The sequence below is a fragment of the Streptomyces sp. CA-111067 genome, from assembly GCF_050956065.1.
In the GTDB taxonomy this organism is placed as follows: domain Bacteria; phylum Actinomycetota; class Actinomycetes; order Streptomycetales; family Streptomycetaceae; genus Actinacidiphila.
The window spans coordinates 6917205-6973688 of the sequence record NZ_CP192103.1; the positions used below are offsets into that span (position 1 = coordinate 6917205).

Annotated in this window: 54 protein-coding genes, 2 pseudogenes and 1 riboswitch (2 of these 57 running past the window's edge); of the genes and pseudogenes, 48 read left to right on the forward strand and 8 right to left on the reverse strand. The window is 72.2% G+C overall.

The features are described from left to right. The 8 genes from recG to mutM form a co-directional block, all read left to right on the forward strand. Window positions 1-1492, forward strand: the 3' portion of a protein-coding gene (gene recG / locus ACQPW6_RS30635; RefSeq protein WP_433892941.1) for an ATP-dependent DNA helicase RecG. Its footprint begins 716 nt before the window's first position; only the last 1492 of its 2208 coding nucleotides appear in the window; its start codon lies off the left edge, out of view; its stop codon occupies window positions 1490-1492. 21 nt (window positions 1493-1513) lie between these two features. Further along, on the forward strand, window positions 1514-2095 hold the full coding sequence (gene rsmD, locus ACQPW6_RS30640; protein WP_433892942.1) for a 16S rRNA (guanine(966)-N(2))-methyltransferase RsmD: 582 nt from the start codon (window positions 1514-1516) through the stop codon (window positions 2093-2095). 23 nt (window positions 2096-2118) lie between these two features. Continuing rightward, window positions 2119-2598, forward strand: coding sequence for a pantetheine-phosphate adenylyltransferase (coaD, locus tag ACQPW6_RS30645; RefSeq protein WP_433892943.1), 480 nt, complete (start codon window positions 2119-2121; stop codon window positions 2596-2598). A gap of 10 nt (window positions 2599-2608) precedes the next feature. Continuing rightward, window positions 2609-3841, forward strand: a complete 1233-nt coding sequence (locus ACQPW6_RS30650; RefSeq protein WP_433892944.1) for a cell division initiation protein — start codon at window positions 2609-2611, stop codon at window positions 3839-3841. A 183-nt stretch (window positions 3842-4024) separates the two neighbouring features. Then, the gene (locus ACQPW6_RS30655; RefSeq protein ID WP_433892945.1) at window positions 4025-4600 is read left to right on the forward strand and encodes a YceD family protein; all 576 of its coding nucleotides are present in this window, start codon (window positions 4025-4027) and stop codon (window positions 4598-4600) included. Window positions 4601-4602: 2 nt separating this feature from the next. Then, the gene (gene rpmF / locus ACQPW6_RS30660) at window positions 4603-4776 is read left to right on the forward strand and encodes a 50S ribosomal protein L32 (RefSeq protein WP_069465182.1); all 174 of its coding nucleotides are present in this window, start codon (window positions 4603-4605) and stop codon (window positions 4774-4776) included. A gap of 19 nt (window positions 4777-4795) precedes the next feature. Further along, window positions 4796-5536: a ribonuclease III gene (gene rnc / locus ACQPW6_RS30665; RefSeq protein ID WP_433892946.1), complete on the forward strand. Its 741-nt coding sequence runs from the start codon at window positions 4796-4798 to the stop codon at window positions 5534-5536. A gap of 194 nt (window positions 5537-5730) precedes the next feature. Next, window positions 5731-6597, forward strand: a complete 867-nt coding sequence (mutM, locus tag ACQPW6_RS30670; protein WP_433892947.1) for a bifunctional DNA-formamidopyrimidine glycosylase/DNA-(apurinic or apyrimidinic site) lyase — start codon at window positions 5731-5733, stop codon at window positions 6595-6597. On the opposite strand, the gene ACQPW6_RS30675 is transcribed toward mutM, so the two are convergent. Both ACQPW6_RS30675 and ACQPW6_RS30680 read right to left on the reverse strand, forming a co-directional pair. Continuing rightward, the gene (locus ACQPW6_RS30675) at window positions 6570-6992 is read right to left on the reverse strand and encodes a winged helix-turn-helix transcriptional regulator (protein ID WP_433892948.1); all 423 of its coding nucleotides are present in this window, start codon (window positions 6990-6992) and stop codon (window positions 6570-6572) included. The two genes, mutM and ACQPW6_RS30675, sit on opposite strands and share 28 nt — an antisense overlap. 43 nt (window positions 6993-7035) lie before the next feature. After that, window positions 7036-7956 carry a CAP domain-containing protein gene (locus tag ACQPW6_RS30680; protein WP_433892949.1) on the reverse strand — a complete coding sequence of 307 codons (921 nt, stop codon included), beginning with the start codon at window positions 7954-7956 and terminating at the stop codon, window positions 7036-7038. A 113-nt stretch (window positions 7957-8069) separates the two neighbouring features. Here ACQPW6_RS30680 and ACQPW6_RS30685 point away from each other — a divergent pair, with 113 nt between their 5' ends. The 5 genes from ACQPW6_RS30685 (at window position 8070) to ftsY (ending at window position 15449) form a co-directional block, all read left to right on the forward strand. Continuing rightward, window positions 8070-8351: an acylphosphatase gene (locus tag ACQPW6_RS30685; RefSeq protein WP_433894712.1), complete on the forward strand. Its 282-nt coding sequence runs from the start codon at window positions 8070-8072 to the stop codon at window positions 8349-8351. A 296-nt stretch (window positions 8352-8647) separates the two neighbouring features. After that, window positions 8648-8851 (forward strand): hypothetical protein, encoded by a 204-nt coding sequence (locus tag ACQPW6_RS30690; RefSeq protein ID WP_433892950.1) that lies wholly within the window; start codon window positions 8648-8650, stop codon window positions 8849-8851. A 191-nt stretch (window positions 8852-9042) separates the two neighbouring features. Continuing rightward, window positions 9043-12639, forward strand: a complete 3597-nt coding sequence (gene smc / locus ACQPW6_RS30695) for a chromosome segregation protein SMC (RefSeq protein WP_433892951.1) — start codon at window positions 9043-9045, stop codon at window positions 12637-12639. Between the two features lie 56 nt (window positions 12640-12695). Next, window positions 12696-14147 carry a sugar porter family MFS transporter gene (locus ACQPW6_RS30700; protein ID WP_433892952.1) on the forward strand — a complete coding sequence of 484 codons (1452 nt, stop codon included), beginning with the start codon at window positions 12696-12698 and terminating at the stop codon, window positions 14145-14147. A gap of 96 nt (window positions 14148-14243) precedes the next feature. Further along, window positions 14244-15449, forward strand: coding sequence for a signal recognition particle-docking protein FtsY (ftsY, locus tag ACQPW6_RS30705; RefSeq protein ID WP_433892953.1), 1206 nt, complete (start codon window positions 14244-14246; stop codon window positions 15447-15449). A 103-nt stretch (window positions 15450-15552) separates the two neighbouring features. On the opposite strand, the gene ACQPW6_RS30710 is transcribed toward ftsY, so the two are convergent. Further along, complete coding sequence (locus ACQPW6_RS30710) at window positions 15553-16293, reverse strand: bifunctional DNA primase/polymerase (RefSeq protein ID WP_433892954.1); 741 nt, start codon at window positions 16291-16293, stop codon at window positions 15553-15555. A gap of 268 nt (window positions 16294-16561) precedes the next feature. Here ACQPW6_RS30710 and nsdA point away from each other — a divergent pair, with 268 nt between their 5' ends. From nsdA to ACQPW6_RS30740, 6 genes are all read left to right on the forward strand, one after another. Beyond that, window positions 16562-18037: a transcriptional repressor NsdA gene (nsdA, locus tag ACQPW6_RS30715; RefSeq protein ID WP_433892955.1), complete on the forward strand. Its 1476-nt coding sequence runs from the start codon at window positions 16562-16564 to the stop codon at window positions 18035-18037. 363 nt (window positions 18038-18400) lie between these two features. Next, window positions 18401-19744: an ammonium transporter gene (locus tag ACQPW6_RS30720; protein ID WP_433892956.1), complete on the forward strand. Its 1344-nt coding sequence runs from the start codon at window positions 18401-18403 to the stop codon at window positions 19742-19744. Beyond that, window positions 19741-20079 carry a P-II family nitrogen regulator gene (locus ACQPW6_RS30725; RefSeq protein WP_433892957.1) on the forward strand — a complete coding sequence of 113 codons (339 nt, stop codon included), beginning with the start codon at window positions 19741-19743 and terminating at the stop codon, window positions 20077-20079. The genes ACQPW6_RS30720 and ACQPW6_RS30725 overlap by 4 nt, the downstream gene beginning before the upstream one ends. A gap of 27 nt (window positions 20080-20106) precedes the next feature. Then, a complete protein-coding gene (locus ACQPW6_RS30730; RefSeq protein WP_433892958.1) occupies window positions 20107-22536 on the forward strand; it encodes a [protein-PII] uridylyltransferase in 2430 nt (809 codons plus the stop codon). 131 nt (window positions 22537-22667) lie between these two features. Next, window positions 22668-24224, forward strand: a complete 1557-nt coding sequence (gene ffh / locus ACQPW6_RS30735) for a signal recognition particle protein (protein ID WP_433892959.1) — start codon at window positions 22668-22670, stop codon at window positions 24222-24224. Window positions 24225-24263: 39 nt separating this feature from the next. Continuing rightward, window positions 24264-24785, forward strand: coding sequence for a GNAT family N-acetyltransferase (locus ACQPW6_RS30740; RefSeq protein WP_433892960.1), 522 nt, complete (start codon window positions 24264-24266; stop codon window positions 24783-24785). A 52-nt stretch (window positions 24786-24837) separates the two neighbouring features. Here the strand turns inward: ACQPW6_RS30740 and ACQPW6_RS30745 are convergent, their stop codons facing one another. Further along, window positions 24838-25344, reverse strand: a complete 507-nt coding sequence (locus tag ACQPW6_RS30745; protein ID WP_433892961.1) for a DUF402 domain-containing protein — start codon at window positions 25342-25344, stop codon at window positions 24838-24840. A 170-nt stretch (window positions 25345-25514) separates the two neighbouring features. Then, on the reverse strand, window positions 25515-26360 hold the full coding sequence (locus tag ACQPW6_RS30750) for an SAM-dependent methyltransferase (RefSeq protein WP_433892962.1): 846 nt from the start codon (window positions 26358-26360) through the stop codon (window positions 25515-25517). A gap of 198 nt (window positions 26361-26558) precedes the next feature. On the opposite strand from ACQPW6_RS30750, the gene proS reads away from it, so the two are divergent. The 18 genes and pseudogenes from proS to ACQPW6_RS30840 all read left to right on the forward strand — a co-directional run bounded on the left by proS (window position 26559) and on the right by ACQPW6_RS30840 (window position 41479). Continuing rightward, window positions 26559-27971, forward strand: coding sequence for a proline--tRNA ligase (proS, locus tag ACQPW6_RS30755; protein WP_433892963.1), 1413 nt, complete (start codon window positions 26559-26561; stop codon window positions 27969-27971). Between the two features lie 180 nt (window positions 27972-28151). Next, complete coding sequence (locus tag ACQPW6_RS30760) at window positions 28152-28742, forward strand: hypothetical protein (protein WP_433892964.1); 591 nt, start codon at window positions 28152-28154, stop codon at window positions 28740-28742. A 148-nt stretch (window positions 28743-28890) separates the two neighbouring features. After that, a complete protein-coding gene (gene rpsP, locus ACQPW6_RS30765; protein WP_433892965.1) occupies window positions 28891-29370 on the forward strand; it encodes a 30S ribosomal protein S16 in 480 nt (159 codons plus the stop codon). Between the two features lie 2 nt (window positions 29371-29372). Continuing rightward, window positions 29373-29612 carry an RNA-binding protein gene (locus ACQPW6_RS30770; protein ID WP_033173065.1) on the forward strand — a complete coding sequence of 80 codons (240 nt, stop codon included), beginning with the start codon at window positions 29373-29375 and terminating at the stop codon, window positions 29610-29612. Window positions 29613-29745: 133 nt separating this feature from the next. Further along, window positions 29746-30354 carry a ribosome maturation factor RimM gene (rimM, locus tag ACQPW6_RS30775; RefSeq protein ID WP_433892966.1) on the forward strand — a complete coding sequence of 203 codons (609 nt, stop codon included), beginning with the start codon at window positions 29746-29748 and terminating at the stop codon, window positions 30352-30354. Between the two features lies 1 nt (window position 30355). Next, complete coding sequence (trmD, locus tag ACQPW6_RS30780; protein ID WP_433892967.1) at window positions 30356-31177, forward strand: tRNA (guanosine(37)-N1)-methyltransferase TrmD; 822 nt, start codon at window positions 30356-30358, stop codon at window positions 31175-31177. A gap of 133 nt (window positions 31178-31310) precedes the next feature. Further along, the gene (gene rplS / locus ACQPW6_RS30785) at window positions 31311-31661 is read left to right on the forward strand and encodes a 50S ribosomal protein L19 (RefSeq protein ID WP_433892968.1); all 351 of its coding nucleotides are present in this window, start codon (window positions 31311-31313) and stop codon (window positions 31659-31661) included. 44 nt (window positions 31662-31705) lie between these two features. After that, entirely contained in the window at window positions 31706-32416 is a 711-nt protein-coding gene (gene lepB / locus ACQPW6_RS30790; protein WP_433892969.1) for a signal peptidase I, read from the forward strand. After that, window positions 32409-33566 (forward strand): annotated as a pseudogene (gene lepB, locus ACQPW6_RS30795) (signal peptidase I); the annotation flags it as partial. The gene lepB (ACQPW6_RS30790) and the pseudogene lepB (ACQPW6_RS30795), both read left to right, overlap by 8 nt. Before the next feature lie 40 nt (window positions 33567-33606). After that, a complete protein-coding gene (gene lepB, locus ACQPW6_RS30800; RefSeq protein WP_433892970.1) occupies window positions 33607-34713 on the forward strand; it encodes a signal peptidase I in 1107 nt (368 codons plus the stop codon). 11 nt (window positions 34714-34724) lie between these two features. Beyond that, window positions 34725-35450: a signal peptidase I gene (lepB, locus tag ACQPW6_RS30805; RefSeq protein ID WP_433892971.1), complete on the forward strand. Its 726-nt coding sequence runs from the start codon at window positions 34725-34727 to the stop codon at window positions 35448-35450. Continuing rightward, entirely contained in the window at window positions 35447-35986 is a 540-nt protein-coding gene (locus ACQPW6_RS30810) for an NUDIX hydrolase (protein ID WP_433892972.1), read from the forward strand. Before lepB (ACQPW6_RS30805) ends, ACQPW6_RS30810 begins: the two co-directional genes overlap by 4 nt. A 40-nt stretch (window positions 35987-36026) precedes the next feature. After that, the gene (locus ACQPW6_RS30815) at window positions 36027-36353 is read left to right on the forward strand and encodes a DUF2469 domain-containing protein (RefSeq protein WP_433892973.1); all 327 of its coding nucleotides are present in this window, start codon (window positions 36027-36029) and stop codon (window positions 36351-36353) included. 37 nt (window positions 36354-36390) lie between these two features. Continuing rightward, a pseudogene (locus ACQPW6_RS30820) lies at window positions 36391-36790 on the forward strand (YraN family protein). Continuing rightward, on the forward strand, window positions 36791-38431 hold the full coding sequence (locus tag ACQPW6_RS30825; RefSeq protein ID WP_433892974.1) for a YifB family Mg chelatase-like AAA ATPase: 1641 nt from the start codon (window positions 36791-36793) through the stop codon (window positions 38429-38431). Window positions 38432-38436: 5 nt separating this feature from the next. Continuing rightward, on the forward strand, window positions 38437-39726 hold the full coding sequence (gene dprA, locus ACQPW6_RS30830) for a DNA-processing protein DprA (protein WP_433892975.1): 1290 nt from the start codon (window positions 38437-38439) through the stop codon (window positions 39724-39726). 301 nt (window positions 39727-40027) lie between these two features. After that, window positions 40028-40864, forward strand: a complete 837-nt coding sequence (gene whiG, locus ACQPW6_RS30835) for an RNA polymerase sigma factor WhiG (RefSeq protein ID WP_433892976.1) — start codon at window positions 40028-40030, stop codon at window positions 40862-40864. 30 nt (window positions 40865-40894) lie between these two features. Then, the gene (locus ACQPW6_RS30840; protein ID WP_433892977.1) at window positions 40895-41479 is read left to right on the forward strand and encodes a TetR/AcrR family transcriptional regulator; all 585 of its coding nucleotides are present in this window, start codon (window positions 40895-40897) and stop codon (window positions 41477-41479) included. Here the strand turns inward: ACQPW6_RS30840 and ACQPW6_RS30845 are convergent. Continuing rightward, entirely contained in the window at window positions 41466-42113 is a 648-nt protein-coding gene (locus ACQPW6_RS30845) for a murein hydrolase activator EnvC family protein (RefSeq protein ID WP_433892978.1), read from the reverse strand. The genes ACQPW6_RS30840 and ACQPW6_RS30845 overlap by 14 nt on opposite strands. Window positions 42114-42378: 265 nt before the next feature. On the opposite strand from ACQPW6_RS30845, the gene rpsB reads away from it, so the two are divergent. From rpsB to ACQPW6_RS30900, 11 genes are all read left to right on the forward strand, one after another. After that, window positions 42379-43362 carry a 30S ribosomal protein S2 gene (gene rpsB, locus ACQPW6_RS30850; protein ID WP_433892979.1) on the forward strand — a complete coding sequence of 328 codons (984 nt, stop codon included), beginning with the start codon at window positions 42379-42381 and terminating at the stop codon, window positions 43360-43362. A 158-nt stretch (window positions 43363-43520) separates the two neighbouring features. Continuing rightward, window positions 43521-44357 (forward strand): translation elongation factor Ts, encoded by an 837-nt coding sequence (tsf, locus tag ACQPW6_RS30855; RefSeq protein WP_433892980.1) that lies wholly within the window; start codon window positions 43521-43523, stop codon window positions 44355-44357. A gap of 207 nt (window positions 44358-44564) precedes the next feature. Further along, window positions 44565-45356, forward strand: a complete 792-nt coding sequence (gene pyrH / locus ACQPW6_RS30860) for a UMP kinase (RefSeq protein ID WP_433892981.1) — start codon at window positions 44565-44567, stop codon at window positions 45354-45356. A 140-nt stretch (window positions 45357-45496) separates the two neighbouring features. Then, on the forward strand, window positions 45497-46054 hold the full coding sequence (frr, locus tag ACQPW6_RS30865; RefSeq protein ID WP_433892982.1) for a ribosome recycling factor: 558 nt from the start codon (window positions 45497-45499) through the stop codon (window positions 46052-46054). A 69-nt stretch (window positions 46055-46123) separates the two neighbouring features. Further along, on the forward strand, window positions 46124-47143 hold the full coding sequence (locus tag ACQPW6_RS30870) for a phosphatidate cytidylyltransferase (RefSeq protein ID WP_433892983.1): 1020 nt from the start codon (window positions 46124-46126) through the stop codon (window positions 47141-47143). A 28-nt stretch (window positions 47144-47171) separates the two neighbouring features. Next, entirely contained in the window at window positions 47172-47411 is a 240-nt protein-coding gene (locus ACQPW6_RS30875; protein ID WP_433892984.1) for a hypothetical protein, read from the forward strand. Between the two features lie 41 nt (window positions 47412-47452). Beyond that, window positions 47453-48559, forward strand: a complete 1107-nt coding sequence (rlmN, locus tag ACQPW6_RS30880; protein ID WP_433892985.1) for a 23S rRNA (adenine(2503)-C(2))-methyltransferase RlmN — start codon at window positions 47453-47455, stop codon at window positions 48557-48559. Between the two features lie 87 nt (window positions 48560-48646). After that, a riboswitch (TPP riboswitch) is annotated at window positions 48647-48758 on the forward strand. After that, entirely contained in the window at window positions 48752-49879 is a 1128-nt protein-coding gene (locus ACQPW6_RS30885; protein WP_433892986.1) for a thiamine ABC transporter substrate-binding protein, read from the forward strand. It overlaps the preceding riboswitch by 7 nt. Before the next feature lie 116 nt (window positions 49880-49995). After that, complete coding sequence (locus tag ACQPW6_RS30890; RefSeq protein WP_433894713.1) at window positions 49996-51609, forward strand: ABC transporter permease; 1614 nt, start codon at window positions 49996-49998, stop codon at window positions 51607-51609. Then, on the forward strand, window positions 51609-52664 hold the full coding sequence (locus ACQPW6_RS30895) for an ABC transporter ATP-binding protein (protein ID WP_433892987.1): 1056 nt from the start codon (window positions 51609-51611) through the stop codon (window positions 52662-52664). Before ACQPW6_RS30890 ends, ACQPW6_RS30895 begins: the two co-directional genes overlap by 1 nt. A 122-nt stretch (window positions 52665-52786) precedes the next feature. Continuing rightward, a complete protein-coding gene (locus ACQPW6_RS30900; protein WP_433892988.1) occupies window positions 52787-53260 on the forward strand; it encodes a VOC family protein in 474 nt (157 codons plus the stop codon). Between the two features lie 34 nt (window positions 53261-53294). Here the strand turns inward: ACQPW6_RS30900 and ACQPW6_RS30905 are convergent, their stop codons facing one another. Together ACQPW6_RS30905 and ACQPW6_RS30910 are read right to left on the reverse strand one after the other, a co-directional pair. Beyond that, window positions 53295-54365 (reverse strand): LOG family protein, encoded by a 1071-nt coding sequence (locus ACQPW6_RS30905; protein ID WP_433894714.1) that lies wholly within the window; start codon window positions 54363-54365, stop codon window positions 53295-53297. A 116-nt stretch (window positions 54366-54481) separates the two neighbouring features. Further along, window positions 54482-56484, reverse strand: the 3' portion of a protein-coding gene (locus ACQPW6_RS30910) for a hypothetical protein (protein ID WP_433892989.1). The gene runs 67 nt beyond the window's last position; 2003 of the gene's 2070 nt are visible here — the last part of the coding sequence; the start codon falls outside the window, past its right edge; the stop codon is at window positions 54482-54484.

Here is a 56484-nt window from a genome sequence, read left to right on the forward strand (position 1 = left end):
GGCGTTCGTCCTCCAGGTCGCGCTGGCCCGCCGCCGGGCCGACGACTCCGCGCTGCCCGCCGTCCCGCGCCGCCCGTCCGCCGACGGCCTGCTGTCCGCGTTCGACGCACGGCTGCCGTTCACCCTCACCGAGGGCCAGCAGAAGGTGACCGCGGAGATCTTCGCCGAGCTGGCCACCGACCACCCGATGCACCGGCTGCTCCAGGGCGAGGTCGGCTCCGGCAAGACCCTGGTCGCGCTGCGCGCGATGCTCGCCGTGGTCGACGCCGGCGGCCAGGCGGCGATGCTCGCGCCGACCGAGGTGCTGGCCCAGCAGCACCACCGCAGCATCACCGAGATGATGGGCGACCTGGCGCAGGCCGGCATGCTCGGCGGCGCCGACATCGGCACCAAGGTGGTGCTGCTGACCGGCTCCATGGGCACCCCCGCCCGCCGGCAGGCGCTGCTCGACCTGGTCAGCGGCGACGCCGGCATCGTGATCGGCACCCACGCCCTGATCGAGGACAAGGTGAAGTTCCACGACCTCGGCCTGGTCGTGGTCGACGAGCAGCACCGCTTCGGCGTGGAGCAGCGGGACGCGCTGCGCGCCAAGGGGCAGCAGCCGCCGCACCTGCTGGTGATGACGGCCACCCCGATCCCGCGGACGGTGGCCATGACGGTCTTCGGCGACCTGGAGACCTCGGTGCTCGACCAGCTGCCGGCCGGCCGGTCGCCGATCGCCAGCCATGTCGTACCGGCCGCGGAGAAGCCGCGCTTCCTGGAGCGGGCCTGGGAGCGGGTCCGCGAGGAGGCCGAGGGCGGCCACCAGGCGTATGTGGTGTGCCCGCGGATCGGCGACGAGGAGGACGGCAGGAAGAAGCCGGACGACGCCGAGCGCCGGCCGCCGCTGGCCGTGCTCGACGTCGCCGAGCAGCTCACCTCCGGGCCGCTGCTGGGCTTGCGGGTCGAGGTGCTGCACGGCCGGATGGCGCCCGACGCCAAGGACGACGTGATGCGGCGGTTCACCGCGGGAGAGGTGGACGTGCTGGTGGCCACCACCGTGATCGAGGTCGGGGTCAACGTGCCGAACGCCACCGTCATGGTGATCATGGACGCCGACCGGTTCGGCGTCTCGCAGCTGCACCAGCTGCGCGGCCGGGTCGGCCGCGGCTCGGCGCCCGGGCTGTGCCTGCTGGTGTCCGAGGCCCCCGAGGCGAGCCCGGCGCGCGGCCGGCTCGACGCGGTGGCCGCGACCCTCGACGGCTTCGAGCTGTCCAGGATCGACCTCGAACAGCGCCGGGAGGGCGACGTGCTGGGCCAAGCCCAGTCCGGCAGCCGGTCCAGTCTGCGGATGCTGACGGTGATGGACGACGAGGAGGTCATCGTCGAGGCGCGCGACGAGGCCACCGCGGTGGTGCGGGCCGACCCCGAGCTCGACGGGCACCCCGACCTGCGCAGCGCCCTGGAGAGCCTGCTGGACGCGGACCGCGAGGAGTACCTGGACAAGGGGTAGGGTTTTCCGCGTGAGCCGCTCATGACCCGTGTGATCGCCGGAGCCGCCGGGGGAAGGCGGCTCGCCGTGCCGCCGGGCACCGGCACCCGCCCGACCTCCGACCGGGCCAAGGAGGGGCTGTTCTCCACCTGGTCCTCGCTGCGCGGCAGCCTTGAGGGCTCCCGGGTGATCGACCTCTACGCCGGTTCCGGCGCGGTCGGCCTTGAGGCGCTGTCCCGCGGCGCCGCGCACGTCCTGCTGGTGGAGGCCGAGCCGCGGGCCGCCAGGACCGTACGGGAGAACGTGGCCGCGCTCGGCCTGCCGGGCGCCGAGGTGCGCTCGGGCCGGGCCGAGAAGGTCGTCGCCGGACCCGCGCCCGCGCAGCCGTACGACGTGGTCTTCCTCGACCCGCCCTACGACGTGGCCGACGCCGGGCTCGGCGAGATCCTGCTCACACTCCTGACCGACCACTGGCTGGCGGCAGGAGCCCTGGTCACCGTGGAGCGCAGGACCAGAGGCGGCGAGTTCGGCTGGCCCGAGGGCTTCACCGCACTGCGTTCGCGGCGGTACGGCGAGGCGACTCTTTGGTACGGTCGCGCCGCCCAGGTTACCGCCGGGTCATGAGCTCAGAGAGCGAGGAGCCAGTCTTGCGCCGCGCAGTCTGTCCGGGGTCCTTCGACCCCGTCACCAACGGACACCTCGACATCATCGCCCGCGCCTCCCGGCTGTACGACACCGTGCACGTGGCCGTGATGATCAACCAGTCCAAGAAGGGCCTGTTCGACATCGCGGAGCGGATCGCCCTCATCGAGGAGGTCACCGCCGAGCTGGGCAACGTCGTGGTCGAGTCCTTCCACGGCCTGCTGGTGGACTTCTGCAAGCAGCGCGACATCCCCGCCATCGTCAAGGGCCTGCGGGCGGTCAGCGACTTCGACTACGAGCTGCAGATGGCGCAGATGAACATCGGGCTGTCCGGTGTGGAGACGCTCTTCGTGCCCACCAACCCCGCCTACAGCTTCCTGTCCTCCAGCCTTGTGAAGGAAGTCGCCCAATGGGGCGGTGACATCTCGCACTTGGTGCCGGCTCCGGTGCTCGACGCACTCAACGCCAGACTCAAGCAGCAGTAGGCTTCGCGTCGTGGACGTCCAGAAGAAGCTCGATGAGATCGCGGCCGCCATTGCGAACGCCCGGTCCATGCCGATGTCGGCCTCCTGCGTGGTGAACCGGGCCGATCTGCTGGCCATGCTCGACGAGGTCTCCGCCGCGCTCCCCGACTCCCTCTCCCAGGCCCAGGCGCTGCTCGGCGACCGGGAGCAGATGGTGCACGAGGCCAGGACCGAGGCGCAGCGGATCATCGAGTCCGCACACGCCGAACGCGGCTCGATGGTCTCCGACACCCAGGTCGCCCGGCAGTCGCAGGACGAGGCCGAGCGGATCGTCGCCGAGGCCCGCCGCGAGGCCGACGAGATCCGCGCCGAGGCCGACGACTACGTCGACAGCAAGCTGGCCAACTTCGAGGTGGTCCTCACCAAGACCATCGGCTCGGTCGACCGCGGCCGGGAGAAGCTGCTCGGCCGCGACCCAAACGGCTACGACCAGGGCTTCGAGCAGGAGTACGCCGAGGACGACCCGGACGCCCCGGAGCGCAGCACCGACCCGGAGACCCTGCGCCGCCGGGCCGACGAGTACGTGGACACCAAGCTCGGCGCCTTCGAGGCCGTGCTCAGCAAGACCCTGGAGGCCGTCGGCCGCGGCCGGCTCAAGCTGACCGGGCACAACCCGATCGACGACCTGGCCGCCGCGATGGCCGCCCAGGACGCCGCCGACGGCACCGGCGAGCAGCCGCTCGGCGGGCAGCACCCGCACCGGCAGAGCGACGCCGACTACCTGGCAGGACTCGCCGCGCCGGCCGCCCCCGAGCAGGCCGACCTGTCGCAGTACGGCTACGACCCGGCCGTCGCCCCGCAGCCACTGCCGCCGCAAGCGCCGGTCGGCGCCGAGGCCGCCTACGGCTACCCGCAGCAGGACCAGCAGGACGGCTACCCGCAGCAGGGCGGATACCAGGGCGAGGGCTACCAGCAGGACGGCTACCAGCAGGAGTACGCCCAGCAGGACGGCTACCCCGACCCGTACGGGCAGGTGCCGCAGCAGCAGGGCTACTCCGACCAGCAGCAGGGCGCCGGCTACGACTACCAGCAGCAGGGCTACGAGCAGCAGCAGTACGCCCCGCAGCCGCAGCCGTACCCGCAGGACCCCCAGCAGCAGCCGGCCTACCCGCAGCAGCAGCCCGCGGCGCTCGACGAGACCAGCTTCTTCGACACCGGGATGATCGACCTCAACCGGCTGCGGGAACTGGAGCAGGGCCGCTGACCGCTCCCCGCCCGGGGCCGCCACGGCTCTGTTTGGGCGGGGGCTCCGCGTCCAGTATCCTGTCAGTTCCAGCCGTGTGAATCGCCGGCGCTTCTGCCTGCCCACCCGCAAGGGAATCCGGGCCGGCCGTACCGATGAAAGCAGGAAGCCCTGAACACCCGCCTCGACCACCGTGCCCCGCTCGTGTTCGACACGCATGAGCTGGGTCGTCGTCCTGGCGCGATGCACAAGGTCTCCCGCTCGGTGCCGGCCCCCAAGGACCTCGGCCTCGCCGAGGTCATCGGGGTGCCGGAGGGCGTCACCGTCGAGCTGGACCTCCGCTTGGAGTCGGTCATGGAGGGTGTGCTGGTCACCGGCACCGCCCATGCACCGCTCACGGGGGAGTGCGTAAGGTGTCTGGAGCCGATCGAGCGCGAGCTCGACGCGGAGTTCCAGGAGATGTTCTCCTACCCCGACGCCGACACCCGGACCGCCCGCAAGGACGAAGCCGGGGACGACGCCGAGGATGAGGACACGCTCGTACTAGAGGACGACCTGCTCGACCTCGAACCCGTGCTGCGGGACGCGGTGGTGCTCGCACTGCCCATGCAGCCGGTGTGCCAGGACGACTGTGCGGGCCTGTGCGCCGAATGCGGCGCCCGGCTCGCCGACGACCCGGACCACCGTCATGAGGTCACCGACATCCGGTGGGCGGCCTTGAAGGATCTGAAGCCCCAGAGCGGCGCCGACCAGGGCGCCGACGAGAACCAGGAGAAGTAGCCGTGGCTGTTCCGAAGCGGAAGATGTCGCGCAGCAACACGCGCCACCGCCGTTCGCAGTGGAAGGCTGCGCCCGTGAGCCTGGTGGCGTGCGAGCGCTGCCACGAGCCGAAGCTCCAGCACATCGCGTGCCCGAGCTGCGGCACCTACAACCGCCGTCAGGTCCTCGAGGTCTGATCGGCAGGTGACAGGCTCCATGTCAGACGCATCGGCGCCGCAGAAGGCCCCGGCGGACACGGCCTTGTCCCACACGCTTCTGGAAGGGCGGCTCGGGTACCACCTCGAGCCCGCCCTTCTGGTGCGTGCGCTGACCCACCGCTCGTACGCGTACGAGAACGGCGGGCTGCCCACCAACGAGCGGCTGGAGTTCCTCGGGGACTCCGTGCTCGGCCTGGTGGTCACCGACACCCTCTACCGCATCCACCCCGACCTGCCGGAAGGCCAACTGGCCAAACTGCGGGCCGCGGTGGTCAACTCACGCGCCCTGGCGGGCGTGAGCCGCGGGCTCGACCTGGGCGCGTTCATCAGCCTGGGCCGCGGCGAGGAGGGCACCGGCGGCCGGGACAAGGCGTCGATCCTGGCGGACACCCTCGAGGCGGTCATCGGCGCGGTCTATCTCGACCAGGGGCTCGGCGCCGCCTCGGAACTCGTCCACCGGCTCTTCGACCCGCTGATCGAGAAGTCCTCCAACCTCGGTGCGGGCCTGGACTGGAAGACCAGCCTCCAGGAACTCACCGCGGCGGAGTCGCTCGGCGTCCCCGAGTACGTGGTCACCGAGTCCGGCCCCGACCACGAGAAGACCTTCACGGCTGCCGCCCGCGTCGGTGGTGTCGAGTACGGCACCGGCACCGGCCGCAGCAAGAAGGAAGCGGAGCAGCAAGCGGCCGAGGCCGCCTGGCGCTCCATCCACGCGGCCTCCGCCTCGGCGGCGAGCTAGCCGGGATTCGTCCTCAGCGCCGGCGGGGCTGAGCTTTTCGCCTCAATCGCCGGCGGGGCTATTTATAGCCCCGCCGGCGATTGAGGCGACTTTTCAGCCCGTCCGGCGTTTGAGGACAACAGGGCGGGTGGGTGGGGAAGAGCCCGTCCGGCGTTTGAGGACGTGGGGCGGGTGGGCGGGAGAGAGAAGGGGACGTGCCGGAGCTACCCGAGGTCGAGGTCGTGCGCCGGGGGTTGGCCCGGTGGGTGACCGGGCGCACCGTGGCCGACGCCACCGTCCTCCACGCGAGAGCGATCCGCCGCCACACGGCAGGCGAAGCCGACTTCGCGAACGCCCTGCGCGGCGCCGCGCTGGGCGAGGCCCACCGCCGCGGCAAGTACCTCTGGCTGCCCGTCGCAGACGACCTCTCCCTGGTCGGCCACCTGGGCATGAGCGGCCAGCTCCTCATCCAGCCCACCACGGCCCCCGCCGAACCCCACCTCCGCGTCCGCCTCACCTTCGCCGACTCCGAGGGAACCGAACTCCGCTTCGTCGACCAGCGCACCTTCGGCGGCCTCTCCCTGCACCCCACGGTGCCGGGCGCCCCCGACGGCCTCCCGCTGACCCTCGCGCACATCGCCCGCGACCCGCTCGACCCGGAGTTCGACGAGGACGCCTTCCACGCGGCGCTGCGCCGCAAGCGCACCACCATCAAGCGCGCGCTGCTCGACCAGTCGCTGATCAGCGGCGTCGGCAACATCTACGCCGACGAGGCGCTGTGGCGCACCCGGCTGCACTACGAGCGGCCGACCGCCGCCCTGACCCGTCCCCGTACCGCCGAACTGGTCACGCACATCCGCGAGGTGATGACCGACGCGCTGGCCGCCGGCGGCACCAGCTTCGACAGCCTGTATGTGAACGTCAACGGCCAGTCCGGCTACTTCGACCGGTCGCTGGACGCGTACGGCCGCGAGGACCAGCCCTGCCGCCGCTGCGGCACGCCGATCCGCCGCCGGCCGTGGATGAACCGCTCCAGCTACTTCTGCCCGCGCTGTCAGCCGGTGCCGCGCTCCGCGTCGTAACCGGACCGCGCCGCGAGCACCTCGGGCATCCGGGCCTCGACCAACTCGATGAGGGCCAGCAGCTGGTCGGCGATCTCACCGCCGGCCGGGGTGAGCCGGTACTCGACGTGCGGCGGGTTCGTCGGCCGGGCGTCCCTGAGCACCAGCCCGTCGCGCTCCAGCGCGTGCAGCGTCTGGGACAGCATCTTCTCGCTGACCCCGCTCACCCGCCGGCGCAGCTCGTTGAACCGCAGCGTGTCCTCGCGCAGCGCGGTGAGCGTCAGCGCACCCCACCGCCCGGTGACATGCTCCAGCGTCCCCCTGGACGGGCAGTCCCGCTCGAAGACGTCATACGCGCGATCCCGACCGTCCGCCGCGGGACAGCCCCCGCCGTCCTGCCTGGTGACTGCGCTCATGCCCCCAGCGTACCCGCCACAAGCTTTCGATAAGTTAGCGCGCTCAGAAGCCGAAGTCCTGGGTCCACCAGGGGCCGCCGGTGCCGAAGTGGATGCCGACGCCCAGGGTCTTGTAGTCGCAGTTGAGGATGTTCGCGCGGTGGCCGGGGCTGTTCATCCAGGCGTCCATGACCGCTGCCGCGTCGGCCTGGCCGCGGGCTATGTTCTCGCCGCCGAGGTTGGTGATGCCCAGCGCCTTCGCCCGGTCCCAGGGGGTGTGGCCGTCGGGGTCGGTGTGGTCGAAGAAGCCGCGGGCGGCCATGTCGTCGCTGAACGCCTGGGCGAGCTTGTCGAGGCTGGGGTCGGCGGTCAGCGGGGAGCAGCCGGCCGAGGCGCGCTGGGTGTTCACCAGGGAGAGGATCGCCGCCCGGGTGGCGCTGGTGGAGTCGGTGCTGACCGTCTGGGTGGGGGCCGGCGCGGTGGTGGGCGGTGGCGCCTTGCTGGTCACCGGAGTGGTCGGGGCCGCGGTGGTGCGGGTCGGCGTGGGCGTGCCGGCCGGGCTGATGGTGGTGGTGCTCTTCGGCTTGGCCTTCGTCGTGTGCGGCGTCGCGCTCGGGGTGCCGCGGCCGGGCCCGGTGGCCGTCGGCGAGCCGGACGGGCCGCTGCTCGGCGTGCCCGCCGGTGAGGTGCTGCCGCCCAGCGGCGACGGCTGGTCGCTGCCCGGGGTGATCGGGGTGCCGGTGCCGTCCGCCTGCGTGCGGTTCGGGTCGCCGTTCAGATGCGGCAGCCCGTCGGGCATCCCGGAGAGCAGCCCGGAGGACATGGCCACCGCGCCCGCCGCCATCGCCGCGGACGAGACCAGCAGCCCGGTGCGGACCGGGTGGTGCCGGCGGCGCCCGCGATGGCCGCGGGGACCCGCCTGCGGTGCTGCCGGTTGCGCGTGACGGCTGTGACGGCCCATCCGCTGCATCCTCCACTGCTCCATGGCTTAACCCGAACGGGTGAAGTCCTGTTGGGGGGCGACTGTAGCGAATACCGCCCGTGGTCGGCGTGCCACCGGCGGAACCGGGGGGATAGCGTGCCCGCATGAACGCCCACATGGAGGAAAATGTCCGGCTCACCGGCTGGGTGCGCGGCCGGGTGCAGGGAGTCGGGTTCCGCTGGTGGACCAGGGCGACGGCGCTGGAGATCGGCGGCATGGCCGGTTACGCGGGCAATCTGGGCGACGGCCGGGTCCAGGTGGTGGCCGAGGGGCCGCGGGAGCGCTGCGAACGGCTGCTCGACTGGCTGCGGCACGGCGACACGCCCGGCAGGGTGGACGGCGTCACCGAGATCTGGGGCGAGCCGCGTGGGGGCTATGAGGGATTTGAAATCCGTTGAGCACAACTGGTTGCCATATGCCGGATGCCGTGTCAGGCTGCCCCCATCGAGGATGATCTCGACGCCACTCGGGCAGCCCGCGCGCGTTCAACGCCGTGATTTCTGAGGCAGACCCGGTGACTGGGCTGTGATCGTGTTGACCGGTCCGTGATTTGGTGAGACTCTGGAAGCCCCGCGCATCGTGACTCCACAGAGTGCTATGCGGAGGTCACGGCATACAACCTGTGCGGGTGTGTACCCCTCACCCACGACCCTACCGCTCTCGGTCGGTCACTCAGCGTGGAGGACCATCAATCATGGCAAAGGCGCTTCTCGGTTACGTCGGCGGCCCCGACCCGCGACTTCTCGCCGAGATGCGAAGGCTCCAGCAGCGTATTCAGGACCTGGAATCCGAGCTCGTACGGATGCAGGCCCAGAACGACGCGCTGACTGTCGCATCGCATGAAGAGTCGCTGCTCAGCAGTATCGACGTCGCTCACGCAGAGCCCGCGCTCGCGTAAGGCGACACCCGCACCACCAGCATCACCGCATGATCCGCGAGGGACGCTTCGGCGTCCCTTCGTTGTGCCGCCCTTCCCCTGTCTCCACCGGCCGTCCGGCCCTGTCACACCGGCCATGACCGCTGTCTACCGTCTGATGTGCCCGGCACATTCGCTGGTGAAACCGCAGGCGGCTAGTAGAGTCGATCGGCGTGCATCTCAAGAGCCTCACGCTGCGCGGCTTCAAGTCCTTCGCCTCGGCGACGACGCTCCGCTTCGAACCCGGAATCACCTGCGTCGTCGGCCCCAACGGGTCGGGCAAGTCCAATGTGGTGGACGCCCTGTCCTGGGTCATGGGTGAGCAGGGCGCGAAGTCGCTGCGCGGCGGCAAGATGGAGGACGTCATCTTCGCCGGCACCACCGGGCGGCCGCCGCTCGGCCGGGCCGAGGTGTCGCTGACCATCGACAACTCCGACGGTGTGCTGCCGATCGAGTACGCCGAGGTGACGATCACCCGGATCATGTTCCGCAACGGCGGCAGCGAGTACCAGCTCAACGGCGACACCTGCCGGCTGCTGGACATCCAGGAGCTGCTGTCGGACTCCGGCATCGGCCGCGAGATGCACGTCATCGTCGGACAGGGCCAGCTCGACTCGGTCCTGCACGCCGACCCGATGGGCCGCCGGGCCTTCATCGAGGAGGCCGCCGGCGTCCTCAAGCACCGCAAGCGCAAGGAGAAGGCGCTGCGGAAGCTGGACGCCATGCAGGCGAACCTGGCCCGGGTCACCGACCTCACCGGTGAGCTGCGCCGCCAGCTCAAGCCGCTCGGCCGGCAGGCCCAGGTCGCGCGGCGGGCCGCCGTCATCCAGGCCGACCTGCGCGACTCCCGGCTGCGGCTGCTCGCCGACGACCTGGTCACGCTGCGGGAGGCGCTGAGCGCCGAGGTCGCCGACGAGGCCGCGCTCAAGGAGCGCAAGGAGGCGGTGGCCGCCGAGCTGGCCGCCGCCGTGCAGCGCGAAGCGCGCCTTGAGGAGCAGGTGCGGGAGCTGTCGCCGCGGCTGGCCGAGGCGCAGTCCACCTGGTACGAGCTGTCCCAGCTCACCGAGCGGGTGCGCGGCACCATCAGCCTGGCCGAGCAGCGGCACCGGCACGCCAGCAGCCAGCCCGCCGAGGAGCGCCGGGGCCGCGACCCGGAGGACATGGAGCGGGAGGCGGCCAGGATCCGCGAGCAGGAGGCGGAGCTGACCGAGGCGCTGGAGGCCGCGCAGCGCGCCCTGGACGACACCGTGGACCACCGCGCCGAGCTGGAGCGGCGGCTGTCGGACGAGGAGAACCGGCTCAAGTCCGTCGCCCGCGCCATCGCCGACCGCCGCGAGGGCCTGGCCCGGCTGCACGGCCAGGTCAACGCGGCCCGCTCTCGTGCCGCCTCCGCCGAGGCCGAGATCGGCCGGCTGGCCGCGGCCCGCGACGAGGCCAGGGAGCGCGCCGAGTCCGCGCAGGAGGAGTACGAGGAGCTGCGCGCGCAGGTCGAGGGCCTGGAGGCGGACGACTCCGAGCTGGAGCAGCGCTTCGAGACGGCCCGCGCGGAACAGGCCGCCGCCGAGGAGGCGTTCAGCGCCGCCCGGGAGGCGGCCACCGCCGCCGAACGCCGCCGCGCCGCCGTCGCCGCCCGCCGCGACGCCCTGGCCCCGTCGCTGCGCCGCAAGGACGGCAGCGGCGCCCTCCTCGGCAGCGGCCCGCACGACCGGATGGCCGGCGTCCTCGGCTCCGCCGCCGCACTCCTGCGCGTCACCCCCGGCTACGAGATCCCGCTGGCCGCCGCCCTCGGCGCCGCCGCCGACGCGGTAGCCGTCACCGGCCCGGCCGCGGCAGCCGAGGCACTGCGCCTGCTCCGCAAGGACGACGCAGGCCGCGCAGCCCTGATCCTGGCGAACACCCCGGAGGACGACGTGCCTCAGGACGGCCCTGCCCCCGCACTCCCCGACGGGGCCCGTTACGCCGTCGACCTGGTCGCCGCCGACCCCGAGCTGCTGCCCGCCGTCGGCCGGCTGCTGCGCGGGACCGTCGTCGTCGGGTCGCTCGCCGAGGCCGAAGCGCTGGTCGCCAGGCATCCCGCGCTGACCGCGGTCACCGCTGAGGGGGACGTGCTTGCCGCGCACAGCGCGCAGGGCGGGTCGGCCGGGGCGCCCAGTCTGCTGGAGGTGCAGGCTGCCGTGGACGAGGCCGCCGCGGAGTTGGCCGAGCTCGAAGTGCGGTGCGCGGGCCTGGCCGACGAGCAGGGGCAGGCCAAGGAGCGGCGGGCCGCCGCGGCCGGCTCGGTGGAGGAGCTGACCCGGCGCCGGCGTGCCGCGGACAAGGAGAAGTCGTCGGTCGCCCAGCAGCTCGGCAGGTTCGGCGGCCAGGCCAGGGCCGCCGCGGGCGAGGCCGACCGGGCCGCCGCGGCCGTCGGACGGTCGCAGGAGGCGCTGGCGGCGGCCCGCGAGGAGCTGGAGGAGCTGTCGTACCGGCTCAGCGAGGCCGAGGAGGCCCCCGGCGAGGAGGAGCCCGACACCCACGTCCGCGACCGGCTCGCCGCCGACGGCGCCAACGCCCGGCAGACCGAGATGGAGGCGCGGCTCCAGCTGCGTACCCACGAGGAGCGGGTCAAGGGCCTGGCCGGCCGGGCCGACGGCCTGGACCGTGCGGCCCGCGCCGAGCGGGAGACCAGGGTCAGGGCCGAGCGGCGCAGGTCAAGGCTGGCCTACGAGGCGTCCGTCGCCGCCGCCGTGCTGGCCGGCGCCCGCGGGCTGCTCGACTGTGTCCAGGTCTCGCTGGCCCGCGCCGACGCCGAGCGCACCGCGGCCGAGCAGGCCAGGTCCGAGCGCGAGGCCGAACTCGGCCAGGAGCGGCACCGCGGCCGCGACCTGAAGGGCGAGCTCGACCGGCTCACCGGCGACGTGCACAAGGGCGAGGTGCTGGGCGCCGAGAAGCGGCTGCGGATCGAGCAGCTGGAATCCAGGGCGCTCGAAGAGCACGGCATGGAGCCGGCCGGCCTGGTCGCCGAGTACGGCCCCGACCAGCTGGTCGCCCCCTCCCCGCCGGCCGAGGGGGAGATCCTGCCGGAGGACCCGGAGGACCCGCGCAACCAGCCCCGCCCCTACCGCCGCCCCGAGCAGGAGAAGCGGCTGAAGGCGGCGGAGAAGGCGTACGCCCAGCTCGGCAAGGTCAACCCGCTGGCCCTTGAGGAGTTCGCGGCCCTGGAGGAGCGGCACAAGTTCCTCACCGAGCAGCTGGAGGACCTGCGCAAGACCAGGGCCGACCTGCTCCAGGTGATCAAGGACGTCGACGAGCGGGTCGAGCAGGTGTTCACCGCGGCCTTCCACGACACCGCCCGCCAGTTCGAGGGCGTCTTCTCGCGGCTTTTCCCAGGTGGGGAGGGCCGGCTGCTGCTCACCGACCCCGACAACATGCTCACCACAGGTGTGGAGGTTGAGGCGAGGCCGCCCGGGAAGAAGGTCAAACGGTTGTCGCTCCTGTCGGGAGGCGAGCGCTCGCTGACCGCGGTGGCGATGCTGGTGTCGATCTTCAAGGCACGGCCGAGCCCGTTCTACGTGATGGACGAGGTCGAGGCCGCGCTGGACGACACCAACCTCCAGCGGCTCATCCGGATCATGGAAGAGCTGCAGGAGAGCTCGCAGCTGATCGTCATCACGCACCAGAAGCGGACGATGGAGGTCGCCGACGCGCTGTACGGCGTGTCCATGCAGGGCGACGGAGTCTCCAAGGTGATCAGCCAGCGGCTGCGCGAGGGCAAGCGGCAACCCGTTTAGCGTCCTCTGGTGGTGGCGACCCTTCGGCCGGCCAAGACTGGAGGATCCAGACCCTCATGCGAGGGCTCACCGCCGAGCCCGGGGAGACCACTTTGACCAGCACAGCGTCAGCAGCCGGCCGCACGGACCACACCCCGCCGCCCGAACACCTCGGCCACGTCGTCTTCATCACGGCCGCCGCCGCGATGGGCGGCTTCCTCTTCGGCTACGACAGCTCCGTCATCAACGGCGCCGTCGAGGCGATCCGCGACAAGTACAACATCGGGTCGGGCGAGCTGGCCCAGGTCATCGCGATCGCCCTGATCGGCTGCGCGATCGGCGCCGCCGTCGCCGGCCGGATCGCCGACCGGATCGGCCGGATCCGCTGCATGCAGATCGCCGCGGTGATGTTCACGATCAGCGCGGTCGGCTCGGCGCTGCCGTTCGCGCTGTGGGAGCTGGCCTTCTGGCGGATCATCGGCGGCTTCGCGATCGGCATGGCCTCCGTCATCGGCCCCGCCTACATCGCCGAGGTGTCGCCGCCTGCCTACCGCGGCCGGCTCGCCTCCTTCCAGCAGGCCGCGATCGTGCTCGGCATCGCGGTGTCGCAGCTGGTGAACTACGCGATCCTCAAGGGCGCGAACGACGACCAGCGCGGCAAGATCATGGGCCTGGAGGCGTGGCAGCTGATGCTGGGCGTGATGGTCATCCCCGCGGTGATCTACGGCCTGCTCTCGTTCGCCATCCCGGAGTCCCCGCGCTTCCTGATCAGCGTCGGCCGCAAGAAGGCCGCCCGCGAGGTGCTGGCCGACGTGGAAGACAAGAGCGTCGACCTGGACAAGCGGGTCACCGAGATCGAGACGGCGATGAAGCGCGAGCACAAGTCGTCCTTCAAGGACCTGCTCGGCGGCCGGTTCGGCTTCATGCCGATCGTCTGGATCGGCATCGGCCTCTCGGCGTTCCAGCAGCTCGTCGGCATCAACGTGGCGTTCTACTACTCGTCCACGCTGTGGCAGTCTGTCGGCATCGACCCGAGCAGCTCGTTCCTCTACTCGTTCACCACCTCGATCGTGAACATGATCGGTACGGCGATCGCGATCGTCTTCGTGGACCGGATCGGCCGCCGCCCGCTGGCGCTGATCGGCTCGTCCGGCATGACGGTGGCCCTGGCCCTGGAGGCGTGGGCGTTCTCGTCCAAGCACGGCTCGACGCTGCCGAACACGCAGGGCACGGTGGCCCTGGTGGCCGCGCACGTCTTCGTGCTGTTCTTCGCCCTGTCCTGGGGTGTGGTGGTCTGGGTCTTCCTCGGCGAGATGTTCCCGAACAAGATCCGCGCGGCGGCGCTCGGCGTGGCCGCCTCGGCCCAGTGGATCGCCAACTGGGCGATCACCGCGAGCTTCCCGAGCCTGGCGAGCTGGAACCTGTCGGCCACGTACGTGATCTACACGTGCTTCGCGCTGATCTCGATCCCGTTCGTCCTGAAGTTCGTGAAGGAGACGAAGGGCAAGACCCTGGAGGAGATGGGCTAGCCCTCTTTTTGCCGCCCTCTCGCCTCCGCCGCAGGCCGTGACGCGACGCCACGGGTGGGATGATGCCGGGCGGCCGTCGTGAATACTGGGGTGGTTATGGAAATTGTGATCCTTGTCGTCGTCATCGCCGTGGTCGTGCTCCTCGCAGCCGGCGGGCTGGTGGTCGGCAGCCGCCGCAGGAAGCAGCTGCCGCCGGCCCCGCCCAGCTCACCGAAGATCACCGCGCCGCCAGCAGAACCGCACATCGGGGACGAGGCCGCGGCCCCGCGGGAGGAGCCGCGCAGGACCGTCGAGGAGGTCCCCCTGCCGGGGGCGACCGCCGCGCCCGACGCGCTGGAGGAGGTGCAGGTCCCGGCCCCGCCGGTGATCGAGCAGCCCGAGCCCACCGCGGGCCGGCTGATCCGGCTGCGCTCCCGGCTGTCCCGCTCGCAGAACTCGCTGGGCAAGGGGCTGCTCACGCTGCTCTCCAGGGAGCGCCTCGACGAGGACACCTGGGAGGAGATCGAGGACACCCTGATCACCGCCGACGTCGGCGTCACCCCCACCCAGGAGCTGGTGGAGCGGCTGCGCACCCGGGTCAGGGTGCTCGGCACCCGCACCCCGGAGGAGCTGCGCACCCTGCTGCGCGAGGAGCTGCTCACGCTGCTCGACCCCAGCCTCGACCGCACCCTGCACACCGAGAGCCACGAGGACTCGCCGGCCGTCGTGATGGTCGTCGGGGTCAACGGCACCGGCAAGACCACCACCACCGGCAAGCTCGCCCGGGTGCTGGTCGCCGACGGCCGCAGCGTGCTGCTGGGCGCGGCCGACACCTTCCGCGCCGCCGCCGCCGACCAGCTGCAGACGTGGGGCGAACGGGTCGGGGCCCGTACCGTCCGCGGGCCGGAGGGCGGCGACCCGGCGTCGGTCGCGTTCGAGGCCGTCAAGGAGGGCATCGCCGCGGGCGCCGACACCGTGCTCATCGACACCGCCGGCCGGCTGCACACCAAGACCGGCCTGATGGACGAGCTCGGCAAGGTCAAGCGGGTGGTCGAGAAGCAGGGCCCGGTGGACGAGGTGCTGCTCGTCCTGGACGCCACCACCGGCCAGAACGGCCTGGTGCAGGCCCGGGTCTTCGCCGAGGTGGTGGACATCACCGGCATCGTGCTGACCAAGCTCGACGGCACGGCCAAGGGCGGCATCGTGGTCGCGGTCCAGCGCGAGCTGGGCGTCCCGGTCAAGCTCGTCGGCCTCGGCGAGGGCGCGGACGACTTGGCGCCGTTCGAGCCTGAGGCGTTCGTGGAGGCGCTGATCGGCGAGTAGCCGGGCGGAGCCCGGCGCAGCGGGGCGAAGCCCGGGAGGCCGGGCCGGGCGGCACGGTGCAGAAAGGTTTCGGGTAAGGGACGCTCACATGGGTGGGCGTCCCTTACGCGTACGCAGCTGTGCTGTCCCGGTGGCTGATGTAGGCCAGCGTGCCCAGCAGCAGCCGGGCCTCGGGGGGCTGCGGAACGCAGTCGGGCAGCGGCGCGCGCAGCCAGCTGACCTGGCCGTGGCCGCCGAGGTCCGACGGGGGAGCGGTGACATGGTCACCGGGACCGAGGCAGCGCAGGTCCAGCTCCGCGTCGTCCCAGCCCATCCGGTAGAGCAGGTGCGGCAGCTCGGCCGCGGCGCCCGGCGCCACGAAGAACTGCGCGCGTCCGGTCGGCGTCAGCAGCACCGGGCCCAGCCGCAGCCCCATCCGCTCAAGCCGCACCAGCGCCCGCCGCCCCGACGCCTCGGCGACGTCGATCACGTCGAACGAGCGCCCCACCGGCAGCAGCACCGCGGCCCCCGGCACCTGCGCCCACGCCTCGACGGCCTGCTCGGGCGCGGTGCCGGCCGGGATCTCCCCGGCGAACACCAGCGGATGCGCGCCAGGGCGAACGCACTCGGCGTCGCCGCACGAGCACCCCCCGCCGCCCCGCGCCGCCCGCGCGCCGGGCACCACCGCCCAGCCGTACAGCGCCACGTACTCCGCGACCGTCGCGTACACATCCGCCCGGGCCCGGCGCCGCACGCCCGCCCGCACCGTGGGGCGGACCGCGGGGCGCCCCGCGGGACGCACCTCCGCCGCCACCCCGGACCGCTGCTGCCGTGTCTCCCGCAAGCTGCCGATTGTGAACACCATGACACCTCCAACGGATCGCTGGACCGATGGTTACGCCCCTGCTTGACCTCGTGCGACTGGCATGTGTCAAGTGAATCGCCTGGAGGTTGAACCGAGTTCATTCGAAGGGGTGGCGAATGGTGGCGTTTCTGAGACAGGACTCGCCCGATGGGTGATCGTAGGACTACTTTCAGTTCCGGGGACCTGGCGGCGACTTGCCGTGCCGGTCCCAACAGGCCCTGAAACAAGCGGTGATGGGGCCGGGCGAGATCGGGATGGGGGCTTGACCGTGGGCGGCACACCGGAGAAGCAGCCCAACGCGCAACTGACCTCCTGGTTCGTGCGCAGCGGCTGGTCCAAGGGCGAGTTGGCCCGTCAGGTCAACCGCAGAGCACGCCAGTTGGGCGCCCACCACGTCAGCACCGACACCTCCCGGGTGCGCCGCTGGCTGGACGGCGAGCAGCCCCGGGAGCCGATCCCGCGGATCCTGTCCGAGCTGTTCTCCGAGCGCTTCGGCTGCGTCGTCCCGATCGAGGACCTCGGCCTGCGCTCCGCGCACCAGCCGGCCGCCGGCGGCGACGTCGACCTGCCGTGGACCGGCCCGCAGACCGTCCAGCTGATCAGCGAGTTCTCCCGCAGCGACCTGATGCTCGGCCGCCGCGGCTTCCTCGGCGTGTCGCTCGGGCTGTCCGCCGGACCCGCGCTGCTCGAACCCATGCAGCGCTGGCTGGTGCCAAGCGGCGGCAGCGGGATGGCTGCGTCCGCCTCGCCCGCCTTACCCGCACTCGCCGCGTCCCGCGAGGGCGCCCGGCCGTCCCGGCTGTCGGTGCAGGAACTCGAACTGCTGGAGTCCACCGCCTCGATGTTCCGCGACTGGGACAACCAGTGCGGCGGCGGCCTGCGCCGCAAGGCGGTGGTCGGCCAGCTGCACGAGGTCACCGACCTGCTGCAGGACGCACACCCCGAGGCCGTCGGCCGCCGGCTCTACCGGATCACCGCCGACCTGGCCGCGCTGGCCGGCTGGATGAGCTACGACGTCGGCCTGCAGCCCACCGCGCAGAAGTACCTGGTGCTCGCGCTGCACGCCGCCAAGGAGGCCGGCGACCGCCCGCTGGGCGCGTTCATCCTGTCCTCCATGAGCCGGCAGATGATCCACCTGGACCGGCCGGACGACGCACTGGAGCTCATCCACCTCGCCCAGTACGGCAGCCGCGACTCGGCCGGCGCCACCACCCAGGCCATGCTGCACGCGATGGAGGCCAGGGCGTACGCCAACATGGGGCAGGTCAACAAGTGCCACCGCGCGGTGCGCATGGCCGAGGAGACCTTCGCGGAGTCCCAGCCCGCCGAGGACCCGTCCTGGATCAGCTTCTTCAACGAGGCCGAACTGCACGCGGAGAACGCGCACTCCTACCGCGACCTCGCCTATGTCGCCGGCCGCAGCCCCACCTACGCCTCGCTCGCCCACCCCGTGATGGCCAAGGCCGTCGAGGGCTTCAGCGCCGACCCGGTGCACCAGCGCGCCTACGCGCTGAACCTGGTCGGGATGGCCTCCGTCCACCTGCTGCAGCGCGACCCCGAGCAGGCCGCGCAGTGCACCGAGCAGGCCATAACGGTGGCCAGGAAGCTCCGCTCCGAGCGGGTCAACACCCGCATCCGCAAGACCACCCACACCGCCGTACGCGACTTCGGCGACGTCACCGAGGTCGCCGCCCTCTCCGAACGGCTCTCGGTCGAGCTGCCGGAAGTGGCCGAATCCGCCTGACGGCCGCCACCGGCGTCCAGCCGCCGGCAGCAGCCCCCCGGTAGCACCGATCGCGTACGAACCCAGCACTCCGGCCGCGGCATGCCGTCCGAACCACCCGACTCGGCTCCCCTACGCCAGGTCAACCGGATGGCCGCCGCGGCCGGTCCGTTCCCGCTCCGCACTCACCCCGTATCCCACCCGTATACATCCTTCACCTCACCTGGGGGCGGTTCATCTCCACGTAACACGGGCGACTTCTTCGTCACGGCGGCGAAACAACGAACGGCATCGACGGAAACCCGGCTGAGCCAATCTCATGGCGAAAACCGGCCCAACCCTTGCACAGCCCGCACGGGCCGTTCGGATGACGAGGAGACGCCGATGGCACCAGCCATCATTACGCTGGCCGCGGACGCGCCCAAGCTCGACAGTGGTAGTACGGCGTTCATGCTGATCAGTGCGGCCCTGGTGATGGTGATGACCCCAGGTCTCGCCTTCTTCTACGGCGGCATGGTGCGCGTCAAGAGTGCCCTGAACATGCTGATGATGAGCTTCATCAGCCTGGGCATCATCACCATTCTCTGGACCGTCTACGGATTCAGCTTCGCCTTCCACTCCGGCAACGGATTCATGGGCGGCACCGGCTGGATCGGTATGCGCCACATAGGCATCACCGAGCTCTGGCCCGGATACGGCATTCCGATCTACGTATTCGCGGTCTTCCAGCTGATGTTCGCGATCATCACACCGGCGCTGATCAGCGGCGCCTTGGCCGACCGGGTCAAGTTCACCGCGTGGGCGCTGTTCATCACGCTGTGGGCCACCGTCGTCTACTTCCCCGTCGCCCACTGGGTGTGGGCCTCTGACGGCTGGCTGTTCAAGAAGGGCGTCATCGACTTCGCCGGTGGTACCGCGGTGCACATCAACGCCGGCGCCGCGGCGCTCGGTGTGATCCTGGTCATCGGCAAGCGCAACGGCTTCAAGCGCGACCCGATGCGCCCGCACAGCCTGCCGCTGGTCATGCTCGGCTGCGGCCTGCTGTGGTTCGGCTGGTTCGGCTTCAACGCCGGCTCCTGGCTGGGCTCCGACGGCGTCGCCGCCGTCGCCTTCACCAACACCCAGGTCGCCACCGCGGCCGCGATGCTCGGCTGGCTGCTCTACGAGCGGATCAGGCACGGCTCCTTCACCACCCTGGGCGCCGCCTCCGGTGCCGTCTCCGGCCTGGTCGCCATCACCCCGGCCTGCGGCTCGGTCTCGCCGCTCGGCGCCATCGCCGTCGGTGTGATCGCCGGCGTCGGCTGCGCCGCGGCCGTCGGCCTGAAGTACCGCTTCAACATCGACGACTCCCTCGACGTCGTCGGCGTCCACATGGTCGGCGGCATCATCGGCTCGCTGCTGATCGGCTTCTTCGCCACCGGCGGGGTCGGCCAGACCGCCAAGGGCGTCTTCTACGGCGGCGGCTGGCACCAGCTGCGGCTGCAGTTCATCGGGGTCGGCGCGGTGCTCGGCTACTCCCTGGTGTGCGCGATCATCCTCGCCAAACTCATCGACATGACCATGGGCTTCAGGGTCACCGACGACGAGGAGGTCACCGGCGTCGACCAGATCCTGCACGCCGAGACCGCATACGACTTCGCCGGGGTCGGCGGCGGCCGAGGGGCCGCCCCCGCGATCGGCGGCACCGGCAGCGGGGCGGACGCCCCGGGCAAGAAGGTGGACGCGTGAAGCTCATCACCGCCGTCGTGAAGCCGCACCGGCTCGACGAGATCAAGGAAGCACTCCAGGCGTTCGGCGTCCACGGCCTGACCGTCACCGAGGCCAGCGGCTACGGTCGGCAGCGCGGCCACACCGAGGTCTACCGGGGCGCGGAGTACACCGTCGACCTGGTGCCGAAGATCAGGATCGAGGTCCTCACCGAGGACGCGGACACCGATCAGCTCATCGAAGTCATCGTGAAAGCTGCCAGAACCGGCAAGATCGGAGACGGCAAGGTGTGGAGCCTCCCGGTCGACACGGCCGTCCGGGTCCGCACCGGTGAGCGCGGACCCGACGCGCTCTAGGAAACCGAACCCCAGCGTGGAGAACGAGTGACCGACAGCGTCGAAGCGCAGGACAGCAGTTACGCGGCGGCCCGGCTGCGCCTCCTCAACGAGGAGGGGCAGTCCGGGCCGCCGCGCCGCGCGGCCCTGGCCGCACTCACCGACCAATGGCTCGCCTCGCTCGCCACCGGCGCCGCGCAGGCGGCCGGCACCAAGGGCTGGGCCCTGCTCGCCGTCGGCGGCTACGGCCGCGGCGAGCTGTCACCTCGCAGCGACCTGGACCTGGTGCTGCTGCACGACTCCGAGAAATCCGTGGCGCAGCTCGCCGACCGGCTCTGGTACCCGGTCTGGGACCTCGGCTTGGCCCTTGACCACTCGGTGCGCACCCCCGCCGAGGCGATGAAGACCGCCACCGAGGACCTCAAGGTGCAGCTCGGCCTGCTCGACGCCCGGCACCTGGCGGGCGACCCCGCCCTCAGCTCGGGCCTGCGCAGCGCCGTACTCGCCGACTGGCGGAACCAGGCCGCCAAGCGGCTGCCCGCCCTGCACGAGATGTGCCTGGAGCGCGCCGAGCGCCAAGGCGAGCTCTCCTACCTCCTGGAACCCGACCTCAAGGAGTCCCGCGGCGGCCTGCGGGACGTCACCGCGCTGCGCGCCGTCGCCGCCTCCTGGCTGGCCGACGCGCCCCGCGAGGGCCTGACCGAGGCCAAGACCCGGCTGCTCGACGCCCGGGACGCCCTGCACCTGGCCACCGGCCGGGCCACCGACCGGCTCGCCCTCCAGGAGCAGGACCAGGTCGCCGCCGCCCTCGGCCTGCTGGACGCCGACACCCTGCTGCGCGAGGTCTACGAGGCCGCCCGGCGGATCGCCTACGCAGGGGACGTCACCTGGCGCGAGGTCGGCCGGGTGCTGCGCTCCCGTGAGCAGCGCCCCCGCCGCCGGCTACTCGGCCGGTCCCGCGGCGCCGCCGACGCCGGCACGCCCGAGCGGGTGCCGCTCGCCGACGGCGTGGTGGAGCAGGAGGGCGAGGCGGTGCTCGCGCTGGCCGCCAAGCCCGACCGCGACCCGGTGCTGCCGCTGCGCGCCGCCGCCGCTGCCGCCCAGGCCGGGCTGCCGCTGTCGCTGCACGCCGTCCGCAGGCTGGCCGCCGCGGCCAAGCCGCTGCCGGTGCCGTGGCCGGCCGAGGCCCGCGAGCAGCTGGTCACCCTGCTCGGCGCCGGCGAGTCCACCGTCCCCGTGTGGGAGGCGCTGGAGGCGGAAGGGCTGGTCACCCGGCTGATCCCGGACTGGGAACGGGTCCGCTGCCGCCCGCAGCGCAACGCCGTGCACCGCTTCACCGTGGACCGGCACCTGGTCGAGACCGCCGTCATGGCGGCCGGTTTCACCCGCCGGGTCGGCCGCCCCGACCTGCTGCTGACCGCGGCGCTGCTGCACGACATCGGCAAGGGCTGGCCCGGCGACCACAGCGAGGCGGGGGAGGTCATCGCCCGCGACGTGGCCGCCCGGATCGGCTTCGGCCGGGCCGACGTGGAGACGCTCGCGCTGCTGGTCAGGCACCACCTGCTGCTGATCGACACCGCCACCCGGCGCGACCTGGACGACCCCGAGACCGTACGGACGGTCGCCGAGACCGTCAGGGACACCTCCACGCTGGAACTGCTGGCCGCGCTCACCGAGGCCGACGCGCTGGCCACCGGGCCCGCCGCCTGGAGCACCTGGCGGGCCTCGCTGCTCGCCGACCTGGTGGACCGGGTGGCCGGCGCGCTGGACAGCGGCGCGCTGCCGGAGGCCGCCGAGCGGGAGTCCACCGCCGAGGAGGAGCGGCTGGTCGTCGAGGCCGCCCGCACCGGCGGCGTGGTGCTCGCCCTGCGCGCGCACACCGAACCCGAGGCCGAGGGCGAGGAGCGCAACGAGGCGCTCGGCGTCGAGCTGCTGGTGGCCGTCCCCGACCGGCCGGGGCTGCTCGCCCAGGCGGCCGGCGTGCTGGCGCTGCACCGGCTCACCGTACGGGCGGCCGACCTGCGGGCCGTCGATCCGATCGGCGAGGGCCCGGTGGCGCTGCTGAGCTGGCGGGTGTCCGCCGAGTACGGGGCGCTGCCGGAGGCCGCCAGGCTGCGCGCCGACCTCGGGCGGGCCTTCGACGGCACCCTGGACATCGAGTCCCGGCTCGCCGAACGCGAGGCGGCCTACCCCCGGCGGCGCGGCATCACCCCGCCGCCGCCCCGGGTCACGGTCGCCCCCGGGCACACCTCGCACACCGCGACCGTCCTGGAGGTCCGCGCGCACGACGCCCCCGGGCTGCTGCACCGCATCGGCCTGGCCCTGACGGCCACCGCGGTCACCGTCCGCTCGGCCCGGATCTCCACGCTGGGCGCCAACGCGGTGGACGCGTTCTACGTGGTGGGCAAGGACGGCAGCCCGCTGCCCGACGCCCGCGCGGCGGAGGTGGCCCGCCAGGTGGAGTCGGCCCTGCGGTAGCGCGTGACCGCGCGGCGTTTCCCCGAGGTTCATCCCTTGCCGGTCCCGGTGCAGTGCAGACCGTACCTGGACCGGCAAAGTACCCTGGGGGGCGATACTTCCCACCCCCGACGCGAGGATCCGCGACCACCGTGTTCGATACCCTCTCCGACCGCCTTGCAGCAGCGTTCAAAAACCTCCGGGGCAAAGGCCGTCTCACCGAGGCGGACATCGACGTCACCGCGCGCGAGATCCGGATCGCCCTGCTCGAAGCCGACGTGGCCCTGCCCGTCGTCCGGGCCTTCATCGCGAACGTCAAGCAGCGCGCGCTCGGGGCCGAGGTGTCGCAGGCGCTGAATCCCGCGCAGCAGGTCATCAAGATCGTCAACGACGAGCTGGTCGGCATCCTCGGCGGCGAGACCCGCCGGCTGCGCTTCGCCAAGCAGCCGCCGACCGTGATCATGCTGGCCGGCCTCCAGGGCGCCGGCAAGACCACGCTGGCCGGCAAGCTCGGCCAGTGGCTGCAGAAGCAGGGCCACACCCCGCTGCTGGTCGCCTGCGACCTCCAGCGCCCCAACGCCGTCACCCAGCTGTCCGTGGTCGCCGAGCGGGCCGGCGTCGCCGTCTTCGCGCCCGAGCCGGGCAACGGGGTGGGCGACCCGGTGAAGGTCGCGCAGGACTCGATCACGTTCGCCACCTCCCGCCAGCACGACGTGGTGATCGTGGACACCGCGGGCCGGCTCGGCGTGGACCAGGAGCTGATGCAGCAGGCCGCGGACATCCGCGACGCCGTGCGGCCCACCGAGATCCTGTTCGTGGTCGACGCGATGATCGGCCAGGACGCGGTGAACACCGCGGAGGCGTTCCGCGACGGTGTCGGCTTCGACGGGGTGGTGCTGTCCAAGCTCGACGGCGACGCCCGCGGCGGTGCGGCGCTGTCCATCGCGCATGTCACCGGCAAGCAGATCATGTTCGCGTCGAACGGCGAGAAGCTGGACGACTTCGACGCGTTCCACCCGGACCGGATGGCCTCCCGGATCCTCGGCATGGGCGACATGCTCTCGCTGATCGAGAAGGCCGAGCAGACCTTCAGCCAGGACGAGGCCGCCAAGATGGCGGCCAAGCTGGCCAAGGGCCCCAAGGAGTTCACGCTCGACGACTTCCTGGCGCAGATGGAGCAGGTCCGCAAGATGGGCTCGATCTCCAAGCTGCTCGGCATGCTGCCGGGCATGGGCCAGCTCAAGGACCAGATCAACAACCTGGACGAGAAGGACGTCGACCGCACCGCGGCGATCATCAAGTCCATGACGCCGGGGGAGCGGGCCGACCCGCACCTGATCAACGGCTCCCGCCGGGCCCGTATCGCCAAGGGCTCCGGGGTCGAGGTGAGCGCGGTGAAGGGCCTGGTGGAGCGGTTCTTCGAGGCGCGCAAGATGATGTCGCGGATGGCGCAGGGCGGCGGCATGCCGGGGATGCCCGGGATGCCGGGCTCGGGTGGCGGTCCCGGCCGGCAGAAGAAGCAGCAGAAGCAGGCCAAGGGCCGGCGGCAGAGCGGCAACCCGATGAAGCGCAAGCAGGAGGAGGCCGCCGCGGCGGCCGCCCGCCAGCAGCAGAGCGAGGGCGCCGGGCAGGGCGACAGCCCGTTCGGTCTGCCGACCGGCGGCCAGGACTTCGAGCTGCCCGACGACTTCAAGAAGTTCATGAAGTGACCGCCCGGTCGCCGGTCGCCGATCGGCGATCATAGGACCATGCGCGTATCGATCCGAGAGCCCAGGCCCAGTGACGCCGCCTCCTTCCGGGAGGCGGTGCTGCGGTCGGTCGACCACCTCAGCCCGTGGAATCCGGTGGAACTGGACGGATTCCCGGAGCTGTTGCGGCGGCAGGGCGAGAAGCTGCGCAGCTTCCTCATCATCGACGACGAGGACGGCGGGATCGTCGGCCGCTGCAACGTCGCCGACATCGTCATGTCCCGGTACCGCAACGGCGCGCTCGGCTACGACAGTTACGTGCCGTACAACGGCACCGGCCGGATGACCGAGGGGCTGCGCCTGGTGGTGGACCGCTGCTTCGCCGCAGAACCGGACGGCCTCGGGCTGCACCGGCTGGAGATCAGCGTCCAGCCGGACAACGTCCGCTCGATGGCGATGGCCGAGCGGCTGGGCTTCCGGCACGAGGGGTTCTCGCCGCGGATGCTGTTCATCAACGAGGCGTGGCGCGACCATGAGCGGTTCGCGCTGACCGCCGAGGAGTGGCCGGGCCTGGACGGTTGAGGCCACTCGTCGGGTCCGTGACGGCCGGCCGCCTTGCGTAGGGCCGGCCGTTTCAGCCCAGGAGCCGGGTGAGGCCGCCGCTCAGCACGAGCGCTTCGAGCCCGTCCAGTGCCTGTACGGCGCTGCGGGCCGCCTCCGGGTCCCGTTCGGCGAGCCCGCTGTCGGCGAACTCGTCCTCGTCCAGCCGCAGCACCTGGCTGCCGTCGGCGGACACCCACAGGTCGAGGTCCAGGTCCTCCATCGTGACGCCGTCGGCGCCGACGACCGCGGGCCTGCCGATGTCGCAGTACCAGCCCTTGACCGTGCCGCCCGCGTCGCGGACCTCCTTGACGGAGTAGAAGCGGTCCCGCCAGAAGTGCTCGGTGAACACGTCGCCCGGTTCGAAGCGCACGAACCCGAAGTCCCGTACGGAGGGCGCCGCGTAGGGGGCGCGGACGGTCGCCCGCACGCCGTCGTCGCTCAGTACGTCGGCGGGGTAGCGCAGTTTGACGCGGTCGTGCTTGACCAGCCGCACCGTGGTGGACGCACCGGAAAGCAGACGGATGGTGGTGCCGGGCATCGGCGCTCCTGGCCTCGGTGAGTGGTTCGCGGCCGGTGCCACCGGGATGCCCGGCGGCCGGCCCACGGCGACTCTCGCCGATGCGGCCGCGCGGCGGCAACCGCATTCCGCCGCGCGGCCGGTGCACGTAGGGGGCAGGGGCGGTCAGACGGTGCGGTCAGGTGGCGTGGTCAGGTGCGGGCGACGAGGTAGCGGAAGACGTTCTCCATCCGTACGGTGCCGTCGGCGCGGCGGTAGGGGTGCAGGGCCTCGGCGAGCTCCTTCTCCACCTGCTGCCGGTCGGTGGCCTGCGCCGCCGCGTCGAACAGGCCGGTGGACAGCATGCCGCGCACCGCGCTGCCCAGGTCGGGGTAGCCGAACGGGCAGGAGACACGCCCCGAGCCGTCCGGCCGCAGCCCGGCCGCCCGGGCCGTCTCCTCCAGGTCGTCCCGGCCGCTGAGCCGGGTGGCGGCCCCGGCCGGCCGGCGCGGTTCCGCCAGCCGCTCGGCGACCCGCAGCACGCGGGAGGTGGCGCAGCGCTCCGGCGGGCCCCAGCCGGCCAGCACCACCGGCACGCCCTTGCCGACCGAGCGGGCGGCGGCGGTGAGCGGCGGCAGCAGATCGGCGCCCGACACGGCCGGGTCGAAGGCCGTCACGAGGTCGAAGCCGGGGCCGAAGTCGGCGCAGGGGCCCTTGCGGACCGGGAGCAGCCGCTCCCTGGCCAGGGCCAGCTTGCGCTGGTCGGTGTCGTATCCGGCGACCGCGGCTCCTCTGGCCGCCGCGAGCAGCAGCGCGAGCCCCGAGCCGCAGCCCAGTGCCAGCAGCCGGGTGTCCGTACCGACCTCGAGGCGGTCGTATACGGCTTCGTAGAGCGGAACGAGCATCCGTTCCTGGATCTCGGCCCAGTCCCGGGCCCGGTCGTCGGGTGTCGCCTCGTCCGGTGCCCCGGCCTGCGGGGGCCGGCTGTCCCGGGCCCTCGCCTCCCGGGCCCCGAGTCGTGTACCGGGCCTGGTCTCGCGATAGAGCGTAGATGCCATCGAAGCCCCAATCAGCCACGCATCGCCATGAGCCCCCGCGGAGTCGTACAGCCAGCAACTCGCCCCGAAAGCCAGACAACTGCTGATTCCCGGCGCCGTCCAGTGCCCGGGTGGACCGTTTTTGTTAAGTTCTCCGTCCAGTCGCCTGGACGCCGATCGATTCACGCTGCGGGCCCGCCGCGCCGTACCATCTCCGGCATGGCAAAGGCTCCCGTTCTCACCCCCCAGGCGGACGACTTCCCGCGCTGGTACCAGGACCTGATCAACAAGGCAGAGCTGGCCGACAACGGCCCGGTCCGCGGCACCATGGTCATCCGCCCGTACGGCTACGGCCTGTGGGAGCGGATGCAGCAGGAGATGGACCAGCGGATCAAGGGCGTCGGCGCGCAGAACGCCTACTTCCCGCTCTTCATCCCGCAGTCGTACCTGACCAGGGAAGCCGAGCACGTGGAGGGCTTCGCGCCCGAACTCGCCGTCGTCACGCACGCCGGGGGCAAGGACCTGGAGGAGCCGATCGTCGTCCGGCCGACGTCGGAGACGATCATCAACGAGTACTTCTCCAAGTGGGTGCAGAGCTACCGCGACCTGCCGCTGCTGATCAACCAGTGGGCGAACGTGGTGCGCTGGGAGCTGCGGCCGCGGCTGTTCCTGCGGACCACGGAGTTCCTGTGGCAGGAGGGGCACACCGCGCACGCCACCCAGGAGGACGCCCGGGTCTTCGCCGCCCGCATCCAGCGCGACGTCTACGCGGACTTCATGGAGAACGTGCTGGCGATGGACGTGGTGCTCGGCCGCAAGACGGTCAAGGAGCGGTTCGCGGGAGCGATCAACACCCTGACCCTCGAAGGGATGATGGGCGACGGCAAGGCGCTCCAGCTCGGCACCAGCCATGAGCTCGGGCAGAACTTCGCCAAGGCGTTCCACACCCAGTACCTGTCGAAGGAGGGCGTGCAGGAGCACGTCTGGCAGACGTCCTGGGGCAGCACCACCCGGATGATCGGCGCGCTGGTGATGATGCACGGCGACGACCACGGGCTGCGGGTGCCGCCGCGGCTGGCGCAGACGCAGGCCGTGGTGCTGGCGATCAAGGACGGCGACGGGGTGGTGGAGAAGGTCCGCGAGGTCGGCGACCGGCTGCGGGCCGCCGGCGTGCGGGTGCAGGTGGACGACCGCACCGACACCCCGTTCGGCCGCCGGGCGGTGGACTGGGAGCTCAAGGGTGTCCCGGTCAGGGTCGAGATCGGGCCGCGCGACCTGGAGAACGGCACCGCGATGCTGGCCCGCCGGATTCCCGGCGGCAAGGAGCCGGTGGCCATCGACAGCCTGGCCGACCTGCTGCCCAAGGTGCTTGAGGAGGACCAGGCGCGGCTGCTCCAGGAGTCCCGCGAACGCCGGCTGGCCCGCACGGTGGAGGTGCGCACCATCGGCGAGGCGGCCGAGGCGGCGGCCACCGGCTGGGCCCGCATCCCGTGGGCCGACCTCGGCCCCGAGGGCGAGGCCAAGCTCGCCGAGCAGAGCGTTTCCGTCCGCTGCCTGGTCGCCGAGGACGGCTCGGTGCCGGCCGCGGACGACGCCCCGGGCACGATCGCGATCGTCGCGCGGGCATATTAACGTTCACTGACCGAAAACAGACGTACGTTTGACTCGGTACGTCCCGCCGTGGGGCGGGTGCGCGGGTTCTCCCCGGTCCTCCGCACCCGCCCGCGGTTAACCGGAACTGACCGATCAGTGCAAATTAATTGGGCTAGCCCGGAATCGGAACACCGGGAGCGCCACGCTCGTTGTCACGGCGTGAGCACGACACCACCTGTTCTCGCCGCCGAGCTGGCAGTCGCCTGGGCCGATATTCAACGGCACCATCCCGAGCTGCCCGATCTGGCCGCGCCCGAGTCCCTGATCGGAGAGTCCTCGTCCGCCTGCGGCACGGAGCTCTCCTTCGAAAGGCTGCTGCATGAGGCCGTGCACGGGATCGCCGCCGCCCGCGGCATCCGTGACACCTCACGCGCCGGCCGCTACCACAACCGGCGGTTCCTGGCGATCGCCGACGAGATGGGCCTCGACCACGCCGAGGAGCCGCATCCCAGCAGCGGCTTCTCGCTGGTCGTGATGCGCCCGGACACCCGTAAGCGTTACCGGGGCACCATCGAGCGCCTCCAGCGCGCGCTGAAGGCGCACACCGTGGCCACCACCGCCGACACCGCGAGCTCCTTCCGCGGCCCGGCGGCCCGGCACGGTTCGTCGGGCGGCGGCGTGCGCGTCAAGGCGGTCTGCGACTGCGGGCGGAACGTCCGGGTGGTGCCATCGGTGCTGGCCCAGGCGCCGATCATGTGCGGTGCCTGCGGGCAGCCGTTCCGGATCCCGGAGGTCGTAGGGGTCGGCTGAGTGTGGCAGAATACTTAGCTGAGAACTCGACAGCCGTGCAGGAACCCTCTCTCCTTCGGCTGACGCGTCCGTCGGGCGCCCGAATCCCACAACCCCACGTGGACATTCGCCGTGCCCAACCACGTCAACACCAGGAGAACCCGCTCCCGTGGCAGTCAAGATCAAGCTGAAGCGTCTGGGCAAGATCCGTTCGCCTCACTACCGCATCGTCGTCGCCGACTCCCGTACCCGCCGTGACGGCCGGGCCATCGAGGAGATCGGCCTGTACCACCCCGTGCAGAACCCGTCGCGTATCGAGGTCGACTCGGACCGCGCGCAGTACTGGCTGTCGGTCGGCGCCCAGCCGACCGAGCCCGTGCTGGCCATCCTCAAGCTGACCGGCGACTGGCAGAAGTTCAAGGGCCTTGAGGCCCCGGCGCCGCTGCTCGTCCCCGAGCCCAAGGCTGACAAGCGGGTGCTGTTCGAGGCCGCCGCCAAGGACAGCGCGGACGAGCCCAAGGGTGAGGCCATCACCCCCAAGGCGAAGAAGGCCGACAAGGCTGAGAAGTCCGAGAAGGCCGAGAAGTCCGACAAGAAGGCCGATGACACCGCCGAGGCGGCTGCCCCGGCCGAGTCAGCCGGAGCCTGACCATGCTCGAGGAGGCTCTTGAGCACCTCGTGAAGGGCATTGTCGACAACCCCGACGATGTGCAGGTCGACATGCGAACCCTGCGTCGCGGCAGCGTGCTGGAGGTCCGGGTACACCCCGACGACCTCGGCAAGGTGATCGGCCGCAACGGCCGTACCGCCCGCGCGCTGCGCACCGTCGTGGGCGCGCTCGGCGGCCGTGGCATCCGCGTCGACCTCGTCGACGTGGACCAGGTCCGCTGAGCGGGCGACACACAGAACACCGGCCCGGGCCGGGGGTGGCGAAGGCCGCTCCCGGCCCGCGCTGCGTCCCGGCCGGGGAACAACAGGCCAAGGCCGGGGACAGGCCAAGGACGTCAGGAAAGGTGAGCGGTACATGCAGCTCGTAGTCGGCAGGATCGGCCGCGCCCACGGCATCAAGGGCGAGGTCAGCGTGGAGGTGCGCACCGACGAGCCCGAGCTGCGGCTCGCACCCGGCGCCGTACTGGCCACCGACCCCGCCGCCACCGGACCGCTGACCATCGCCACCGGCCGGGTGCACAGCGGAAAGCTGATGCTGCGCTTCGAGGGCGTCAGCGACCGCAACGGCGCCGAGGCGCTGCGCAACACCCTGCTGATCGCCGAGGTGGACCCGGCGCAGACCCCGGAGGATCCCGAGGAGTTCTACGACCACCAGCTGATCGACCTGGACGTGGTGACGGTGGACGGCCGGGAGGTCGGCCGGATCGCCGAGATCACCCATCTCCCGTACCAGGATCTGCTGGTGGTGCGGACGCCGGACGGCGGCGAGGTGCTGATCCCGTTCGTCGAGGAGATCGTCCCGGAGATCGACCTGGAGGAGCAGCGGGCGCTGATCGACCCGCCGCCGGGGCTGCTCGAAGAGCTCGGCGCGGACGGTGCGGGCGCGGATGAGGCGGGCGCGGACGATTCCGTGGCGGACGACGCCGAGGACGGCACCGCGAGCGGCACCGGGAACGGCGGCTGAGATGCGGATCGACGTCGTCACGATCTTCCCCGACTACCTGGAGCCGCTGAACGTCTCGCTGGTCGGCAAGGCCCGCACCGCGGGCCGGCTGGATGTGCGCGTGCACGACCTGCGCGACTGGGCCTACGACCGGCACAACACGGTGGACGACACCCCGTACGGCGGCGGCCCCGGCATGGTCATGAAGACCGAGCCGTGGGGCGAGGCGCTCGACCAGGTGCTCGCCGACGGCTACGAGGCCGGCGCCCGGCTGCCCGCCCTGGTCGTCCCCACCCCCAGCGGCCGGCCGTTCACCCAGGCGCTCGCCGTGGAGCTCTCCGAGCGCCCCTGGCTGGTCTTCACCCCGGCCCGCTACGAGGGCATCGACAGCCGCGTCGCCGCCGAGTACGCCACCAGGCTGCCGGTGTACGAGGTCTCCATCGGCGACTACGTGCTGGCCGGCGGCGAGGCCGCGGTGCTGGTCGTCACCGAGGCGGTCGCCCGCCTGCTGCCCGGCGTGCTCGGCAACGCCGAGTCGCACCGCGACGACTCGTTCGCTCCCGGACCGATGGCGCACCTGCTCGAAGGCCCGGTGCTCACCAAGCCGCCGCAGTGGCGCGGGCGCGGCATCCCCGAGGTGCTACTCAGCGGCCACCACGGCAAGATCGCCCGCTGGCGGCGGGACGAGGCGCTGCGCCGTACGATCGCGCACCGGCCCGACCTGATCGCCGCGGCCGACCCCGCCGCGTTCGACAAGAAGGACCGGGAGATGCTCAGCATCCTCGGCTGGCTGCCGGGGCCCGACGGCCGATTTGGGCCGAACCCCGAGGCCATGGAAGAATAGGCCGCTGCTGCCCGTCCGACGTGCGCCCCTGCCACAGGGGGAACGACGCCCGCCCGGCCCGCGGCACCCAGACACTGAACACCATATTCCGGCGATGACCTGTGGCATCGGCGAGGAAGCAGACAGAAACACCATGACCAACCTGATCGAGGGCCTCAACAGCGCCTCGCTGCGTACCGACATCCCGGCGTTCCGCCCCGGCGACACCGTGAACGTCCACGTACGCGTCATCGAGGGCAACCGCTCCCGTGTGCAGCAGTTCAAGGGCGTCGTCATCCGCCGCCAGGGCGCGGGCATCAGCGAGACCTTCACCGCCCGCAAGGTGAGCTTCTCCGTCGGCGTCGAGCGCACCTTCCCGGTGCACACCCCGATCGTGGAGAAGATCGAGGTCGTGACCCGCGGCGACGTCCGCCGCGCGAAGCTGTACTACCTCCGTGAGCTGCGCGGCAAGGCCGCGAAGATCAAGGAGAAGCGCGACAACTGATCGCGTCGCACGTCCGTTCGCGGGCCGGATAAGCTCTGGCCTCGATGGACAGCGAAGCAGCACAGGCCAGCCCGGAACGCGACCGTTCCTCCACCGCCGACGAGGCGGACCCGGAGGAGCGGTCGCGTTCCGCTGCGACCGGCCGGCTGCTCGAGCTCTGGCGGGACTGGCGCCGTACGCTGCTGCTCGCGGCCGGCTGCGTGCTGACCCTGGTGCTCATCAGCACCTACGTCATGCAGCCCTTCCAGGTGCCCAGCGGGTCGATGGAGAACACCCTGCGGGTCGGCGACCGGGTGCTGGTGAACAAGCTGGCGTACCGGTTCGGCGGCACCCCGCGGCGCGGCGACGTGATCGTGTTCGACGGCGACGACTCGTTCGAGGAAGTCGGCGGCACCGACTACGTGAAGCGGGTGATCGGCGTCGGCGGCGACCGGGTCACCTGCTGCGACACCAGGGGCCGTATGACGGTCAACGGCCATGCGCTGGACGAGACATATCTTTATCCCGGCAATGCGCCGTCCCAGGTAGCGTTCGACATCGTCGTGCCGAAGGGGAGGCTCTGGGTAATGGGGGATCACCGTGACGACTCTCGTGACTCACGCGATCATCTGGGCGATCCCGGCGGCGGCACGGTCCCGGTGGGCAAGGTGATCGGCCGCGCGGAGTGGATCGGCTGGCCGGTCGGGCACTGGACCCGGCTGCGCCGCCCGGCGAGCTTCGCCGCCGTACCGGCACCGGCCGGCCCCCATGGGTAACCGCGGCAGAGCCCGCTACGGACACCACCGGGCGGATCCGGACGAGCCGGCGGAGGGCGGTGGCTCCGACTCCTCCGGCGAACCGGGTGCTTTCGGTGGGTCCGGTGCGTCGGGTGCTTTCGGTGAACCTGGTGGGTCCGGCGCATCCGGTGCCTCCGGGGAGCTCGGCGACGGCGTCACGATCGCGCCGCCGGGCCTGACCGGCAGTTCCCGGATCGAGCGCCGCAAGCTGGCCCGCAAGGTCAAGCGCAAGCGCCGCCGGTCGCTGGCCGGCGAGGTGCCGATCCTGATCGTGGTCGCCCTGGTGATCGCGCTGGTGCTCAAGACGTTCCTGCTCCAGGCATTCGTGATCCCGTCGGGGTCGATGGAGCAGACCATCGGCATCGGCGACCGGGTGCTGGTGGACAAGCTCACCCCGTGGTTCGGCGCCGAGCCGCACCGCGGCGACGTCGTGGTCTTCAAGGACCCCGGGCACTGGCTCCAGGCGGAGGCGCCGCCCAAGTCCGACCCGGTCGTCGTCAAGCAGGTGAAGCAGTTCTTCACCTTCATCGGGCTGCTGCCGTCCTCCGGCGAGCAGGATCTGATCAAACGGGTGATCGGCGTCGGTGGCGACACCGTGCAGTGCTGTGACGCCACCGGGCACCTGACCGTCAACGGAAAAGCGCTCGATGAGCCGTACGTGTATCCCGGAGATCCACCCTCACAGATGAAATTCACCATCCATGTGCCCAAGGGGCGCCTGTGGGTGATGGGTGACAACCGCTCGGAATCGGCCGACTCGCGGTACCACACCGACCAGCCGGGCCGCGGCACGATCTCGCAGAACCTGGTGGTCGGACGGGCCTTCGTGATCGGCTGGCCGGTCAGCCACTGGGCGCGGCTGAAGGAGCCGAAGACGTTCTCCTCGGTGCCCGATCCGCCGCCGGGCGGCACGGCGGCCACAGGAGCGCCCACTAAGGTGGGCTCGGCCAACAACGGTCAATGGATGAGCCAGCTACCGACTCCTGCGGAACTCCCGCTCGTTATGGGAGTGGTGGGCCTGCGCCGCAAGCGGCGCGGGCGGCGGTCTGGAGTGAGGAGTGGATGTGGGGGACCTGGTGGTCGGCGCACGGTCTGGATCCGGCGAGCCCGAGAAGAGGGACGCCGAGGTACCCCCTGGCACTGGCACTCCGTCGGGCAGCGAGAACGGGATGTCGAACGGCGTACCGACCGATCCGTCGGCGGTCGACCCGTCCGCGCCTCCCTATGGCGATCCGTCCTACGGCGACCCGTCCGCACCCGCGTACGGGGACCGGTACGGGGAACCGCCCGCGCCGCCGTACGGGGACCCGTCCGCACCGTCCTACGAGGACCCGTCCGCGCACGCGTACGGTGGCGAGCCCGTCGACCTCGGCAAGGACGCGCGGCCGGCGGATCCGACAGGACCGGCCGGCCCTGACGACCCCGACGACGGCGACGGCGAGGGCCCGGAGGGCGAGGGCGGCAGGGGCAAGGCCAAGCAGCGCTCCTTCTGGAAGGAGCTGCCGCTGCTCATCGGCATCGCCCTGGTGCTCGCCCTGCTGATCAAGACCTTCCTGGTGCAGGCGTTCTCCATCCCGTCCGACTCGATGCAGAACACCCTGCAGGAGGGCGACCGGGTGCTGGTGGACAAGCTCACCCCGTGGTTCGGCTCGACGCCGAGCCGCGGCGAGGTGGTCGTCTTCCACGACCCGGGCGGCTGGCTCGGCGAGAATCCGCCCGCCAGCGGCAACGCCGTCACCAAGGGCCTGCAGAAGGGCCTCAGCTTCATCGGCCTGATGCCCTCCGCGGAGGAGAAGGACCTGATCAAGCGGGTGATCGGGGTCGGCGGTGACACCGTGCAGTGCAAGGGCACCGGACCGGTGATCGTCAACGGCAAGGCGCTCGACGAGCCGTATGTCTACCCCGGGGCCACCCCGTGCGACCCGCAGCACGAGTTCAAGGTCACCGTGCCCAAGGGCCGGATCTGGGTGATGGGCGACCACCGCGACGACTCGCTCGACTCCCGGTTCCACATGATGCTGCCCGGCGGCGGCACCGTGTCGGACAAGGAGGTCGTGGGCCGCGCGATCGTGGTGGCCTGGCCGATCAACCGGTGGGACGCGCTGTCCATCCCGAGCACCTTCTCGCAGTCCGGCATCAACGGGCTGGCGCAGTCCACCGCGGGGGCTGCGGCCCCGGCCGCGGCCGGCCTGGCCGGGGCGCTGCCGCTGGTGCTGCTGCGGCGCAGGCGGCGGATGCTGAAGGCCGATCCCGAGCGGCGTGATACCGCCGGGTAGGGTTCCGGTCCATGAGCAGCAGCAGTGGTGCGATAGCCGGCAAGGGCGGCGGTCGCCTCGGGAACGTCTTGTCCGGGGTGGCCGTCGCCTTGGGCTGTGCGCTGTTCCTCGGCGGATTCGTCTGGGGAGCGGTCGTCTACCGCCCGTACACCGTGCCGACCAACTCGATGCAGCCCACCGTGAACCCCGGCGACCGGGTACTGGCCCAGCATGTGTCCGGGTCGGATGTGCGGCGGGGTGACGTGGTGGTCTTTCAGGACGACCTGTGGGATCCGCAGCCGCTGGTCAAGCGGGTGGTCGGGGTCGGCGGCGATGTGGTGGCCTGCTGCGACACGCAGGGGCGGCTGACGGTGGACGGCAAGCCGGTCCAGGAGGACTACCTCAAGGACAGCCCGCTGAACTCGCTGACGAAGTTCAGCAGCACCGTGCCGCACGGGCAGCTGTTCCTGCTGGGTGACAACCGGGCGGTCTCGGAGGACTCCCGGCTGCATCTGACCGACGTCAACCACGGGTCGGTGCCGGCGAGCGACGTGAAGGCCCGGGTGGACGGCACGGTGTGGCCGCTGGGGCGGCTGGGCACGATGGACCGCACGCCGGCGTTCGACGCGCTGCCGGGCGGTGGGGCCTCCGCGCGGGGCCCGCTGAAGTTGCTGGTGGTGATGGTGATCGCCGGGGCGGTGCTGATCTTCGGCGGGGCGGCGTACGGGCCGCTGGCGCGGCTGCGGAGGCGGAAGTGAGCGGGGCGGGGGAGCCCGGGGCCGTCGGGCCGGTTGCCGGGGACGGGGCGGCCGGGGCGCGGCGGCGGGCGTCGCGGGTGGTGCTGCTCGACCCGGCGGACCGGATCCTGCTGCTGCACGGCTTCGAGCCGGCTCAGCCCGAGCTGACCTGGTGGTTCACCCCGGGCGGCGGGGTGGAGGACGGCGAGAGCCTGGAGGCGGCGGCCCTCCGCGAGGTCGCAGAGGAGACCGGCATCACCGACGTGACGCTCGGCCCGGTGGTGTGGGAGCGGACCTGCTCGTTCATGTTCGACGGCCGCCGCTGGGAGCAGGACGAGTGGTACCACCTCGGCCGTACGGCGACCGTCGGCCTTGACACCAGCGGGCAGACCGACCTGGAGCGCCGCACCGTGACCTCACTGCGCTGGTGGACCTGCGAGGAACTTCTGCGCACTCGTGAGACGGTGTATCCCATCAGGCTCGCCGGGCTGCTGCGTGCGCTGCTCGACGAAGGCCCCCCGCAATCCCCGATCCCCCTGGGGGCGGAGCGCGACTGACGCACAATGGGGGGCACGTACGGCTGAAGGGGAACATGCCATGAGCGCCGAGGACCTCGAAAAGTACGAGACCGAGATGGAGCTGAAGCTCTACCGGGAGTACCGCGATGTCGTTGGCCTGTTCAAGTACGTGATCGAGACTGAGCGGCGTTTCTACCTCACCAATGACTACGAGATGCAGGTGCACTCGGTGCAGGGTGAGGTGTTCTTCGAGGTCACGATGGCCGATGCGTGGGTCTGGGACATGTACAGGCCGGCCAGGTTCGTCAAGCAGGTCCGGGTGCTCACGTTCAAGGACGTGAACATTGAGGAGCTGAACAAGGCGGATCTCGACTTGCCGTCGGACGATTCGGGCTTCAACGGCTGAGTTATCCACAGGTTCTGACCAAGATCATCTTTTGCGGCTGAGCTCTGTCACAGTGAGTGACGGAGGTGGTACGCATGAACGCACGAGGTGCGCTGGGGCGGTACGGCGAGGATCTGGCGGCCCGCACGCTGGAAGGCGCCGGGCTGACCGTGCTCGACCGGAACTGGCGGTGCGGGCGGCGCGGCGAGATCGACATCCTGGCGTCCGAGGGTGACGCGCTGGTGGTGTGCGAGGTGAAGACCCGGCGCGCCGGGAGCTACCAGCACCCGATGGCCGCACTGACCGCGGCCAAGGTGGACCGGCTCAGATCGCTGGCCGAGCGATGGACGGCGGAGCACGGCGGGGCGCCGCCCGGCGGGGTCCGGATCGACCTGGTCGGCATCGTGCTGCCGGAGCGCGGCGCGCCCCTGGTCGAGCACGTCCGGGGGGTGGTCTGAATGGGCTTCGCCCGGACCTGCTCGGTGGCGCTGATCGGCGTCGAGGGCGTCGTGGTGGAGGTGCAGGCCGACCTGGAACCCGGCGTCGCGGCCTTCGCCCTGGTCGGCCTGCCCGACAAGAGCCTGACCGAGAGCCGCGACCGGGTACGCGCGGCCATCGTGAACAGCGGCGAGACCTGGCCGCAGAAGAAGCTCACCGTCGGGCTCAGCCCGGCCTCCGTCCCCAAGGGCGGCTCGGGCTTCGACCTGGCGGTGGCCTGCGCGGTGCTCGCCGCCAACGACCGGATCGCGCCGAAGTCGATCGCCGACCTGATGATGATCGGCGAGCTGGGCCTCGACGGCCGGGTCCGGCCGGTCCGCGGGGTGCTGCCCGCCGTGCTGGCGGCGGCCGACGCCGGATACCGCCATGTCGTGGTGCCCGAGCGGACCACCGCCGAGGCGTCACTCGTGCCCGGTGTCTCCGTGCTCGGCATCCGCAGCCTGCGCCAGCTGGTGGCGGTGCTCAACGACGAGACGGTGCCCGAGGAGGAGCAGGACGGGGTGGGGGACGAGCGCCCCGACCCGATGCTGGCCGGCCTCACCGTGCCGGGCTGCGGTGTCGGGACGGGTCTGGCCACCAGCCTCGGCGGCACGTCCGGCGGCGCCCCCGGTGGCGCGGGCTGCCTCGACCTGGCCGACGTGGCGGGGCAGCGGGCCGCCCGGCTGGCCCTGGAGGTGGCCGCGGCCGGCGGACACCACCTCTACCTGAAGGGACCGCCGGGGGCGGGCAAGACCATGCTGGCCGAACGGCTGCCAGGCATCCTGCCGCCGCTGACCCGGCAGGAGTCGCTTGAGGTCACCGCCGTGCACTCGGTGGCCGGCATCCTCCCGGCGGGCCGGCCGCTGGTCGACGTGCCGCCCTACTGTGCGCCGCACCACTCGGCCACGATGCCCTCGCTGGTCGGCGGCGGAAGCGGGCTGCCGAGACCCGGAGCAGTGTCGTTGGCTCACCGTGGGGTACTTTTTCTGGACGAAGCGCCAGAATTCAGCGTACGGGCGCTGGAGGCGCTGCGGCAGCCGCTGGAGTCCGGGCATGTGGTGGTGGCCCGCGCGGCGGGCGTGATGCGGCTGCCGGCCCGGTTCATGCTGGTGATGGCCGCGAATCCGTGCCCGTGCGGACGCTTCTCGCTGCTCGGGGCAGGCTGCGAGTGCTCGCCGACCGCGGTACGGCGCTATCAGTCGCGGCTGTCAGGGCCGCTGCTCGACCGGGTGGATCTGCGGGTGGAGGCCGAGCCGGTCAGCCGCAGCGACCTGATCGGCTGCGGGCCGGGGGAGAGCACCGCCACGGTGGCCGCCCGGGTCCTGGCCGCCCGCGAACGGGCCGCCGCCCGCTACACCGACACCCCGTGGCGGGCCAACAGCGAGGTCCCCGGCCACGAGCTGCGCACCCGCTGGCATGTGGCCCCGGGCGCCCTGCACACGGCGGAACGCGACATGGAACGCGGCCTGCTCACCGCCCGCGGGCTCGACCGGGTGCTGCGCGTCGCCTGGACCCTCGCCGACCTGGCCGCCCACGACCGCCCGACGAGCCAGGACGTCTCACAGGCGCTCCAGCTCCGGCTGGGCGCGGGCCGGGCGGTCGCGATGGCGGAGAGCGGGTGAGCGGGATGGCCGAAGGCGAGAGCCCTCGGGGCGAGCCCCCACCGCTGCCCTTCCCGCCCGCCCTGGACGCGGCCTGGGACGCAGGCGGGGCCGGAGCCGGGCCCGTTCCGCCGGACCCGGGTGGGTCCGGTGGACCTGGTGACGGTGACGGCGAGGTCGACTGGGACGAGCGGGTGGCCCTGGTGGGGCTGACCCGGGTGGCTGACCCGGGGGATGAGGTGATGGGACGGGCCGTCCGGGAGCGCGGGGCGCGGGAGGCGCTGCGGGCGGCGCGGGCCGGGAAGCGGCTGCCCGGGGCGAGCCCGCGGCGGACGGCGGGCTACGCGATCCGGGCGGGCCGCGCCGACCCGCTCGCGGACCTGGCCGCCGCCCGCCGGGCCGGCGCCCGGTTCGTGTGCCCGGGGGACGGGGAGTGGCCGGCCCAGCTGGACGACCTCGGCGACCAGCGGCCCTACGGTCTGTGGGTCAGGGGCCACCCCTCACTGCGGCTGTGGGCGCTGCGCTCGGTGGCCGTGGTGGGCGCCAGGGCCTGCACCGACTACGGCGCCCACATGGCGGCCCTGCTCGCCGCCGGGCTCGCGGAGGCGGGCTGGGTGGTGGTTTCAGGAGCCGCCCACGGAGTGGACGGCATCGCGCACCGCAGCGCCCTGCGGGCCGAGGGCGCGACCATCGGCGTGGTGGCCTGCGGAGTGGACGTGCCCTATCCGCCGCGCAACGCCGAGTTGATCGACGCCATCGCCGAAAGGGGGCTGCTGATCGGCGAGTTGCCGCCGGGCGACCACCCGACCCGCAGCAGGTTCGTACTCCGTAACCGGGTCATCGCGGCGCTGACCCGCGGCACCGTGGTGGTCGAGGCCCGCCGCCGCAGCGGGTCGCTGATCACCGCCCGCCGGGCAACCGAACTCGGCCGGGTCACCATAGGAGTGCCCGGCCCGTGTACGAGTGGCCTGTCCGAGGGCGTGCACGAACTCCTGCGCGGGGAGGCCGTGTTGGTCACCGGCGCCGAGCAGGTGGTGGAGCTGGTGGGGCGGATCGGCACCGACCTGGCCCCCGAGCGGCGCGGCCCGCTGCTGCCCCGCGACCTGCTCCGCCCGGCCGCGGCACAGGTACTTGAGGCGCTGCCCGGCCAGGGCACCGCCGGCGACCGGGAGATCGCGCTGGCCGCGGGCGCCACCAGGGACGACACGCTCGGCGTGCTCTACGAATTGCAGGCGCTCGGCTTCGTCGAACGGGACACCGGGGGGTGGAAGTTGGCCCGCCGCCCGCGTGACCGGCCGGCCGGCACGGCCGGTTGACCCGCCCGGCACAGACACACCATCAGGTGACAGCGGAACGCCGTGACCTGGGGTGATTCCCGGACCGCCGCCGAGCCACCCGGCGCGGGCGACCCGGCGGCCATAAGGTCGTACCGCCGCTGCCGTGCCGTACCCCGCGGCCGGCCCGGCGCCCACGCACCCGCAGAGGAACGTATCTGCGCATGTCCCATACGGCGGACGTAGCGGTGAGCGACACAATGGTCACGCTACGCTCGCGGAAGCTCGTCCCCCCGTCCGGTTACGCCCGCCCACGTCACGGCAGAACGGCTCAAAACGACGCATGCCCCAGTACACCCCCGGGTCAGAACGGGCGACGGCAGCGACCGTCACCCGCGACACCGCCCGGCCCGCCGCCCCCACCTCGCTCGACGCGCTGTGGCGGACCTACAAGTCCACGGGGGACGCGCGGCTGCGGGAACAGCTGATCCTGCACTACTCGCCACTGGTGAAGTACGTGGCGGGCCGGGTCAGCGTGGGGCTTCCGGCCAATGTCGAACAGGCCGATTTCGTGTCCTCCGGGGTGTTCGGGCTGATCGACGCGATCGAGAAGTTCGACCCGGAGCGCGCGATCAAGTTCGAGACGTACGCCATCACCCGGATCCGCGGCGCGATGATCGACGAACTGCGGGCGCTGGACTGGATCCCCCGCTCGGTGCGGCAGAAGGCCCGCGCGGTGGAGCAGGCCTACGCCACCCTTGAGGCCAAGCTGCGCCGCACCCCGGGGGAGTCCGAGGTGGCCGCCGAGATGGGCGTCACCCTGGAGGATCTGCACGGCGTGTTCAGCGCGTTGTCGCTGGCCAACGTGGTGGCGCTGGAGGAGTTGCTGCACGTCGGGTCCGAGGGCGGCGGCTCCCTCAGCCTGGTGGACACCCTGGAGGACACCGGCGCCGACAACCCCGTCGAGGTCGCCGAGGACCGCGAGCTGCGCCGGCTGCTGGCCCGCGCCGTCAACACCCTGCCCGAGCGGGAGAAGACCGTCGTCACCCTCTACTACTACGAGGGGCTCACCCTGGCCGAGATCGGCCAGGTACTGGGAGTGACCGAGAGCCGGGTCAGCCAGATCCACACCAAGTCGGTGCTTCAACTCCGGGCAAAGCTGGCCGACGTCGGCCGGTGAGGCCGCGGCGGGAGTGTCTACAGTGGTGGGATGCCCAGGATTCGAGCGGCCTCGGTGGCCGAACACCGTTCGATGCAGCGGCGGGCCCTGCTGGACGCCGCACGCTCGCTGCTGTCCGAAGGGGGCACCGAGGCGCTGACCTTCCCCGCGCTGGCCGAGCGCACCGGCCTCGCCCGCTCCTCGGTCTACGAGTACTTCCGCTCCCGGGCGGCCGTGGTCGAGGAACTGTGTGCCGTGGACTTCCCGGTCTGGGCGGCCGACGTGGAGGCCGCCATGGCGGCGGCCGACGGCGCCCAGGCCAAGATCGAGGCATACGTCCGGGCCCAGCTGGCGCTGGTCGGCGACCGCAGGCACCGCGCGGTGGTCGCGATCTCCGCGGGCGAACTGGACGCCGGCGCCCGGGAGAAGATCCGCGCCGCGCACGGCGGCCTGATCGCCATGGTGGTCGCCGCGCTGTCGGATCTCGGCCACGCCGAACCCCGGCTGGTCGCGATGATGCTGCAAGGCGTGGTCGACGCGGCGGTCCGCCGGATCGAGCTCGGCGCGGCCGAGGACCCGGAGTCGATCACCGCGGCCGCGGTGACCATGGCCCTGCACGGCGTCACCGGCTGCTGACCGCCGCCGCGCCCTGCACCGGCAGCAGCCGGGACGGACCCGAGCGCCGTATCCACTCGGGCAGCAGCGACAGCGGGTCGAGATAGCCGTCCCCGTCCAGCAGCCCCCAGTGCAGGCAGCCGCCGGCGCAGTGCGCGAGCCCGCCGTCCAGCACCGCCACCGGGTCGCCGGCCGCCACCCGTGCGCCCACCTTCACCGTGGCGCGCACCGGCTCGTAGGTGATCCGCAACCCCGCCCCCTCCCCTCCCCCCGCCCCCACCCCTCCTCCCGCTCCCGTGCCCGGGCCGATCCGGAGCACCAGCACACCCGTGCCGCCCACCGGCCCGGCGAAGACCACCTCGCCGGGCGCCGCCGCCCGCACCACCGCGCCCGGCGGGGCCGCCAGGTCCACCCCGCGGTGCCCGGCCGCATAGAGCGTCGGCGGCGGCTCGAACCCGCGCAGCACCACCGGCCGCCCCCGCGCCCCCGGCCCGCCGACCGGCCAGCTCCGCCCCGCGGCGTCCAGGCCCCTGCCCGGGCCCGGGCCCGTCCGATCGCCGCCCGCCGGAGCGCTCCCGGCCGGGCCGACCCCCGCGGGCGTGACCGAGAGCAGCACCGCCACCACCGTCGTCCACCACATCGTCGTGAATGCCATGTGATGACGATCGCGCATCCCGCCGCCAAGAGATGATCATGGTCCTGGCCTGTGGATAACTTGGGTGTCGCCCGGTGCTCCGCCGGTCCCGTACACTTTCTCTGGCGATCCGGGTCACCGGGTCGACTTCGCACGCCCCGCCACTCACCCCCTGCGAAGGGGCGGTGGCCGCGCCCCTCGGTCCCTCGTGGCACGGCGCGTCGGGGCGTCAGGCGCGGCCGTCGTCCGACGGCCGCGATAACCGAGCACCTCAAGGAGTACGGCCATGGCCGTCGTCACCATGCGGGAGCTGCTGGAAAGCGGCGTCCACTTCGGGCACCAGACCCGGCGCTGGAACCCGAAGATGAAGCGTTTCATCTTCACCGAGCGCAACGGCATCTACATCATCGACCTGCTCCAGTCGCTGTCGTACATCGACCGCGCCTACGAGTTCGTCAAGGAGACCGTCGCGCACGGCGGTTCGATCATGTTCGTGGGCACCAAGAAGCAGGCGCAGGAGGCCATCGCGGAGCAGGCCGCCCGCGTCGGCATGCCCTACGTCAACCAGCGCTGGCTGGGCGGCATGCTCACCAACTTCTCGACCGTCTACAAGCGCCTGCAGCGCCTGAAGGAGCTCGAGGAGATCGACTTCGCGGATGTGGCCGCCTCCGGCCTCACCAAGAAGGAGCTGCTGGTCCTCTCCCGCGAGAAGGACAAGCTGGAGAAGACCCTGGGCGGCATCCGCGAGATGCAGAAGGTGCCCAGCGCGGTGTGGATCGTCGACACCAAGAAGGAGCACATCGCCGTCGGTGAGGCGCGCAAGCTCCGGATCCCGGTCGTCGCGATCCTCGACACCAACTGCGACCCCGACGAGGTCGACTACAAGATCCCGGGCAACGACGACGCGATCCGCTCCGTCACGCTGCTCACCCGGGTGATCGCCGACGCCGTCGCCGAGGGCCTGATCTCCCGCTCCGGTGCCGCCGGCGGCGACAAGAAGGCCGAAGGCGTCGCGGAGCCGCTGGCCGAGTGGGAGCGTGACCTGCTCGAGGGCGAGAAGAAGGCCGACCCCGAGGGCGACACCGCTGCCGAGACCCCGGCCGCCGCCGCCACCGAGGCGCCCGCCGCCGAGGCCGCCGAAGCTCCGGCTGCCGAGACCCCTGCCGCCGAGGCCCCCGCTGCTGAGGCGCCCGCCGCCGAGGCCGCCCCGGCCGACGCCGCGCCCGCCACCGAGGCCCCGGCCGCCGAGGGCGACGCGCAGCAGGCCTGAGCGCGCAGCACGCCTGAGCAGGGAACGGGCCCGGGCAACCGGCTGAGCCCGCTCACCCAGGCACCGCACGACGAGAACCGCGCGTGACGACGGCGGGGGCCCTTCGCCCCCGCCGTCCACCCGTAGATCACCGACCATTCGGGAAGAGACTCATAGCCATGGCGAACTTCACCGCCGCTGACGTCAAGAAGCTCCGCGAGCTGACCGCCGCGGGCATGATGGACTGTAAGAACGCCCTCGTAGAGGCAGAAGGCGACCTGGACAAGGCCGTCGAGATTCTCCGGGTCAAGGGGCAGAAGGGCGTCACCAAGCGTGAGGGCCGCTCGGCCTCCAACGGTGCCGTCGTCGCACTGATCGCCGAGGACAACTCCGAGGGCGTGCTCGTCGAGCTGAAGTGCGAGACCGACTTCGTCGCCAAGGGCGACAAGTTCATCGTGGTGGCCGACGCCATCGCCGCCCACGTCGCCGCCACCAAGCCGGCCGGCATCGAGGCGCTGCTCGGCTCCGAGATCAAGCCGGGCCAGACCGTCCAGGCGTACGTGGACGAGGCCAACGCCACCCTCGGCGAGAAGATCGTCCTCGACCGCTTCGCCCAGTTCACCACCGGTTACGTGGCCGCCTACCTGCACCGCACCAGCCCTGACCTGCCCCCGCAGGTCGGTGTGCTGGTCGAGCTGGACAAGGCCGACGCGCAGACCGCCAAGGACGTCGCCCAGCACATCGCCGCGTTCGCCCCGAAGTTCCTGACCCGCGACGAGATCGACGCCGAGACGGTGGAGAACGAGCGCCGGGTCGCCGAGGCCACCGCCCGCGAGGAGGGCAAGCCCGAGGCCGCCCTGCCGCGGATCGTCGAGGGCCGGGTCAACGGTTTCTTCAAGGAGAACGTCGTTCTGGAGCAGTCGTTCGCCAAGGACGCCAAGAAGACCGTCCAGAAGGTGCTCGACGAGGCCGGTGTGCAGCTCAAGGGCTTCGCCCGGTTCCGCGTCGGCGTCTGACGGAAACCCGTACCGCAGGGGCACCGGGCCCGCCGCCCGGTGCACCCGGGCGGCGGACGGCCGTCGACCCCGCTAGGGTCGTACGCGGTCGGCCGCCCGCCGGACCGCCGCAGATGTGACGAGGAGGCCGTTGCCGTTCAGGGAACCCATGAGGACCCGCGGCAATGGCCTCCTTTGTATGTGCAGCACGTGCACGAGGAGAACTCCATGGACGAAGGCGCCGACAAGGCCGCTGACCAGGCCGAGACCACCGACACCGCCCGCACCGCCGCGCGGCCCCGCCGCCGCTACCTGCTGAAGCTGTCCGGCGAGGCCTTCGCCGGCGGCGGCGGTCTCGGCGTCGATCCCGACGTCGTGCACGCCATCGCCCGGGAGATCGCCGCGGTGGTCAGGGACGGCTACGAGATCGCCCTCGTCGTCGGCGGCGGCAACTTCTTCCGCGGCGCCGAACTCCAGCAGCGCGGCATGGACCGGGCCCGCTCCGACTACATGGGCATGCTCGGCACGGTGATGAACTGCCTGGCGCTCCAGGACTTCCTGGAGAAGGAGGGCATCGAGACCCGGGTGCAGACCGCGATCACCATGGGCCAGGTGGCCGAGCCGTACATCCCGCTGCGGGCGGTGCGGCACCTGGAGAAGGGCCGGGTGGTGATCTTCGGCGCCGGTATGGGCATGCCGTACTTCTCCACCGACACCACCGCCGCCCAGCGGGCCCTGGAGATCGACGCCGCCGCCATGCTGATGGGCAAGAACGGCGTGGACGGCGTCTACGACTCCGACCCCAAGCACAACCCGGACGCGGTGAAGTTCGACGCCCTGGAGTACGGCGAGCTCATCGCCCGTGACCTGCGGGTCGCCGATCTCACCGCCGTCACCCTGTGCCAGGACAACAAGCTGCCGATCCTGGTGTTCGAACTCCTCGCCGAGGGCAACATCGCCCGGGCGGTCAGGGGTGAGAAGATCGGCACGCTGGTCAACGACCGGGGTACCAGGGTGTAGAGGTGGCGGGGGCGCCACCCGCGCCCCGGCTCGCCCGCCACGGGGATGGACAACAGGCTGCCGGTCGGACACCGTGCAGGAAAGACGCGCGCAGGGGCCCCGACTCTAAGGCTCCGCCTTCTGAATACCAGGAGCACAAGGTGATTGAAGAGACCCTCCTCGAAGCCGAGGAGAAGATGGAGAAGGCCGTCGTCGTCGCCAAGGAGGACTTCGCGGCGATCCGTACCGGACGGGCGCACCCGGCGATGTTCAACAAGATCGTGGCCGAATACTACGGCGCCGTCACCCCGATCAACCAGCTCGCCTCGTTCGCGGTGCCCGAGCCGCGGATGGCGGTGGTGACCCCCTTCGACAACAGCAGCCTGCGCAACATCGAAGAGGCGATCCGCAACTCCGACCTCGGCGTCAACCCGAGCAACGACGGCCGTATCATCCGGGTGGTCTTCCCGCAGCTGACCGAGGAGCGCCGGCGGGACTACATCAAGGTCGCCAGGACCAAGGCCGAGGACGCCAGGATCTCGATCCGCGCGGTCCGCCGCAAGGCCAAGGAGACCCTCGACAAGTTCGTCAAGGACGGCGACACCGGCGAGGACGAGGTGCGCCGCGCCGAGAAGGAGCTGGAGGACCTCACCTCCAAGTACGCCGGCCAGATCGACGAGCTGCTCAAGCACAAGGAAGCCGAGCTGCTGGAGGTCTGACCTCCAGGGACCCTTCCAGTCCCGGTATCCGACGGCCGAGATGACGACGACGACGCGAGGCGAAGCTCAGTGAACGACTCTTCCCGGGGCGCTTCGCCACGCGCCGGCTACTGGGGAGCGCCCGACGACCCCGCCGCGGAACCGGCGGGTTCGGTCGCCGAATTCGAAGCCGCAGGGAACACTCCTCCTATGCCGTCGCCACCACAGCCGCCACCGCCACCGCCGTCCCCGCAGCCACCGCCGCCGCCCGGGCCCGCGCCCGCTCCGGCGAAGAAGTCCGCGGGGCGCAATCTGCGGTCCGCGATAGGGGTCGGCCTCGGTCTCGGTGTCGTCGTGGTCGCCTCGCTCTTCATCGTCAAGGCGGTCTTCGTCGGGGTCGTGGTCGTGGCCGTCGTGATCGGCGTCTGGGAGCTCACCTCGCGGCTCGCCGAGCGCAAGGGCATCCGGGCGCCGCTGATCCCGATCGCGGTCGGCGGTGCCGCCATGGTCGTCGCCGGCTATCTGCGCGGCGCGGACGGCGCCTGGATCGCGATGGCGCTCACCGCACTGGCCGTACTCGTCTGGCGGATGGCCGAACCGCCGGAGAACTACCTGCGCGATGTCACCGCCGGGGTCTTCGCCGCGTTCTACGTGCCGTTCCTGGCCACCTTCGTGACGATGATGCTCGCCGCGGACGACGGCCCGCGCCGGGTCCTGGTCTTCCTGCTGCTCACCGTGATCAGCGACACCGGCGCCTACGCCGTCGGCTGGCGCTTCGGCAGCCACAAGCTCGCCCCGCGGATCAGCCCCGGCAAGACCCGCGAGGGCCTGTTCGGCGCGATCAGCTTCGCCATGGTGGCCGGCGCGCTGCTGATGCAGTACGTGATCGACGACGGCCACTGGTGGCAGGGCCTGCTCCTGGGCCTGGCAGCGGCGACCAGCGCGACCCTGGGCGACCTGGGCGAGTCGATGATCAAGCGCGACCTCGGCATCAAGGACATGGGCACCCTGCTCCCCGGCCACGGCGGCATCATGGACCGGCTGGATTCCCTCCTGCCGACGGCCCCGGTGGTCTGGCTCCTCCTGGTGGCCTTCGTCGGCAACGGCTGATCACCCAGTCGTCGGGAGGAGCAGGGACGTGGGGCTGTTCAGGAAGAAGACCGCGGTGCGCCCGGAGCCGTCGCCGGAGCTGGTGGCGGAGGCCCGGTCCCATCCGGGCGGCTGGGTGTACGAGATCGACGGCGACATGGTGCCCGACCCGGACGGTGACATGCCGCCCGAGGCCATCATGGGAGCCTGGAAAGTGGACGACCGGGGAAACCTCACCGGCGACTACCAGGCGAACGACCGCTACCGCCCGCCGGCCGGCAACGGCTGAGGACCGGACACCGGGGCGGATCTGCGACACTGGGAGGCACCATGCCTGTACCCGGAGAACTCACCTTTGCCGTGCCGCGCGGAGCCAAGAAGCCGCCGCGGCACCTTGCCGATCTTTCGCCCGCGGAGCGCAAGGAGGCGGTGAGCGCGCTGGGGGAGAAGCCGTTCCGGGCCAGGCAGCTGTCGCAGCACTACTTCGCGCGGTATGCCGACGACCCCGCGGCCTGGACGGACATCCCGGCGGCGGCCCGCGGCCGGCTCGCGGAGGATCTGCTGCCCGAGCTGATGACCGTCGTGCGGCACGCGTCCTGCGACGACGGGGACACCCGCAAGACGCTGTGGCGGCTGTTCGACGGCACCCTGGTCGAGTCGGTGCTGATGCGCTATCCCGACCGGGTCACCATGTGCATCTCCTCACAGGCCGGCTGCGGCATGAACTGCCCGTTCTGTGCCACCGGGCAGGCGGGCCTGGACCGGAACCTGTCCACCGCGGAGATCGTGCACCAGATCGTGGCGGGCATGCGCGCGCTGCGTGACGGCGAGGTGCCCGGGGGACCGGCCCGGCTGTCCAACATCGTCTTCATGGGCATGGGCGAGCCGCTGGCCAACTACAACCGGGTGGTCGGCGCCATCCGCCGGCTGACCGACCCGGAGCCCGACGGCCTCGGGCTGTCGCAGCGCGGCATCACCGTCTCCACCGTCGGCCTGGTCCCGGCGATGCTGCGGTTCGCCGACGAGGGCTTCAAGTGCCGGCTCGCGGTCTCCCTGCACGCACCGGACGACGAGCTGCGCGACACCCTGGTGCCGGTCAACACCCGCTGGAAGGTCCGCGAGGTGCTGGACGCGGCCTGGCACTACGCCGATGTGTCCGGCCGCCGGATCTCCATCGAGTACGCGCTGATCCGCGACATCAACGACCAGGCGTGGCGGGCCGACCGGCTCGGCCGGATGCTGAAGAACCACCGCGTGCACGTCAACCTGATCCCGCTCAACCCGACCCCCGGCTCCAAGTGGACGGCCTCCCGCCCGGAGGACGAGCGGGCCTTCGTCGCGGCGCTGGAGTCGCACGGCGTGCCGGTGACCGTCCGCGACACCCGAGGCCAGGAGATCGACGGCGCCTGCGGCCAGCTCGCCGCCGCCGAACGCTGACCGGCACGGCGGCGGCCGGCCCGCACTGCCTGACCGGCCCCGGCTGACCTGCTGCTATCGTGCAGCTGCCATCGCACAGACAAATGAACAATCCGACAGGGGAGCGCCTGAAACGGCGCTGAGAGTGCGGCCCGCGAGACCGCAGACCCTCCCACCTGATCCGGGTCATACCGGCGTAGGGAGTCCGTAGAAGTGAAGACCATCCGTCGGCGTGCCGTGGGCGCGCTCGTCCTTGCCACGGTCGGCGCCACCGCGCTCGCCGCCTGCGGCAGCAGCTCCAGCTCGGATTCAGGCTCCGGTGGCGCGACGAAGTCGAAGACCGTCACCCTGGTCAGCCACGACTCTTTCGCGGCCTCGCCCGCCGTGCTCAAGGAGTTCACCAAGGAGACCGGCTACACCGTCAAGGTGCTGCGCGGCGGTGACGCGGGCGCGGCCGTCAACCAGGCCATCCTCACCAAGGACCACCCGCAGGGCGACGTCTTCTTCGGCGTGGACAACACCCTGCTCTCCCGCGCGCTCGACAACGGCCTGTTCACGTCGTACACCGCGAAGGACCTGAGCCAGGTGCCCGCCGACGTCCAGCTCGACGCGGCCAAGCACCGGGTCACCCCGATCGACTCCGGCGACGTCTGCGTCAACTACGACCGCGCGTACTTCACCGAGCACCACATCGACCCGCCGCAGACCTTCGCCGACCTGGTGAAGCCGCAGTACAAGAACCTGCTGGTGACCGAGAACGTCGCCACCTCCTCGCCGGGCCTGGCCTTCCTGCTCGGCAGCGCCGCCACCTTCGGGGATGGGGGCACCTCCCAGGGCGCAGCCTCTGGGGGAGGATGGCAGTCGTACTGGAAGAAGCTCAAGTCCAACGGCGTCGAGGTCGTGGACAGCTGGGAGCAGGCGTACGACAGCCGGTTCTCCGGCTCGGGCGCGGGAAAGAAGGCGCACGGCGACAAGCCGCTGGTGGTCTCGTACGCGTCCAGCCCGCCTGCCGAGGTGGTCGGGGTGACCCCGGAGCCCGCGCAGTCGCCGGTCGGGGTGTCCACCGGCACCTGCTTCCGGCAGATCGAGTTCGCCGGGCTGCTGCACGGCGCGAAGAACACCGCGGGCGGCCAGGCGCTGATCGACTTCATGCTCGGCAAGACGTTCCAGCAGGACATGCCGCTGCAGATGTACGTGGACCCGGTGCGCAAGGACGCCACGGAGCCGCCGGTGTTCACCAAGTACGGCGCGAAGATCGCGCATCCGACGACGCTCGCGCCCGACAAGATCGCGGCCAAGCGCGACGACTGGGTCAAGGCGTGGAACTCCATCGTCCTGTAACGCGCCAGAACCAGGAGCAGGACCCGAACCCGGTTCCCGACGGCCCGGGCCCCGCCCCCGCCTCGGCTGCCGCGGCCCGCAAGCCGTCGCGCGGGCTCGCGGTGCGACTCGGCCTGATGGCGCTGCCCACCGCCTTCTTCGCGGTGTTCTTCGCCTACCCGGTGGTCTCGATCGTCGGCCGCGGCCTGCACCAGGGCGGCCACTGGCAGCTGGGCCGGATCGGCGACGTGCTCGGCGACGGCGCTATCCGGCACGTGCTGTGGTTCACCTGCTGGCAGGCCGCCGCCTCCACCGCGCTGACGCTGGCCGTCGCGCTGCCCGGCGCGTACGTCTTCGCGCGGCTCGACTTCCCCGGCAAGCGGCTGCTGCGTGCGGTCGTCACGGTGCCGTTCGTGCTGCCGACCGTCGTGGTCGGCAGCGCCTTCCTCGCCCTGCTCGGCCGCGGCGGCTTCACCGACTCGCTGTGGGGGCTGCGGCTGGACACGTCGGTGTGGGCGATCCTCGTCGCGCACGTCTTCTTCAACTACGCGGTGGTGATCCGCACCGTCGGCGGCCTGTGGGCGCAGCTCGACCCGCGGCAGGAGGAGGCCGCGCGGATGCTCGGCGCGAGCCGCCTCGCCGCCTGGCGGCGGGTGACGCTGCCCGCGCTCGGCCCCTCGCTCGCCGCCGCCGGGCTGATGGTCTTCCTGTTCACGTTCACCTCCTTCGGCGTGATCCAGATCCTCGGCGGCCCCACGTACTCCACGCTCGAGGTCGAGATCTACCGGCAGACCGCTGAGCTGCTCGACCTGCCGACCGCCGCCGTCCTCACGCTGGTACAGCTCGCCGCCGTCGCCGCGGTGCTGGCCGTGCACGGCTGGACGGTACGGCGCCGGGAGGCCACGCTGCGCCTGGTGGACGCGGGCACCACCGCGCACCGCCCGCGCGGCCGGGGCGAACGCGCGCTGCTCGGCGGGGTGCTCGCCGTCATCGCGGTGCTGATCCTGCTGCCGCTCGGCGTGCTCGTGGCCCGCTCGCTCGACGTGCCGGGCGGCTACGGCTTCGACTTCTACCGGGCGCTGGGCAACGCCGACGGCGGCACGTTCACCGTCGCCCCGCTCCAGACTGTCTGGAACTCGCTGCGCTACGCCGCCGTCGCCACCGTCATCGCTCTGCTGATCGGCGGGCTCGCCGCCGCGGCCGTGGTCCGCCGTGCCGGACGGCTGGTACGCGGCTTCGACGCGCTGCTGATGCTGCCGCTGGGCACCTCGGCCGTCACCGTCGGCTTCGGCTTCCTGATCACCCTGGACAAGCCGCCGCTGGACCTGCGCTCGTCCTGGATCCTGGTGCCGCTCGCGCAGGCGCTGGTCGGCGTGCCCTTCGTCGTACGGGTGATGCTGCCGGTGCTGCGCGCGGTGGACGACCGGCTGCGGGAGGCGGCGGCGGTGCTCGGCGCGTCCCCGCTGCGGGTCTGGCGGGAGGTCGAACTCCCGCTGGTGGCACGGGCGGTGGCCATCGCGGCGGGCTTCGCCTTCGCGGTGTCGCTCGGCGAGTTCGGCGCCACCGTCTTCATCGCCCGCCCCGACACTCCGACGCTGCCGGTCGCCGTCGCCCGGCTGCTCGGCCGGGCCGGTGAGGTCAACTACGGCCAGGCGATGGCGCTCAGCACGATCTTGATGCTGGTCTGCGCGGTCTCGCTGCTCGTCCTGGAGAACCTGCGCACCGCCGACGCCCGCCCCGGGGAGCTGTGATGACCGCCACCGCACCGACATCAGCGCTGCTCCAAGTGGACGCCGCCACCGTACGGTTCGGGCAGCGGACGGCGCTGGACGCCGTCGGCCTCGATGTGGCCGCGCACGAGATCGTCTGCCTGCTCGGGCCGAGCGGCAGCGGCAAGTCCACCCTGCTGCGGGCCGTCGCCGGGCTCCAGCCGCTGGACGGCGGCCGGGTGCTGCTCGACGGCGCCGACCAGGCGGGCGTGCCCGCGCACCGGCGCGGTGTCGGCCTGATGTTCCAGGACCACCAGCTCTTCCCACAGCGTGACGTCGGCGGCAACGTCGCCTTCGGGCCGCGGATGCACAAGGCGCCGCGCGAGCAGCGGCAGCGCACGGTGGCCGAACTCCTCGACCTGGTCGGCCTGCCCGGCGCCCAGGAACGGCAGATCGGCACCCTGTCCGGCGGCGAGCAGCAGCGCGTGGCCCTGGCCCGCGCGCTCGCACCGGAGCCGCGGCTGCTGATGCTGGACGAGCCGCTCGGCCAGCTCGACCGCGGCCTGCGCGAGCGTCTGGTGGTCGAACTGCGGCGGCTGTTCGGCCGGTTGGGCACCACCGTGCTCGCCGTCACGCACGACCAGGGCGAGGCGTTCGCCCTCGCCGACCGGGTGGTGGTGATGGACGGCGGCCGGATCGCGCAGAGCGGCAGCCCGCTGGACGTCTGGCAGCAGCCCGCCTCGGAGTTCGTCGCCCGCTTCCTCGGCTTCGACGCCATCGCCGACGCCACCGTCAGCGGCGCCGCCGCCGTCACCGAATGGGGCAAGCTGCCGGTGCCGGACGGTTCGCCCGACGGCCCGTGCCGGCTGCTGGTCCGCCCGGCCGGCGTCCGGCTGACGGCCGCGGGCAGCGGGCTGGGCTGCGAGGTCGTCGCCCGCACCTTCCGCGGCGGCCGGGTCGCCGTCCTGCTGCGGCCCGAGCGCGGGCCCGAGCTGGAGGCGGAGTGCGCGCTGCGCGAGGCGCCCGAGGAAGGGGCGCGGGTCGGCGTCACCTTCGCCGCCGAGGAGGTTGTCGTACTGGCGGCCGGCGGAAACTGACCGCGGGGGAGCGGCACGGAATCGGCTGACGCCGCGCCGATGAGTTCTCCGCCGCCGACCGGTCTACCCCGTGCGCACACCGACAGGGGTGTGGCCCGGTCAGCCCGTCAGGAGAAGGCACCATGCAGAAGATCACCACGTTCCTCTGGTTCGACGGCAAGGCCGAGGAGGCCGCGGAGTTCTACACCTCGCTTTTCGACGACTCGCGGATCGTCGCCGTCCACCGGTACGGAGGGACGGACACCGACACGTCCGGCGCCGTGACGGTGGTCGAGTACGAGCTCGCGGGACAGACCTACCTCGCGCTCGACGGCGGCTCGGACTTCACGTTCAACGAGGCGATGTCGCTCAGTGTGGACTGCGCCGACCAGGAGGAGGTCGACCGGCTGTGGTCCGCGCTCACCGCCGACGGCGGCCAGGAGAGCCAGTGCGGCTGGCTCAAGGACAAGTTCGGCGTGTCCTGGCAGATCGTGCCGACCGAACTGATGGAGATGATGGCCGACAAGGACAAGGCGAAGGCGAACCGGGCCATGCAGGCGATGCTGGGGATGCAGAAGATCGACATCAAGGGGATCAGGGACGCGTTCGAGGGCTGAACCCTCTTCCCCGCGGGCCGGGCCCCCGCACCGGTCAGGGGCCGGACAGCCGGGCCAGCGCGTCCGGCACCTCGGTGACGCTGTCCACCAGGGCGATGCGGCGGGCCATCGGACGGTTCGCCGCCAGTGACTCCAGCAGCGGCCAGGCCGGCAGCCGCTCCGTCCAGTGCGCCCGGTCCACCAGCACCATCGGGGCGGGCTCGCCCCGCGAGGAGTAGTAGTTCGGGGTGGCCGCCTCGAAGACCTCCTGCACGGTGCCGGCCGCTCCCGGCAGGAAGACCACGCCGGCGGTGCAGCGCGACAGCAGGCCGTCCTCGCGGACGGCGTTGGCGAAGAACTTCGCGATGTGCGCGGCGAAGGCGTTCGGCGGCTCGTGCCCGTAGAACCAGGTGGGCACGCCGAGCGAGGGCCCGCCGTCCGGCCAGCGGTCGCGTACGGCGAAGGCGGCGCCGGCCCAGCCGTCCACCGAGCCGGCGAAGGACGGTGTGCCGGCCAGCACGGTGAGCGCCTTGCCGAGCATCACGTCGTCGTACGGTGCCGCGTAGGCGCCGAGGTTCGCGGCCTCCATCGCGCCCGGGCCGCCACCGGTCGCCACCGTGAGGCCGGCCCGGGCCAGCGAGCGGCCGAGCCGGGCCGCGCCCGCGTAGGCGTCGCCGCCGCGCTCCATCGCGTGGCCGCCCATCACGCCCACGACCTGCGCGCCGCGCAGCAGTTCGTCCAGCGCGTCGGACATCGCGTCGTCGTGGATCGAGCGCAGCATCGAGGCGAAGACGTCGCCGTCGGCGGTGGTCGAACGCAGCCAGGCGTGCGCGCGGGCGTCGGGGGTGGTGTCGTACCCGTTGTCCTCGAGGCCGTCGTAGAGCTCGTCCGGCGAGTAGAGCGCGGCCCGGTACGGGTTGACGGGCAGCCCCGGCACCGGCGGGAAGACGAGTGCTCCGCCCGCCCTGACGTGCGCGAGCGCCTGCGGCTCCATCGGGCAGCCGAGGAACACCGCCTGCGAGGTGTCCGCGACCAGCAGGGCGAACGTGCGCTCCGTCAGGTCCACGGCCTGCACCCGGTAGCCGGCGAAGGAACCGCTCAGCGCGATGTGGTCGAACTCCGCCAGCGTCTGGACCTCGCGGACCGGGGCCGGCGGGCCGCCGGTGGGCGGGGTGCCGGGAGGTGTGTCAGAGGGGGGTGTGGTGTCGGCGGGCACGCCTGAACGATAGCCCGCCGGATCGCTCACCGTGCCGTCGGGACGCTGGCCAGGCCCGCGATCAGCGCTGTCAGGGGGACGAGGACGGCCAGCACGGCCGTCGCGCGCAGCGCGACCGCGCCGCGCAGCAGGGCCGGGGTGGCGCCGAGGTCGCGCAGCGTCGTGGTCGAGCGGGCCCGGGCCCGCCGGGCGTCGAGCAGCGCGCTCACGGTGGTGGCCAGCACGCACACCGCGATCAGGGCGGCGGCGAAGGCGGTCACCGGGCCGAGCGGGCCGCTGCCGTCGCGGTGCAGCTGGTAGCCGCCCAGGCCCGCGGTGACGGTCGCGCACAGCAGCCCCAGCGGGCGGCCGACCCGTACCGCCTCCTCCTGCAACGCCCGCCCCGCCAGCAGCCGCAGCGCGCCCGGCCGGTACGCGGCCAGCACCCGCCCGCAGGCGAAGACCAGCCCGGGGCCGGCGAGCACCATCCCGATGCTGGTCAGCATCCACCCGCCGAGCAGGGCGAAGCCGGCTGCGCCGAGCCCGCCGGGCAGCGCGAACCCGCCGCCGCGCGGAGCGGTGGCCTCGACGGCCAGTCCCACGGCGGTGAACGCGACCCCCCAGGGCAGCCCGCCGGGTGCGGTACCGGCGCCTGTCTCGACTTCCGGCGCGGGCGCGGCGACCGGGGCGGCCGCCCCGTCCTCACCCGCGGCGCCGGGCAGCCCCCCGGCGAACCGCGCGAAGAGCGCCTGCTGCGAGCCCCCGTTGACCCAGGCGGCGCTTCGGCCGGCGGTGGCGCGTGCGCCTTGTCGGTTGCCAGCGTTGGGGGTGCCGGAGGTGGCGCGCGCTTCCCGCACGTTGCGATCGCTCGCGGAGGCGGTGGTGGGGCGCGCACCCTGCGCGTTGCGCCCGCTTTCGGCGCTGGTGCCGGGGTGGGCGCCGTCGCCCGCCTGCGGTCCGGACTGCCCGGCGCGGCCGGCCAGGTAGGTCCGCCAGATCCGGCTGTCGGCAGCCTTGGCCCCGTCGGCGTTCCCCGCACTGGCGGCCAGATGCGCGCGCCAGGTGCGGCTCCTGGGGTCCCCGGCTCCGCCGGCACCGGACGCGCCTTCGGCGGAGCCCTGCCGGGCGCTGTCGGCCCGTTCGGCGAAGTAGGTCCGCCAGGCGCTGCCGTCGGCGGCTTGTGGTGTTTCTGGTGCGTCGCTCTGCGCGGTGCGGTTGGCGCGGGCCTCGACGAAGGTGCGCCATGCGCTGCCGTCGGCGGTGCCGGCTCCGCCGGTGGCTTGTAGCGTTTCGGGTGTGTCGCTCTGCGCGGTGCGGTTGGCGCGGGCCTCGACGAAGGTGCGCCATGCGCTGCCGTCGGCCGTCCCGGCCCGGTCGGTGGCTCGTGGCGCTTCGGGTGCGTCCTGTGCATCGGCTTGCGTGGCGCGGTTGGCGCGAGTCGCGAAGTACGTTCGCCACCCGCTGCTGTTGGACGTTCCCGCGTCGGCCGGGTCGGGGGTGCCTGTCAGGCGGGCGGTGTAACGCGCTGCCCAGGAGCGGGAGTTCGCGGGGCTCGGGCTGGTCGGGTGGGGCGGGGGGACGTCCTGGGACGGTGCCGGGCGGGGCGGGATGGGGGTCACCCGGGCCGTCCAGGCGGTTGCCACCGCGGCGGCCAGCGGGACCAGGGCCAGCAGGGTCAGCGCGCCGGCCAGCGGGAGCGGGCGGGTGCCGCCGAGCAGGGCCGCGGCCTTGCCGCGGTAGGGCGCGCCGGCCAGGTCGCCGCGCAGTTGGAGGAAGGCCACCAGGGCCACCGCGCTGCCGAACGCGCAGACCAGCGCGCTGGTGGTAGCGGTGAGCAGCACGACCGCCGTCCGGCCGAGCCCGACCGCCGCGAGACCGGCCCGCGGCCGACCTGCGGGCTGCGCCCGGCCGACCACGACGGCGAGCAGCACGGCCGCCGCCACCGGCAGCACGCACCACACCAGCCGGACGGCCGCGTCGCCGCCCCGGTGCGGATGCCCGAGTGCCCACCCGAGCGCGGCCAGCAGCAGCATCCCCGCCCCGGCAGCCG

What these genes read in the sequence shown, in the direction of transcription:
- rsmD (WP_433892942.1), top strand. Translation starts at nt 1,514, where the DNA reads ATGACCCGTGTGATCGCCGGAGCCGCCGGGGGAAGGCGGCTCGCCGTG.
- rnc (WP_433892946.1), top strand. Translation starts at nt 4,796, where the DNA reads ATGTCAGACGCATCGGCGCCGCAGAAGGCCCCGGCGGACACGGCCTTG.
- ACQPW6_RS30675 (WP_433892948.1), bottom strand. Translation starts at nt 6,992, where the DNA reads ATGAGCGCAGTCACCAGGCAGGACGGCGGGGGCTGTCCCGCGGCGGAC.
- ACQPW6_RS30680 (WP_433892949.1), bottom strand. Translation starts at nt 7,956, where the DNA reads ATGGAGCAGTGGAGGATGCAGCGGATGGGCCGTCACAGCCGTCACGCG.
- ACQPW6_RS30685 (WP_433894712.1), top strand. Translation starts at nt 8,070, where the DNA reads ATGGAGGAAAATGTCCGGCTCACCGGCTGGGTGCGCGGCCGGGTGCAG.
- ACQPW6_RS30690 (WP_433892950.1), top strand. Translation starts at nt 8,648, where the DNA reads ATGGCAAAGGCGCTTCTCGGTTACGTCGGCGGCCCCGACCCGCGACTT.
- ACQPW6_RS30700 (WP_433892952.1), top strand. Translation starts at nt 12,696, where the DNA reads ATGCGAGGGCTCACCGCCGAGCCCGGGGAGACCACTTTGACCAGCACA.
- ftsY (WP_433892953.1), top strand. Translation starts at nt 14,244, where the DNA reads ATGGAAATTGTGATCCTTGTCGTCGTCATCGCCGTGGTCGTGCTCCTC.
- ACQPW6_RS30710 (WP_433892954.1), bottom strand. Translation starts at nt 16,293, where the DNA reads ATGGTGTTCACAATCGGCAGCTTGCGGGAGACACGGCAGCAGCGGTCC.
- ACQPW6_RS30720 (WP_433892956.1), top strand. Translation starts at nt 18,401, where the DNA reads ATGGCACCAGCCATCATTACGCTGGCCGCGGACGCGCCCAAGCTCGAC.
- ACQPW6_RS30740 (WP_433892960.1), top strand. Translation starts at nt 24,264, where the DNA reads ATGCGCGTATCGATCCGAGAGCCCAGGCCCAGTGACGCCGCCTCCTTC.
- ACQPW6_RS30745 (WP_433892961.1), bottom strand. Translation starts at nt 25,344, where the DNA reads ATGCCCGGCACCACCATCCGTCTGCTTTCCGGTGCGTCCACCACGGTG.
- ACQPW6_RS30750 (WP_433892962.1), bottom strand. Translation starts at nt 26,360, where the DNA reads ATGGCATCTACGCTCTATCGCGAGACCAGGCCCGGTACACGACTCGGG.
- proS (WP_433892963.1), top strand. Translation starts at nt 26,559, where the DNA reads ATGGCAAAGGCTCCCGTTCTCACCCCCCAGGCGGACGACTTCCCGCGC.
- ACQPW6_RS30770 (WP_033173065.1), top strand. Translation starts at nt 29,373, where the DNA reads ATGCTCGAGGAGGCTCTTGAGCACCTCGTGAAGGGCATTGTCGACAAC.
- rimM (WP_433892966.1), top strand. Translation starts at nt 29,746, where the DNA reads ATGCAGCTCGTAGTCGGCAGGATCGGCCGCGCCCACGGCATCAAGGGC.
- trmD (WP_433892967.1), top strand. Translation starts at nt 30,356, where the DNA reads ATGCGGATCGACGTCGTCACGATCTTCCCCGACTACCTGGAGCCGCTG.
- rplS (WP_433892968.1), top strand. Translation starts at nt 31,311, where the DNA reads ATGACCAACCTGATCGAGGGCCTCAACAGCGCCTCGCTGCGTACCGAC.
- lepB (WP_433892969.1), top strand. Translation starts at nt 31,706, where the DNA reads ATGGACAGCGAAGCAGCACAGGCCAGCCCGGAACGCGACCGTTCCTCC.
- lepB (WP_433892970.1), top strand. Translation starts at nt 33,607, where the DNA reads ATGTCGAACGGCGTACCGACCGATCCGTCGGCGGTCGACCCGTCCGCG.
- lepB (WP_433892971.1), top strand. Translation starts at nt 34,725, where the DNA reads ATGAGCAGCAGCAGTGGTGCGATAGCCGGCAAGGGCGGCGGTCGCCTC.
- ACQPW6_RS30815 (WP_433892973.1), top strand. Translation starts at nt 36,027, where the DNA reads ATGAGCGCCGAGGACCTCGAAAAGTACGAGACCGAGATGGAGCTGAAG.
- ACQPW6_RS30825 (WP_433892974.1), top strand. Translation starts at nt 36,791, where the DNA reads ATGGGCTTCGCCCGGACCTGCTCGGTGGCGCTGATCGGCGTCGAGGGC.
- dprA (WP_433892975.1), top strand. Translation starts at nt 38,437, where the DNA reads ATGGCCGAAGGCGAGAGCCCTCGGGGCGAGCCCCCACCGCTGCCCTTC.
- whiG (WP_433892976.1), top strand. Translation starts at nt 40,028, where the DNA reads ATGCCCCAGTACACCCCCGGGTCAGAACGGGCGACGGCAGCGACCGTC.
- ACQPW6_RS30840 (WP_433892977.1), top strand. Translation starts at nt 40,895, where the DNA reads ATGCCCAGGATTCGAGCGGCCTCGGTGGCCGAACACCGTTCGATGCAG.
- ACQPW6_RS30845 (WP_433892978.1), bottom strand. Translation starts at nt 42,113, where the DNA reads ATGGCATTCACGACGATGTGGTGGACGACGGTGGTGGCGGTGCTGCTC.
- rpsB (WP_433892979.1), top strand. Translation starts at nt 42,379, where the DNA reads ATGGCCGTCGTCACCATGCGGGAGCTGCTGGAAAGCGGCGTCCACTTC.
- tsf (WP_433892980.1), top strand. Translation starts at nt 43,521, where the DNA reads ATGGCGAACTTCACCGCCGCTGACGTCAAGAAGCTCCGCGAGCTGACC.
- pyrH (WP_433892981.1), top strand. Translation starts at nt 44,565, where the DNA reads ATGGACGAAGGCGCCGACAAGGCCGCTGACCAGGCCGAGACCACCGAC.
- rlmN (WP_433892985.1), top strand. Translation starts at nt 47,453, where the DNA reads ATGCCTGTACCCGGAGAACTCACCTTTGCCGTGCCGCGCGGAGCCAAG.
- ACQPW6_RS30890 (WP_433894713.1), top strand. Translation starts at nt 49,996, where the DNA reads ATGGCGCTGCCCACCGCCTTCTTCGCGGTGTTCTTCGCCTACCCGGTG.
- ACQPW6_RS30895 (WP_433892987.1), top strand. Translation starts at nt 51,609, where the DNA reads ATGACCGCCACCGCACCGACATCAGCGCTGCTCCAAGTGGACGCCGCC.
- ACQPW6_RS30900 (WP_433892988.1), top strand. Translation starts at nt 52,787, where the DNA reads ATGCAGAAGATCACCACGTTCCTCTGGTTCGACGGCAAGGCCGAGGAG.